The organism is Pseudomonas fluorescens, assembly GCF_001648775.1.
GTDB classification, from domain to species: Bacteria; Pseudomonadota; Gammaproteobacteria; order Pseudomonadales; family Pseudomonadaceae; genus Aquipseudomonas; species Aquipseudomonas fluorescens_M.
The window spans coordinates 57,672-115,342 of sequence record NZ_LVEJ01000019.1; the positions used below are offsets into that span (position 1 = coordinate 57,672).

Sequence of the window (57,671 nt, forward strand, 5' to 3'; positions counted from 1 at the left end):
AGAGGAGCGGGTGGTCGATCAGGTGGTGGTGGAGAACGGCGTGCGTCCGGATGAAGAAATCTACTACGCGCTCAAAGAGGGTTCGCGCAACAAGGGCCAGATCGACGTTGAAGCGTTGTTCGCGATCCAGCCGCAACCTTCGCTGAGCGAGGCGGGCGACGGCTATTTGCTGTTCCGCATCGGCGACTGCGTGGCGCAGCGCAACACCCACGCCGCGATCTACGACGCGCTCAGACTGTGTAAAGACTTCTAAAGGCTTGCACACAACCCTGTGGGAGCGAGCTTGCTCGCGAAAGCGGTGGATCAGTCGACATCGATGTTGAATGTCAGTCCGCCTTCGCGAGCAAGCTCGCTCCCACAGTGACCGAGTAAGGCAACTCGACCTGCAAGACCCTGCGGTCTTTGGGAGCTTCACCTATGTTGAACACCCTTCTTCCAATCCTGTTGTTCGCAGCTATCGGCCTTGGTGTCCTTGGCGCGTTGCGGCGGGTAGCGATGTGGCGCCGGGGCCGGGCCTCGAAGGTCGATCTGATCGGCGGCCTGTTCGCCATGCCCAAGCGCTACATGGTCGATTTGCACCATGTCGTGGCGCGGGACAAATACATCGCCAACACCCACGTCGCCACGGCGGGCGGGGCGGTGGCGTCGATTGTGCTGGCGTTGCTGGTGCACGGTTTCGGCCTGCACAACCGCATCCTTGGTTACGCCTTGCTGTTGATGACGGCGGTGATGTTCGTCGGTGCGCTCTTCGTTTATCTGCGTCGGCGCAACCCGCCGGCGCGGTTGTCGAAAGGCCCGTGGATGCGCCTGCCGAAAAGCTTGCTGGCATTCTCGGCGTCGTTCTTTCTGCTGACGTTGCCGGTGGCCGGGATTCTCCCGGAGAACTTTGGTGGCTGGGTGCTCGCGGCCATTTTGGCGATCGGCGTGCTGTGGGGCGTGTCGGAACTGTTCTTCGGCATGACCTGGGGCGGGCCAATGAAACACGCCTTTGCCGGAGCCTTGCACCTGGCTTGGCACCGTCGCGCTGAACGTTTTGGCGGAGGTCGTTCCACCGGTTTGAAGCCGCTGGACCTGAATGATCCGAGCGCGCCACTGGGCGTGGAAAAACCCAAGGATTTCACCTGGAACCAGTTGCTCGGTTTCGACGCCTGCGTGCAGTGCGGCAAGTGCGAAGCGGCGTGCCCGGCCTTCGCTGCCGGCCAGCCGCTTAACCCGAAAAAGCTGATTCAGGACATGGTCGTCGGCCTCGCTGGCGGCACCGATGCCAAGTTCGCAGGCAGCCCGTATCCCGGCAAACCAGTGGGCGAACACAGCGGCAATCCGCATCAACCCATCGTCAACGGCTTGGTCGACGCCGAAACCCTGTGGTCGTGCACCACCTGCCGCGCCTGCGTTGAGGAATGCCCGATGATGATTGAGCACGTCGACGCCATCGTCGACATGCGCCGTCACCTGACCCTGGAAAAAGGCGCGACGCCGAACAAGGGCGCCGAAGTCCTCGAAAACCTGATCGCCACCGACAACCCGGGCGGTTTTGCCCCGGGCGGGCGAATGAACTGGGCGGCGGATTTGAACCTCAATCTGCTCAGCGAAAAGAAATCCACCGACGTGCTGTTCTGGGTTGGCGACGGTGCCTTCGACATGCGTAACCAGCGCACTTTGCGCGCGTTCGTCAAAGTGCTGAAAGCGGCAAAAATCGACTTTGCCGTGCTCGGTCTCGAAGAACGTGACAGTGGCGACGTGGCCCGCCGTCTCGGTGACGAAGCGACCTTCCAGTTGCTCGCTAAACGCAACATCCAGACCCTGGCCAAATACAGCTTCAACCGCATCGTCACCTGCGATCCGCACAGTTTCCATGTGCTGAAAAACGAGTACGGCGCGTTCGAAGGCAACTACCTGGTGCAACACCACAGCACTTACATGGCGGAAATCATTCAGGCCGGTGCACTCAATCTCGGTCAGCACAAAGGCAACAGCGTGACCTATCACGATCCGTGCTACCTCGGCCGCTACAACGGTGAGTACGAAGCGCCGCGTGAAGTGCTGCGTGCGCTCGGCATTGAAGTCAAAGAGATGCAACGTTCCGGCTTCCGTTCGCGCTGCTGCGGCGGTGGCGGCGGGGCGCCGATCACTGATATTCCGGGCAAACAGCGGATTCCCGACATGCGCATGGAAGACATCCGCGAAACCGGTGCCGAGCTGGTGGCCGTGGGTTGTCCACAGTGCACGGCGATGCTCGAAGGCGTGGTCGAACCGCGGCCGCTGATCAAGGACATCGCCGAACTGGTCGCCGACGCGCTGCTCGAAGACGCTGCGCCAAGCAAGCCTGCCACCCCGGCCAAACGTGAACCTGCGGAGGCCCACTGATGAGCGACATTATCCGCCGCGACCCGCGCGCCGAATGGATTGCGCGTAACCGCCTGCATCCGCTGCACGCGGCGATGCAACCGGCGCAACACAGCTGGATGGGGCCCAACGGCATCATCCGCAAGAACCTGCACGGCATCGGTTTTATCGGCCCCAACGGCATCAAGCGTATCGACCGCAGCGGCGCGCAACAGGGCGGGGCGGTCAAACGTACCGCCGCTGTGGACGTGCAATTGCCGCTGCGTCAGGTGCCGGCCCCGGCGTTCTACATCAGCGTGGTACCGGACATGGTCGGCGGCCGCTTGAGCCGTCACGACCGCGACTTGCTCGGCCTCGCCCATCAGCTTGCCGGCCAGGATGGCGCAGTGTTGGCGGTGATCTTTGGTGAGCACAAGGAAAGCGCTTTTGCGACCGCAGGCGTCGATCGCTTGCTGGTGCTCGAAGGCGAACAGTTCAGCGGTTATGCACCGGAACAGCGAGTGCAAGGTTTGCGCGCTGTGGATAACCAGTTCAACCCGCGCCACTGGCTGCTGCCGGACAGTCGCAGCGGTGGTGGCGAGCTCGGCCGACGCTTTGCCGCTGCATTGGGCGAGCGCCCGGCCACACGGGTCTGGCAGGTCAAGGATCAGGAATGTATTGGCCGCGCAGGTGCTGGTTTGCAAGACCTTGCCCGTCCGGTTTCGCGGTTGATTCTCGCCGCCGCCGAATGCGCCGAGCCAGTCAGCGAAACCCGTCACGAAGCGTTGCCGGTGGAGTTATCCACAAGTGTCGTGCGCAGTCTTTCGCGAATCGAAGATCTCGGTGCGGTGGCGGTGGACCCAGCGGCGATTCCGATGGCCGAAGCCGAGTTCATTTTCTCTGGCGGCAACGGCGTCAAGGACTGGGCACTGTTTCACGAAACGGCCGCAACACTTGGCGCCACCGAAGGCGCCTCGCGGGTCGCGGTGGACGATGGCTTCATGGCCCGTGATCGCCAGGTCGGCGCGTCCGGCACCTGGGTCACCGCGCGGGTTTACGTGGCTGTGGGTATCTCCGGGGCGATACAGCACCTGCAAGGCATTGGCGCTTGCGACAAAGTGGTGGCGATCAATCTTGATCCGGGTTGCGACATGATCAAGCGTGCCGATTTGTCGGTGATCGGCGAGAGCGCAGAGATTCTTCAAGCGTTGATCGAAGCGGTCGCGGCTTACCGCAACGAAGCCAAGCGCGATGCGGCTTAAGGAAACGCTATGAACACGAAAGTTATCAGTCTGGTTTCAATCGGCGCCCACCCGACTTCCGGCAGGCCACGCCGCGCCGACCAGGACGCGCGCGCCGTGGAACTCGGCCTGCAACTGGCTGGGGATAACCTGCAAGTGCTGCACGCCGGCGACGTTGCGGAACCGGCGTTGCGCGCCTATCTGGGCATGGGCCTGGAGCAGATGCACGTGCTGGAGCAACCGGCTGGCGCCGATGCGCTGCCGGCGCTGACCGCGTATCTGCGTGATGCCGGGGCGCAGGTGGTGCTGACCGGCAGCCAGGCGGAAACCGGGGAAGGTTCGGGGATGTTGCCGTTTCTGCTGGCGGAAGGTCTGGGCTGGCCGCTGGTAGTGGGGCTGGCTCAGGTGGAGTCGATCAATGACGGTTCGGCGCTGGTCCTGCAGGCGTTGCCGCGTGGGCAGCGGCGGCGCTTGAAGGTCAAGCTGCCGTTTCTGGCGACTGTGGATAACGCTGCGCCGAAGCCTCGGCAGAGTGCTTATGGGCCGGCGCGACGGGGTGTTTTGCAGGCTGACGATGTTGAAGTGGTGGACGATGAGTTGCTCGCGGTTGCCACTTTGCAACCGGCCAAGCCTCGGCCGAAACGCTTGAAGGTGATCAAGGCCAAAAGCGGGGCGGACCGGATGAAAGCCGCGACGGCCAAGGCCAGTGGCGGCGGTGGGCAGGTGCTCAAAGGGGTTACTGCACAGGCCGGGGCTGAAGCGATCCTCAAGTTGCTGATCGAAGAGGGCGTCGTCCGCTGAAAGCCCCTCACCCTAGCCCTCTCCCGGAGGGAGAGGGGACCGACCGAGTGGTATTGGCTAATTACATCGACCTGCGATTGCGCGGTGACCTTGGCTTGGCCAAGCCTGAGATCGCAATGTTCGTTCAGGTCGATGGGGTTCAAATAGGCGATTCGGTCGGCTCCCTCTCCCTCTGGGAGAGGGCTGGGCGGGCGGCGTTCCGATGAGGGTAGCTGTTTACCCACAATCCCTGTTGGCGGATCTGTGGATAACGTGTTCGCCCCTCTCTAGATCCCACGCCAATCAAGCCCTACAGCCCTCCGATCAAAAAACAACCAGCCTAAGTCACGGATTTTCAGGGCTTTTTCTCTTGGATAACTGAGCAAGTTGCCCCCAATCTCTGTTGGCGCTTCTGTGGATAAGATGTTCGCTATCCGCTAAGACCCATACAAACCGTGGCCTGCGAAGAATCGATCAAAAAACAATCAAATCAGCTGTTTCTACGCAAAACTCCCACGCAAACCCCGATTTCACACAGCCTCCAGCGCTTTTCCACAGCAAAGCCAAAGTTACCCCCGAACTCTGTTGGTGCTTCTGTGGATAACGTGTTTGCCATCCGCTACAGGTCATTAAAACCGTGGCTTTCAAGGATGTGATCAAAAAACAGCCAATGCCTCTCGCAAACCGTACTTCTGGATAAGTCACGATTTTTCTTCACAAATCAGTCCGTTATTTTCCGAGTCATCCACAGTTACCCCCATTTGCTGTGGGTGGCTATGTGGATAACTTGTTCGCCAAACCCTGCAAGCCCCGCCCTGCATAGTCCAAACGGCAATTGATCACATTTCATACAGTTCTAAGGCGTTGCCTTGACTTCGATTCCAGCGCTGTCTTCACTGCAATGGCACAAGGACAGCCGTCACTTATCCACATCAGGTTCTGGGAGAACGCATGATGGATAGCCCGTCGCACCGCCCCCCGCCCGTTCCACGCAAGCGCACGCTTCGGCGCGCCGCCAATCAGCACGCTCGCCTGTAGCGCGCTCGACCTGCCAGACCGCTGTGCTGTCGCCGGACTCGTTCCGGAGGCCAGGTGCCCGTTCGCCCATTGATTGCAGGCAACCGCAGAGTTGCTCCCATCTGCCTGATTAGAGGATGCACCTCATGACACGGATCGCAACGCCCATCAGCGAGATCAAGGAACACTACGATGTCATCGTTATCGGTTCAGGCTACGGCGGCGGCATTGCTGCGTCGCGCCTGTCCCGTGCCGGCAAGCGTGTGTGCCTGCTCGAACGCGGTCGGGAAATCCAGCCCGGCGAATACCCCAACACCATGATCGCCGCTACCGAAGAACTGCAGGTGCATGACCCGGATGGTCATATCGGCTCGCGCACCGGTTTGTTCGACTTGCACGTCAACGCTCAGCAAAACGTCGTGGTCGGTTGCGGCCTCGGCGGCACGTCGCTGATCAATGCCAACGTTGCCCTCGAGCCGGAGCCGGGTGTGTTTGATGACCCGCGCTGGCCGCAAGCGGTACGTGAGCACCGCGACACGTTGCTCAAGGACGGTTATGCCCGCGCCCGGGAAATGCTCAAACCCAATCCTTATCCGAGCACTGCGCCGAATCTGCCCAAACTCGACGCCAACAAAAAATCGGCGGATTACCTCAAGCAAGGCGCGCACTTCTACAAGCCGCCGATCAACGTGACCTTCGACAAATTGCCGAATAACCTCAACCACGTCGGTGTTGAGCAACTGCCGTGCAACCAGTGTGGCGACTGCGTGTCGGGCTGTAACAACAAGGCCAAGAACACCACGCTGATGAACTATCTGCCGGACGCCTGGAACCACGGCGCGGAGATTTTCTGTCAGGCGGAAGTGCGGCACCTGGAGCGCGATGGTGATGGCTGGATCGTGCACTTTCAGTATCTGGACAGCGGTCGCGAGAAGTTTTCCGCGCCAACGTTGTTTGTGAAGGCTGACATCGTCGTGGTCTCCGCTGGCACGCTCGGCTCCACGGAAATCCTCCTGCGCACGCGTGACAAAGGCGTGGTGATGTCCGGCCAGCTCGGCGAGAACATGAGCGGCAATGGCGACATCCTCGGCTTTGGCCACAACTGCGAACAGGTCATCAACGGCATCGGTTTTGGCGCGCACCCGGCCAAGGAATTGCACCCGGTCGGTCCGTGCATCACTTCGGTCATCGACATGCGCACCGAAGGCGACTGGCGCAGCCGCATGGTCATCGAAGAAGGCTCGATCCCCGGCGCGCTCGGCCGGCCGATGGTGCCGGCGATGGCCGGGTTTGCCGAGATGATCGGCGTGGCCAGCGACGACAGTTTCAGCGCCAAGGTGAAATACAAGGAGCGAGAAGCGGAAAGCTTCCTGCGCGGCCCGTATTACGGCGCACTGCACAACATGCAGACCTACCTGATCATGAGCCACGACAGCGGCCAGGGGCGGATGATCCTCGACAATAAAGATCAACTGCGCATCGATTGGCCCGGCGTTGGCGAGCAGGAGAACTTCAAACTCGGCAACCAGCGTTTGCAGCAGAGCACCCAGGCGTTGGGCGGGGTCTGGGTGGAGAATCCGATCTGGACCAAATTGCTCAAGCACAGCATCGTTTCGGTGCACCCGTTGGGCGGTTGCGTGATGGGTGAAGACGCGGCGCAAGGCGTGGTCAATCACAAGGGCCAGGTGTTCAGTGGCGCCAGTGGCAGCGATGTCTACGCCAATTTGTACGTGACCGATGGCGCGGTGATTCCGACGTCATTGGCGGTGAATCCGTTGCTGACGATTTCCGCCGTGAGCGAGCGCAACATGAGCCTGCTTGCCGCCGACCGTGGCTGGCAGATCGACTACACGCTGCCCTCGGCGCCACGCAAAGCGGTGGCGCCGCCGACCCTTGGCGTGCAGTTCACCGAAACCATGAAGGGCTATTTCTCTCGCGCCTTCACCGCTGCGCAAAGCACCGATCTGAAAGTCTACGAAGCGGCAGCCAAACGCGGCGAGGCGGATAATTCGCCGATCGACTTCACCCTGACCATCACCGCCAATGACATGAACCGGATGATCAAGGAGCCGGAACACGCAGCGACCATTGTCGGCACGGTGAACGCGCCGGCGCTGTCGCCGCAGCCGCTGACAGCGAGCAACGGCGTGTTCAACCTGTTCGAGCAGTTCGAGCAGCAGGTCGATACGCGCCACATGAAATACGACATGAAACTGACCGCCGAGGACGGCAGCGACTATTTCTTCAGCGCCTTCAAAACCGTGCCGGAAGACAACGGCGTGCTGAACATCTGGCACGACACCAGCACGCTCTACGTGACGCTGTATCGCGGGCCGGACAAGACTGGCGAGGTGATCGGCTCCGGGGTGATGCACATCCATCCGACCGATTTCGCCAAACAGATGACCACCATGAAAGTCCTCAACGCGCGCAACGAGCGTGAGCGCATCGAAGGGCTGGCGCGGTTCGGCAAGTTCTTCGCCGGGATTCTCTGGGAAAGTTACGGCGGCGTGTTTGCCGGCGATATCTACTTCAACCCCGACGCACCGCCACGGCTGAAACGACCGCTCGATGCACCCGTACCGGCGGTGCACTTCTTCCCGACCGAAGACGGCGTGGAGCTGCGGCTGACCCGTTATCAGGCTGGCAGCAAAGGCCCGGTGATGCTGGTGCATGGCTTGGGGGTGGGGTCGAATATCTTCTCCACCGACACCATCCAGACCAACCTTCTCGAATACCTGTGCAAGCACGACTATGACGTGTGGCTGCTGGATTTTCGCGTGAGCATTTTGCTGCCGGCGAGCAAGAAGGAGTGGAACGGCGACCAGATTGCCCAGTATGACTTCAAGGCTGCCATCGCGCAGATCCAGCAGCAAACCAACGCCAAAGACGTGCAATGCGTGGTGCATTGCTATGGCGCGACGACGTTTTTCATGTCGCTGCTCGCCGGGTTGCAGGGCGTGCGTTCGGTGGTCTGCTCGCAGATTGCTGCGGACACGGTGGTCGCCACGGCGACGGGTTTGAAGGCCGGTTTGCACTTGCCGGGGATGCTCGATGCGATCGGCATCAAGTCGATGACCGCGTACGCCGACAGCAAGGAGAACTGGTTCAACAAGCTCTACGACAAGGCCCTCAATGGCTACGCGCGGATCGAGGCGCAGGGCTATTGCACCAACCCGGTGTGCCACCGCATCACTTTCATGTACGCGTCGCTGTATCGCCACGACACCCTCAACGAAACCCTGCACGACAACCTGCACGAGTTGTTCGGCGAGTCGAACATCGAGACCTTCGAGCACCTGGCGCTGATCGTGCGCAAAGGGCACCTGGTGGATTTCAAAGGCAACGATGTGTACATGCCGCACTTTGACCGGCTGACCATGCCGATCTGCTTTATCAGCGGCGCCGACAACCAGTGCTATCTACCGGAAAGCACCCTCAAGACCTACCAGCGTTTGTGCGATATGCACGGGCCAGAGCGCTATAGCCGGCAAGTGGTGCCGGGCTACGGCCACATCGACTGCATGTTCGGCAAGAACGCGGTGGTCGATGTCTATCCGATCATCCTTGAACACCTAGAGAAAACGGCCCTCGGCTGACTGCAGACCGAGTCGACCGCTTCGCGAGCAGGCTCGCTCCCACAGGGGCACGCATTCCAATGTGGGAGCGAGCTTGCTCGCGAAAGCGGCAGGTCAGGCGCTGCATCTCTTGGGTCTGCACAAGGAAATGGATGATATGGACAGCTACATCCGCTGGTTTCAACGCTTCATCTGGCTAGGCATTGCGATGAACATGGTGTTCGCCATCCCCGCGCTGTTCGCGCCGGGATTGCTGACATCGGTGGTCGGTTTGCCGCCGCAACTCTCCGACCCATGGCTGGAAAACGCCGGGATGCTGCTGGTCGGCATCAGCGTGTTTTACATGCCGTCGGGTTTCAACGCGCCGCGCTACGTGGTGCATTCCTGGCTGTGTGTGCTGACGCGGTTGATCGCGGTGATCTTCTGGATTTACCTGATCAACACCAGCATTCAAGGTTCGGTGTTCGTGCCGATGCTGATGGGCGACCTGAGCTTCTTTCTGATCCTCGGCATTTTGCTGTACCTCGGCACATCGCCGGAAAACCGGCCGTGGGCACTGCTCTGCGATGGTTGCCGTGAGTGGCGCGCGGCGTGGCAGCGGCAATGGCAGAGCCACGCCTTCAAGGTCGGCACGCTGGTGGTGGCCGCGGTGCTCGGCTTCATCGGTTACCAAACCTGGTATCAGATGCTCCGCGTTGTTCCCGAACAGCAATACGCCTCGGACGAAGATCACTACAAATACGCCGCCATTGGCCTCGGCATCGAAGCGCGCATCCCCTATTACCTGTTCGCCGTGCTGCCGCAAATGTGTCCGGAGAAAATGCCCAAACCCGGTGGCTGGGAAGTCTTCGGCTTCCTCTTCGAAAACGGCAAGGACCTGCCGATCGGCATGGCCAAACGGCAGATTGGCTACCCGACCGTCGAGCCGAACTGCGCGCTGTGCCACACCGGTTCCTACCGCGCCAATGCCAGCGATGTTGCCGTCAATGTCCCTAGCGCGCCGGCCAACACCCTGCAACTGCAAGCGTTCCAGTGGTTCGCCTACGATTGCGCCAGCGACCCGAAATTCACCACCGACGCGGTGATGGCGGCGATCAACAGCAAGTTCCAGCTGGGCTTCTTCGAGAAACTCTACAACCGCTACCTGATCATGCCGATGGCGAAAAGCGCACTGCTCAAGCAGAAACAGGCCTACGCCTGGCAGAAGCTGCGTCCGCAACAGGGCCCGGGCCGCACCGACACGTTCAACCCGACGAAAATGGTGGTGTTCGGCTTCCCGGATGACTCGACTATCGGCACCGTCGACCTGCCGCAGGTGTGGAACCAGAAACCGCGCGAATCGATGTACCTGCACTGGGACGGCAATAACAACAAGATCCACGAACGCAACTACGCCGCCGCCATGGCCGTGGGTGCGACGCCGGAGTCGGTACTGCCGCCCAGCTTCAATCGCGTGACCAACTGGCTGCTCGGGCACAAGGCGCCGACGTGGCCGTGGGCGCTGGATCAGGCCAAGGTCACCCAGGGCAAGCCGATCTGGGAAGCGAACTGCGCTGCTTGTCATGACTTCGGTCGCGCCGATACCGGGCAGGTCACCACCAATATCGATCAGCTCGGCACCGATCCGCATCGGCTCGACTCGTTCACCACGGGGCTGGTGGCCGCGTTCCACTCCTTCAAAAAACCGCCGTTCGATTTCGGCGCCTACCGCAAGACCCAGAGCTACAGCAACACGCCGACCGATGGCGTCTGGCTGCGCGCGCCGTACCTGCACAACGGCTCGGTGCCGACTTTGTGGGACTTGCTACAACCGCCGGAAAAACGTCCGCAGGTGTTCATTACCGGTTCGGATGTTTACGACCCGGTCAACGTCGGTTTCGTCACCAGCGGCGCCCAGGCCAAAGCCTCAGCCGACTTCACATACGACACGCACCTGGAGGGCAACCACAACAGCGGTCACCTGTACGGCACGACGCTGTCGGACGACGACAAGCGTGCGCTGATCGAATTCATGAAAACCCTGTGAACCCTTACGGATAGAGGAATTTGCCATGTCACTGGTCAGTCATTGGGAACACGAGTACGACAAGGTCAAAGTGCGCATTCACGGCTTGTTCACGCGCATGGAAATGGCCTGGATGAAACTCATCAGCGAACTGGAGCCGCAGGAGTTTCAGGCGATCATCAAGTTGCTCCAGCGTGGGCACGATCAGGCGCAGTACGTGCTGAAAAACGGCGAGTTGCCGGACGACGAACCCGCCGTGCCGTGGGAGTTGTCGCACGGTTTGTCGATCCTGCGCATCGGCAATGCCACGCCGCTGCCGCAATCGCCCGATCAACTGGCAACCCGGGTGCTTAAGGACGGCACTCTGCTCGGGTGTCGCAAGTGGGAACTGCTTGATCTGTTGTGGAGTGAGGCGCTGCTGAAGTGGATCGAAAACCTGCGCCATCACGCGACGTTCGGCACCGACCCGGCGGTGGTGCAAATGGATCGCGAGGTGACTCTGGCGATTGCCGGCGACTGGGGCACCGGGCCGTTCGACAGCCACGCACCGGCGGTGTCGGTAGCCAATCAGATGCAACTGGCGCAGGCGGATTTCACCATTCACCTGGGCGATGTGTATTACGCCGGCAGTCATTCCCAGGAAGACGTCGACATGGCCGGTTGGCCGATGGGGACGCATGGTTCGTTCACCCTCAACTCCAACCACGAGATGTACAGCGGCGCCCACGGCTACTTCAAGGAGTTGAACAAACGTTTTCCGGGGCAGCAGGGCACCAGCTATTTTGCGCTGATCAACGATGACTGGCTGGTGGTCGGGCTGGATTCTGCCTATGCGTCGGACGCGATGAACCTGTACATGGACGGCACCTTGAACGAGCCGCAGATCCAGTGGATGAAAGGTCTGCCGAAACGCAAAAAGATCATGGTGCTCAGCCATCATCAGGGCTTCGATATTTCCGGGCACAACAAGACTGCGCTGTATCAACCGGTGTGCGATGCACTGGGGCGCGAGCCGGATTACTGGTATTGGGGGCATCTGCACAATGGCATCGTCTATGCGCAGCAGGGCGGTTTGCAGGCGCGTTGCGCCGGGCACGGGGCGATTCCTTATGGCAATTCCAGTGAGCTGAACGGGCATTCGCGAGTGTTGTGGTCAGAGACGCAGGATGCCAACGACCCGGCTTATCCGCTGCGGGTGTTGAACGGGTACGCGAAGATCAGGTTGGTGGGAGAGGAGATATTTGAGGAGTTTATTGGCGAGGATGGATCGGTGAGGTGGTCATCGAAGTGAAGCGGTGACTGAGCCGGCCTCTTCGCGAGCAGGCTCGCTCCCACAGGTGGAACGCATTCCAAATGTGGGAGCGAGCTTGCTCCGGGCGGCGATCCGACGAAGCTTTTGCTTTTAGCCTTGGACGGGGACGCCTTTGAGGTAAGGCGCAGGCTCGGCGCCGAGGTTGTTCAACAGGCGCTCGCTGTACCAATCAACGAAGTTGACCACGCCAAACTCATAGGTCTTCGAATAAGGCCCTGGCTGATACGCCGTCGAGTTGATCCCGCGCTGGTTTTCCTCAGCCAGACGCCGGTCCTGATCGTTGGTCGCATCCCACACCTGGCGCATGCGCTCGACGTCGTAATCGACGCCCTCAACCGCGTCCTTGTGCACGATCCACTTGGTGGTGACCATGGTTTCCTGCGCGCTGATCGGCCACACGGTGAAGACGATGATGTGGTCGCCCATGCAGTGGTTCCACGAATGCGGCAGGTGCAGGATGCGCATCGAACCCAGATCCGGGTTCTTGATCCGGCCCATCAGTTTCGCGCAACCCTGTTTGCCGTCGAGGGTCATCGACACGGTGCCCTTGAGCAGTGGCATGCGCACGATACGGTTACGCAGGCCGAAACTGGCGTGGGCGTACGGGATCTTCTCGGCTTCCCAGGCGGCAGCGGAGGCGGCGACGTGATCCTTGAACGCCTGATCGGCGCGCGGGTCGGTGACGTCGTCCCATTCCAGCAGGGTTTTCAGCAGTTCCGGGTGCGACGCGTTGCAGTGGTAGCACTCGCGGTTGTTTTCCAGCACCAGTTTCCAGTTGGCCTTTTCCATCAAGGTGGTGGTGATCGCCACCTTGGTGTTCTCCATGTCGTACGGTTCCATGTAATGGTTCAGCGTCGACAGGAAGTCATCGATGGCTGGCGGGTTCTCGGCCAGGCTGATGAAAATGTAGCCGCCGGCGGTTTTCACGTTCACCGGTTTGAGGCCGTACTGCTTCATGTCGAAGTCGGCGCCCATTTCGGTGCCGGCGAACAGCAGGCGACCGTCCAGCTCGTACGTCCACTGGTGGTAGTGGCAGACCAGTTTGGCGACTTTGCCTTTTTCACTGGTGCACAGGCGCGAGCCACGGTGGCGGCAGACGTTGTGGAACGCATGCACCACGCCCTCGGCGCCACGGATGACGATGATCGGGTTCTTGCCGATCTGCAGGGTCAGGTAATTACCTTTGGCCGGGATCTCGCAGGTCATGCCGGCGATCAACCACTCTTTCTGGAAGATCTCCTGCATGTCGATATCGAACAGGCGCTCATCGCTATAGAACGGTTGCGGCAGCGAAAAGGTGCGCTCGCGCTCTTGCAGCATTTGTGCGGTGGCCTTGCGTGCGGGTTCCAGCGGATCGCCCAGGCTGATTTTTGCGGTGACGTCCATCGATGTGATCCTCATGGCCATCTGCGTGGCCGGCGAAAAGTGGCTGATCAGGTGTGCTGCTAACGGGTGCTACGCAAGGTGTAAAGAAGCTGTCTTGGTGTTGGGGCGAGTGTGGGCCCGGCGCAGGGTGCAACCTTATCCATGGGCGACATGGTGCAATCTGTTCCCGACGCGCAACCCCCGGTGGTTGGGGGCTGGTCGCGATAAGTATGCCGATGTCGCGGATAGGTAAACGGGCGGTTCGCGCTATACGCAGAATCGCCGACATGAGGCCGACAGTCGGCCGTGGAGAACAGCATGTCCAACAGCTTCCTGAATCCGGTCACCACCCAGACCTGGGCCAATGGCCGACACATCGTCCGTTGCGTCAAAGTCATCCAGGAAACCTGGGACGTGCGCACCTTCTGCTTTATGGCTGACCAGCCGATCCTGTTCTTCTTCAAGCCCGGGCAGTTCGTCACCCTGGAGCTGGAAATCGAAGGCCAGCCGATCATGCGTTCGTACACGATCTCCAGTTCGCCGTCGGTGCCGTACAGCTTTTCGGTGACGATCAAACGGGTGCCGGGCGGCAAGGTTTCCAACTGGCTGCACGACACGTTGCATGAAGGCCAGGAGCTGGCGGTGCACGGGCCGGTCGGGCTGTTCAACGCCATCGATTTCCCGAGCCCGAAAGTCCTGTACCTGAGCGGCGGTGTCGGCATCACGCCGTGCATGTCGATGGCGCGCTGGTTTTACGACACCAACGCCAACGTCGACATGACCTTTATCCACAGCGCGCGCTCGCCGAAAGACATCATTTACCACCGCGAGCTGGAACACATGGCGTCGCGGATCGACAACTTCAGCCTGCACCTGATTTGTGAGAAGCATGGCTTGGGTGAACCGTGGGCCGGGTATCGCGGTTATCTGAACCACAAGATGCTCGAATTGATGGTGCCGGATTTCCTTGAGCGCGAAGTGTTCTGCTGCGGCCCGACGCCGTACATGAACGCGGTCAAGCGGTTGCTGGAAGTGGCCGGGTACGACATGTCGCGTTATCACGAGGAATCGTTCGGTGCTACGCCGCCGGAAGCGCGTGCCGATGCGGTGGAGCAAGCCGAACAGGCAGCGGATGCGCCGGAGATCGATGCGGCGGATCTGCATCAGGTCGAGTTCACTTCGTCCGGCAAGAGCATTCGGGTGGCCCCGGGTGAGACTGTGCATGCGGCGGCGGCCAAGCTGGGGTTGATGATTCCGAAAGCTTGCGGCATGGGTATTTGCGGGACGTGCAAGGTGCTGAAGCTGGGCGGCGAGGTGGAGATGGAGCACAACGGCGGGATTACCGAGGACGACGAGGCCGAGGGGTTCATTCTGTCGTGCTGCAGCGTGCCTAAGGGGGATGTGCGTATCGATTTCTGAGTGGGGCGAATTTTTGCGTACGGCTTACCCCTCACCCCAGCCCTCTCCCAGAGGGAGAGGGGGCCGATTTTTGGGCTTTTCAAAATGTGAGTTCGGCTCGGTATTTCACGTCGGCGTAACTCTGATAAACACTACGGTCAGTCCCCTCTCCCTCCGGGAGAGGGCTAGGGTGAGGGGCTTTTCAGTCAACGAACAAATCCGGCATTAGTGCCGCGTCGCTTTCTCGATCAAAGCGATATTGACCGAACTCCGTCACACCGCTCTCCCGCAAAATTTCCTCATCAATCAACAACCGCCCGGTAATCTGCCGCCCGCTGCTATCCAGAATCACATGCGCCGCATCCGCCATGATCGCTGGCGTTCGCGCCTGCTTGAACGACTCCCGATTCCCCAACTGAAACTCAATCGCCGCCGTGGCAATCATCGTCTGCGGCCACAGTGAATTGACGCTGATCCCGTACCCGGCAAATTCCTCGCTCATCCCCAGCGTCAGCATGCTCATGCCGTACTTGGTCACCGTATACGGGCTGAACTGCGCAAACCATTTGCTCGCCAGATTCAGTGGCGGCGACAGGTTGAGAATGTGCCCGGCGGATTTCTTCAGATAGGGCAGGGCGGCCTGGCTGCACAGCAGCACCGCGCGGGTGTTGATCTGGTGCATCAGGTCGAAACGCTTGAGTTCGATATGTTGCACGCCGGTCAACTTGATCGCCCCGGCGTTGTTTACCAGCGCATCGATGCCGCCGAAATGTTCGTTGGCTTGGGCCAGTGCCTGACGCACCGCGTCTTCATCGCGCACATCCACTTGCAATGCCAAGGCCTTGCCGCCCGCCGCTTCGACTTCGGCGGCGACGCTGTGAATGGTCCCGGGCAGTTTGGCGTGAGGTTCGGCGCTTTTCGCCGCAATCACGATATTGGCCCCGTCCCTGGCGGCACGCAGCGCAATCTCACGGCCAATGCCACGGCTGGCGCCGGTGATGAACAGGGTTTTGCCTTGTAACGACATGCCGATGCTCCTGCTTATTGTTTTGTGAGCGGAGGGCTCGACAGACAATGTAGACCAAGCAGAAGCACAACCCGTGTAGTCAGGTCAGGCGGACATGACTTCGCGGATGTCGCGGGCCAGTTCGCGGACGCGTTCTTCTTCGGTGTCCCACGAGCACATGAAGCGTGCGCCGCCCTTGCCGATGAAGGTGTAGAAGCGCCAGTTTTTCGCGGTCAGCGCGGCGATCGCCGGTTCCGACAATTGCAGGAACACGCCGTTGGCCTGGACCGGGAACATCAGTTCGACGCCGGGAATGTCGCTGACCAGTTCCGCGAGCAATTGCGCGCAGTGGTTGGCGTGGCGCGCATATTTGAGCCAGGCGTCGGTTTCGAGGATGCCGACCCACGGTGCCGAGAGGAAGCGCATTTTCGACGCCAGTTGCCCGGCCTGTTTGCAGCGGTAATCGAAGTCTTCCGCCAGTTTGTGGTTGAAGAACAGGATCGCTTCACCCACGGCCATGCCGTTCTTGGTGCCGCCGAAGCACAACACGTCAACCCCGGCCTTCCAGGTCAGATCCGCTGGCGAGCAGCCGAGGAACGCGCAGGCGTTGGAGAAGCGCGCGCCGTCCATGTGCAGGTGCAGGCCCAGCTCCTTGCAAGTGGCGCTGATGGCGCGGACTTCTTCCGGGGTGTAGACGCTGCCGACTTCGGTGGCTTGGGTAAGCGTTACCACGCGCGGTTTCGGGTAGTGAATGTCCTGGCGCTTGAGCGCGACTTCGCGGATCGATTGCGGGGTGATCTTGCCGTTTTCAGTGCCGGCGATCAGCAGTTTCGAGCCGTTGGAGAAGAATTCCGGGGCGCCGCATTCGTCGGTTTCGACGTGGGCGGTTTCCGAGCAGATCACGCTGTGGTAACTCTGGCACAGCGACGACAGGGCCAGCGAGTTGGCCGCGGTGCCGTTGAAGGCGAAGAACACTTCGCAGTCGGTTTCGAACAGTTTGCGGAAATGATCGGACGCGCGTGCGGTCCATTCATCGTCGCCGTAAGCGCGCTGGTGGCCGTGGTTGGCCTGCTCCATTGCAGCCCAGGCTTCAGGGCAGATACCGGAGTAGTTGTCGCTGGCGAATTGTTGGCTCTTGTCGGTCATGGCCGGCTTCCGTGGTCGAGACTCTTGTGAAGGCTCGTGGTCAATGATGGTGCGCACTTTACCGAAGATCTTCCGGGGAGCACACGGGATGTCGCTGTCAGAACATTACATGGACGCAGGCCGATTATGCACCTGACTAAACGCGACGGCGCGCTGGATCTGCTCAAGTGGCTGGCGCTGCTGAGCATGTTGCTCGATCACCTGCGATATGTCGGGTTCTCCGCCGATTGGTTGTATGTGCCGGGGCGGCTGGCGTTTCCGTGGTTTTGTCTGGCGATGGCGGCGAATCTTTCGCGGGATGGTTCGCGGAGGATGGAGTGGCGCTATCTGGGCTGGTTGTTGCTGTTCAGTGCGGTGAGTGAAATTCCTTACCGGTTGTACATTCCAGAGCCCGATACGTTGAATGTGATGCCGACGCTGGCGCTGGGGTTATTGGTGGCGCGTGGGTGGCAGGATCCATCGGTCATGTCGCGATTGCTCGGTGTCGCGGCGCTGGTGTTGGCCGCTGTGTTCACGGAGCGACTGATGTTCGGCTTCTACGGGGCTCTGCTGCCGTTGGCGATGCTGCTGGTGTTTCGCCGGCCGTGGTATTTCAGCTTGCTGGCGGGATTGATTTGTCTCTCTGCCAATCAATGGCAAGTGCTTTGTGAATCGGCAATCTTCGGTAATAGCGTTGCCATTTTCGGCATCGCCACCTGTCTGTTCGCGCCAGTGCTCGGAATGTTCCTGTTGCGACATGGGCGACATCTCCAGCCACCGCCGATGCGCCGCTGGGCTTACGCCCTGTATCCCGCGCATTTTCTCCTGCTGCTCGCCGTCCGCCAACTCTTCACATAACCCTGTGGGAGCGAGCTTGCTCGCGAAAGCGGTGTATCAGCCAGCACTGATGCTGACTGACACGGCCTATTCGCGAGCAAGCTCGCTCCCACAGGGTTCTTCGTCATATTGAGGATGGTGTTTGTCAGGGCATTTCCAGCCATGTCGTAAACGCACCTTTGCGTGGCGCGCGCAGGCATTTGAGCTGTCTGCGCCGGTCATACCATCGGCATCAAAGGGCACTGCCGTGATTGCCAGTGCCTTACCGAGACGAATGGCGCACAGATGCCGCTGGGAGAGACGCGATGTTCAGCAAGCAAGACCAGATCCAGGGTTACGACGATGCACTGCTGGCGGCGATGAATGCCGAGGAGCAACGTCAGGAAGATCACATCGAGCTGATCGCGTCGGAGAACTACACCAGCAAACGCGTGATGCAAGCGCAAGGCAGCGGCCTGACCAACAAATACGCCGAAGGCTATCCGGGCAAGCGCTACTACGGTGGCTGCGAGCACGTCGATAAAGTCGAAGCGCTGGCCATCGAACGCGCCAAGCAACTGTTCGGCGCCGATTACGCCAACGTCCAGCCGCACTCCGGTTCTTCGGCCAACAGTGCTGTTTACTTGGCGCTGATCCAGCCGGGCGACACCATCCTCGGCATGAGCCTGGCCCACGGCGGTCACCTGACCCACGGCGCCAAAGTGTCGTCCTCGGGCAAGCTCTACAACGCTGTGCAGTACGGCATCAACACCGACACCGGGCTGATCGATTACGACGAAGTCGAGCGACTGGCCGTCGAATCCAAGCCGAAAATGATCGTCGCCGGTTTCTCCGCTTACTCGAAGACTCTGGACTTCCCGCGCTTCCGTCAGATCGCTGACAAGGTCGGCGCGCTGCTGTTCGTCGACATGGCCCACGTCGCCGGTCTGGTTGCCGCCGGTCTGTACCCGAACCCGCTGCCGTACGCCGACGTGGTCACCACCACCACGCACAAAACCCTGCGCGGCCCACGTGGCGGGCTGATCCTGGCCAAGTCCAACGAAGAGATCGAGAAGAAGCTCAACGCCGCCGTATTCCCCGGCGCGCAGGGCGGCCCGCTGATGCACGTCATCGCCGGTAAAGCCGTGTGCTTCAAGGAAGCGCTGGAGCCAGGCTTCAAGGCGTATCAGCAACAAGTGATCGACAACGCTCAGGCGATGGCCAGCGTGTTTATCAAACGTGGCTACGATGTAGTGTCCGGCGGCACCGACAACCACTTGTTCCTGGTCAGCCTGATCCGTCAGGGCCTGACCGGCAAAGACGCTGACGCCGCCCTCGGTCGCGCGCACATCACCGTCAACAAGAACGCCGTGCCGAACGACCCGCAATCGCCGTTCGTGACCTCGGGTCTGCGCATCGGCACCCCGGCGGTCACTACGCGCGGTTTCAAGGTGACCCAGTGCGAAGTGTTGGCTGGCTGGATCTGCGACATCCTCGACAACCTCGGTGATGCCGATGTCGAGGCCAATGTTGCCCAGCAAGTGTCGGCCCTGTGCGCAGACTTCCCGGTTTATCGCTGAGTGTTCTGGAGTAACTGACTATGCAACGCTATTCGGGCTTCGGCCTCTTCAAACACTCCCTCAGCCACCACGAAAACTGGCAGCGCATGTGGCGCACGCCAACGCCGAAGAAAGTCTACGACGTGGTCATCGTCGGCGGCGGCGGGCACGGTCTGGCGACTGCCTACTATTTGGCGAAAGAACACGGCATCACCAACGTCGCCGTGGTCGAGAAGGGCTGGCTGGGCGGCGGTAACACCGCGCGCAACACCACCATCGTTCGCTCTAACTACCTGTGGGACGAGTCGGCGCACCTTTACGAACACGCGATGAAATTGTGGGAAGGCCTGTCACAGGATCTCAACTACAACGTGATGTTCTCCCAGCGCGGCGTCTATAACCTGTGCCACACCCTGCAGGACATTCGTGATTCCGAGCGTCGGGTCAGTGCCAACCGCCTCAATGGCGTCGATGGCGAATTGCTCAACGCCAAGCAAGTCGCTGACGAGATTCCGTACCTCGACTGCTCGAAAAACACCCGCTACCCGGTGATGGGCGCAACCGTTCAGCGTCGCGGCGGCGTCGCCCGTCACGATGCCGTGGCCTGGGGCTTTGCCCGTGCCGCCGACGCCCTCGGTGTCGACTTGATCCAGCAGACCGAAGTGATCGGTTTCCGCAAGGAAAACGGCGTGTGCATCGGCGTTGAAACCAACAAGGGTTTCATTGGTGCCAAGCGTGTCGGTGTGGTCACCGCCGGTAACTCCGGGCACATGGCCAAGCTCGCCGGTTTCCGTCTGCCGATCGAATCTCACCCGCTGCAAGCGCTGGTGTCTGAGCCGATCAAACCGATTATCGACAGCGTGATCATGTCCAACGCCGTGCACGGTTACATCAGCCAGTCCGACAAGGGCGACCTGGTGATCGGCGCCGGTATCGACGGCTACAACGGCTACGGTCAACGCGGTTCGTACCCGGTGATCGAGCACACCATTCAAGCGATCGTCGAGATGTTCCCGGTGCTGTCGCGCGTACGCATGAACCGCCAGTGGGGCGGCATCGTCGACACCACCCCGGACGCTTGCCCGATCATTTCGAAAACCCCGGTACCGAACATGTTCTTCAACTGCGGTTGGGGCACCGGTGGCTTCAAGGCAACTCCTGGCTCGGGCAACGTGTTTGCTGCGAGTCTGGCCAAGGGTGAAATGCACCCGTTGGCCGCACCGTTTTCCATCGACCGTTTCCACAACGGCGCACTCATCGACGAACACGGCGCTGCTGCCGTCGCCCACTAACAGGAGAAATCCCCATGTTGCATATCTTCTGTCCTCACTGCGGCGAACTGCGCTCCGAAGAGGAATTCCACGCATCCGGTCAGGCGCATATTCCGCGCCCGCTCGATCCAGGCGCCTGCACCGACGAGGAGTGGGGCGACTACATGTTCTTCCGCGATAACCCCCGTGGTCTGCACCACGAGTTGTGGGATCACGTCGCCGGTTGCCGCCAGTACTTCAACGTCACCCGCGACACCGTGACCTACGAGATTCTCGAAACCTACAAGATCGGCACCAAGCCGCAATTCACCGACAAGGCTGACTCGGCGAAAACAGCCACGACGGCGCTGGGAGAGAAGGTATGAGCCAGACCAATCGCCTGTCCAACGGTGGACGGATCGACCGCAACAAAGTGCTGAGCTTCACCTTCAACGGCCAGAGCTACAAAGGCTTCGAGGGTGACTCGCTGGCCGCCGCACTGATCGCCAACGGCGTCGACATCATCGGCCGCAGCTTCAAGTACTCGCGTCCTCGCGGGATCTTCGCCGCCGGTGCCGAAGAGCCGAACGCGGTGCTGCAGATAGGCGCCACTGAAGCTACGCAGATCCCCAACGTGCGCGCCACGCAACAGGCGCTGTATCAAGGTCTGGTCGCGACCAGCACCAACGGCTGGCCGAGCGTCAACAACGACATGATGGGCATTCTCGGCAAGGTCGGCGGCAAGCTGATGCCGCCGGGTTTCTACTACAAAACCTTCATGTACCCGCAATCGTTCTGGATGACGTACGAGAAGTATATTCGCAAGGCTGCCGGTCTTGGTCGTTCGCCGACCGAAGTCGATCCGGACACCTACGACTACATGAACCAGCACTGCGACGTGCTGATCGTCGGCGCCGGCCCCGCCGGTCTGGCGGCTGCACTGGCAGCGGCGCGCAGCGGTGCCCGAGTGATTCTGGCGGACGAGCAGGAAGAGTTCGGCGGCAGCCTGCTCGATTCCCGCGAAAGCCTCGATGGCAAACCGGCGATGGACTGGGTCGCCAGCGTCATCACGGAACTGAAGAACACCCCGGACGTGCTGCTGTTGCCGCGCGCCACGGTCAACGGTTACCACGACCACAACTTCCTGACCATTCACGAACGCCTCACCGATCACCTCGGTGACCGCGCGCCGATCGGTCAGGTGCGCCAGCGCATTCACCGGGTTCGCGCCAAGCGTGTGGTGCTGGCGACCGGTGCTTGCGAGCGTCCGCTGGTTTACGGCAACAACGACGTGCCGGGCAACATGCTTGCTGGTGCGGTGTCGACTTACGTCCGTCGTTATGGCGTGGCACCGGGCAAGAAGCTCGTTCTGTCGACCAACAACGATCACGCTTATCGCGTCGCTTTGGATTGGCTCGACGCCAGCCTGCAAGTGGTCGCCATCGCCGATGCGCGCAGCAATCCACGTGGTGCGCTGGTGGAAGAAGCGCGCGCCAAAGGTATTCGTATCCTCACCGGCAGCGCCGTGATCGAAGCCCGTGGCAGCAAGCGCGTCACCGCTGCCCGCGTTGCCGCGATCGATGTCAAAGCACATGCCGTGACCAGCCCGGGGGAATGGCTCGACTGCGACGTGATCGCCAGTTCCGGCGGTTACAGCCCGGTCGTTCACTTGGCTTCGCACCTTGGCGGCAAACCGACCTGGCGTGAAGACATCCTCGGTTTCGTACCGGGCGAAGCGCCGCAGAAACGCGTGTGCGTCGGTGGCATCAACGGCGTTTACGGCCTCGGCGATTCACTGGCTGATGGTTTTGAGGGTGGTGTGCGTGCTGCCGCTGAAGCCGGTTTCCAAACCGTCGAAGGCGTGCTGCCAAAAGCCCTGAGCCGTCATGAAGAGCCGACGCTGGCGCTGTTCCAGGTGCCGCATGAAAAGAACACCGCACGGGCGCCGAAGCAATTCGTCGACCTGCAAAACGACGTGACTGCCGCCGCCATCGAACTGGCAACCCGCGAAGGTTTCGAGTCGGTCGAGCACGTCAAACGCTACACCGCGCTGGGTTTCGGCACCGATCAGGGCAAGCTCGGCAACGTCAACGGTCTGGCCATTGCCGCGCGATCGCTGAACGTGACCATCCCGCAGATGGGCACCACGATGTTCCGCCCGAACTACACGCCGGTGACTTTCGGCGCCGTGGCCGGTCGTCACTGTGGGCACATCTTCGAACCGGTGCGCCACACCGCGCTGCACGCCTGGCATGTGAAGAGCGGCGCCGAGTTTGAAGACGTCGGTCAGTGGAAACGTCCTTGGTACTTCCCGAAAAACGGTGAAGACCTGCACACCGCCGTGAAGCGCGAATGCAAAGCCGTGCGCGACAGCGTCGGCCTGCTCGACGCCTCAACCCTCGGCAAGATCGACATTCAAGGCCCGGATGCCCGCGAGTTCCTCAACCGCGTGTACACCAACGCCTGGACCAAACTCGACGTGGGCAAGGCCCGCTACGGTTTGATGTGCAAAGAAGACGGCATGGTCTTCGACGACGGTGTCACGGCGTGTCTGGCCGACAACCATTTCGTCATGACCACCACCACCGGCGGCGCGGCGCGCGTGCTGCAATGGCTGGAGCTGTACCACCAGACCGAATGGCCGGACATGAAGGTTTACTTCACGTCCGTCACCGACCACTGGGCAACCATGACCCTGTCCGGGCCGAACAGCCGCAAGCTGCTCAGCGCCGTGACTGACATTGATCTGAGCAACGAAGCGTTCCCGTTCATGACCTGGAAAGAAGGTCTGGTCGGCGGTGTGCCGGCGCGGGTGTTCCGTATCTCGTTCACCGGGGAGCTGTCGTACGAAGTCAACGTGCAGGCCGACTACGCGATGGGCGTGCTGGAGAAAATCGTCGAGGCCGGCAAGCAGTACAACCTGACGCCGTACGGCACTGAAACCATGCACGTCCTGCGCGCCGAGAAGGGTTTCATTATTGTCGGTCAGGACACTGACGGCTCGATGACCCCGGACGACTTGAACATGGGCTGGTGCGTCGGTCGCACCAAACCGTTCTCGTGGATCGGCCAGCGTGGCATGAACCGTGAAGATTGCGTGAAGGATCAGCGCAAACAGTTGGTGGGCTTGAAGCCGATCGATCCGAACGTCTGGCTGCCGGAAGGTGCGCAGTTGGTGTTCAACACCAAGCAGGCGATCCCGATGACCATGGTCGGCCACGTGACTTCCAGCTACGCGCACAACTCCCTCGGTTATTCGTTTGCCATGGGTGTGGTCAAGGGCGGTCTGAAGCGTCTCGGTGAGCGGGTGTTTGCACCGCTGGCCGATGGCAGCGTGATCGAGGCGGAGATTGTTTCTTCGGTGTTCTTCGATCCGAAGGGTGATCGCCAGAACATCTGACAGCTTCGGGCCCTGTGGGGTGGCTGATGTCGCCTTCGCGAGCAAGCTCGCTCCCACAGGTTTCGGGTTGTTAATGGAATTTGTGTCAGGCATCAGTCCAGTGTGGGAGCGAGCTTGCTCGCGAAGGCGGCAGTACAGCCACTACAGGGACCGGAACCAACAGAATTGATATAGGTGCTTTATGACCACAGCCAACGTGTACCAACAACGCCCGATCACCGGTGCCCGTGCCGAGTCGTCGCTGCACCATGCCGACCTCGCCAGCCTGGTCGGCAAGGGCCGCAAGAACGCCGGCGTGATCGTGCGGGAAAAGAAACTCCTCGGCCACCTGACCATCCGTGGTGATGGCCACGATGCCGCGTTCGCCGCCGGTGTGCACAAAGCCCTGGGCATTGAACTGCCCGGCGCTCTGAGCGTTATCGTCAAAGGCGAAACCAGCCTGCAATGGATGGGCCCGGACGAGTGGCTGCTGATCGTGCCGAGCGGTGAAGAGTTCGCCGCCGAACAGAAACTGCGTGAAGCGCTGGGCGATCTGCACATCGCGATCGTCAACGTCAGTGGCGGCCAGCAAGTGCTCGAACTGAGCGGGCCGAACGTGCGTCAGGTGCTGATGAAGTCGACCAGTTATGACGTGCACCCGAATAACTTTCCGGTGGGTAAGGCGGTTGGCACAGTGTTCGCCAAGTCGCAGTTGATGATTCGTCACACGGCCGAAGACACTTGGGAATTGCTGATTCGTCGCAGCTTTTCGGACTATTGGTGGTTGTGGTTGCAGGATGCCTCGGCTGAGTACGGCTTGAGCGTTCAGGCCTGACAGATCAAAAGCCACCCCCTCACCCCAGCCCTCTCCCCCAAGGGGGAGAGGGGGAAAGGGAGCGGATCTCGGGTGTTTTTGTGATCTATATTCACCCGCGATATTTCAGGTCGGCGTAGCTCGAACGAACACCTCGGTCAGTCCCCTCTACCTCCGGGATAGGGCTAGGGTGAGGGGCAAAAATCCCCCAGACACCCCGCACAAAGAACAGGAGTCACCGCACCATGAGCCGCGCCCCAGACACATGGATTCTGACCGCCGACTGCCCCAGCGTCCTCGGCACGGTGGACGCGGTCACGCGTTTCCTGTTCGAGCAGGGTTGCTACGTCACCGAGCACCATTCGTTCGATGACCGCCTCTCCGGGCGTTTTTTCATTCGCGTGGAATTCCGCCAGCCCGACGGCTTCGACGAACAATCCTTCCGCGCAGGCCTCGCCGAACGTGGTCAGGCCTTCGGCATGATCTTCGAGCTGACCGCGCCGAACTACCGGCCAAAAGTGGTGATCATGGTCTCCAAGGCCGATCACTGCCTTAACGACTTGCTCTACCGCCAGCGCATCGGCCAGTTGTCGATGGACGTGGCGGCGGTGGTCTCCAACCATCCGGATTTGAAACCGCTGGCCGACTGGCACCAGACTCCCTACTACCATTTCCCCCTCGACCCCAACGACAAGCCGTCGCAGGAGCGTCAGGTGTGGCAGGTGATCGAAGAGTCCGGCGCTGAACTGGTGATCCTCGCCCGCTACATGCAGGTGCTGTCGCCGGAGTTGTGCCGCAAGCTCGATGGTAAAGCGATCAATATTCATCACTCGCTGCTGCCGGGCTTCAAGGGCGCCAAGCCGTATCACCAGGCCTATAACAAGGGCGTGAAACTGGTCGGTGCGACGGCGCATTACATCAATAACGACCTCGACGAAGGGCCGATCATTGCCCAAGGCGTCGAGGCGGTGGATCACAGTCATTACCCTGAGGATCTGATTGCCAAGGGGCGGGATATTGAAGGCCTGACCCTTGCCCGTGCCGTTGGGTATCACATCGAAAGAAGGGTGTTTTTGAACGCCAACAGAACCGTCGTTCTTTAGATCGCTTTCGCGAGCAGGCTCGCTCCCACAGGGATTTGTGTGAAACACAGGTCTCTGTCACACCAAAGATCAACTGTGGGAGCGAGCCTGCTCGCGAAGGGGCCATAACTGACAACGCAAAACCAACAAGCAGTAACCCGAGCACTTAACGCGCTGCCTGCCTGGGCAACGCGGTTCCATAAAAACAACAGCGAGGTGAAAGCATGTCTGGCAATCGTGGTGTGGTGTATCTCGGCGCTGGCAAGGTCGAAGTACAGAAAATCGACTATCCGAAAATGCAGGACCCGCGCGGTCGCAAGATCGAGCACGGGGTCATTCTCAAAGTGGTTTCCACCAACATCTGCGGCTCCGACCAACACATGGTGCGCGGCCGTACCACGGCGCAGACCGGTCTGGTGCTGGGCCACGAGATCACCGGCGAGGTGATCGAAAAAGGCTCCGACGTCGAAAACCTGAAAATCGGTGATCTGGTCTCCGTGCCGTTCAACGTCGCTTGCGGGCGCTGCCGTTCCTGCAAAGAGCAACACACCGGCGTCTGCCTGACCGTCAACCCGGCGCGTGCCGGCGGCGCTTACGGCTACGTCGACATGGGCGACTGGACCGGTGGCCAGGCCGAATATGTGCTGGTGCCGTACGCCGACTTCAACCTGCTGAAACTGCCGGATCGCGACAAGGCCATGGAGAAAATCCGTGACCTGACCTGCCTCTCCGACATTCTGCCCACCGGTTACCACGGCGCCGTAACAGCCGGCGTTGGCCCGGGCAGCACTGTTTACATTGCCGGCGCCGGCCCGGTCGGTCTGGCCGCTGCTGCCTCTGCGCGGTTACTCGGTGCGGCGGTGGTGATCATCGGCGACGTCAACACCATTCGCCTCGCTCACGCCAAGGCCCAGGGTTTTGAAATCGTCGACCTGTCGAAAGACGCGCCGCTGCACGAACAAATCGCTGCGTTGCTGGGCGAGCCCGAAGTGGATTGCGCGGTGGACTGCGTCGGTTTCGAAGCCCGCGGTCACGGCCATGACGGTGCCAAATCGGAAGCACCGGCCACCGTGCTCAACTCACTGATGGGCGTGGTGCGTGTTGCCGGCAAGATCGGTATTCCAGGTCTGTACGTCACCGAAGATCCGGGTGCCGTGGACGCTGCCGCGAAAATGGGCAGCCTGAGCATTCGCTTCGGTCTGGGCTGGGCCAAGTCGCACAGCTTCCACACTGGCCAGACGCCAGTGATGAAGTACAACCGCCAACTGATGCAGGCGATCATGTGGGATCGCATCAACATTGCTGAAGTGGTGGGCGTGCAAGTGATCAGCCTCGATCAGGCGCCGGAAGGTTACGGCGAGTTCGATGCGGGCGTGCCGAAGAAGTTTGTGATTGATCCGCACAAGTTGTTTAGTGCGGCGTAAGGCTCAAGCGCAATACAAAACGGCGACCTCAGGGTCGCCGTTTCTAATCTTGCTTCACGCGCCAGATTCAGCTTTTCAGTTCAGCTTGAACGCACATTTCGCAGGTTCTTTCGCCCCACAATCCAACTTGCTCACAGCTGCCGTGCTGACGCTGCCTTCTGGCTGTTTGCCCCACTGGGGAGAGGCGGTTGTGATCTCTTTTCCGGGTTTGAGCACCATGGTCGCGTTGGCCTCTTCATTACCTGCACCTTGCCCCTCATACCGACAAATTACGCTCCAGACCTTGGATTTTTTCGGGTCTGTCTTATCAATAACTTCTGGCTGGATACGCGCCGAGGTGAAAGCGAGTTTTTCCTTATCGCTTTCTCCGGTCCATTTATCTCCACCAGTCCACTCAAGCTTTTGGCTCGTAGCAGCAAAGGGGGCTTTGTATTCGAATCCACCGCCAGGTAGTGCAGTTTGGGATATCTGTGAAACCTCCGGGCATTGTTCCGCATTCACATTGCTCATCGCAGCCAAGCCAAGAATGGCGGTAGCAATTTTCAGCTTCATTTTCTGTACTCCGTTACAGGGCAGGAGCAGCAATATTGGCTGGTTAGGTACTTGTCGACCACTGTCAGATCTGACAGTTTTATAGCCCAATTTGAAATAATGAAACGAATTTTCACTAAGTAAATGATTCAAGCGATCAACCGATTTCTGCACTCAGAGCGCCGCCAGCGCGCCTTGATATAGAACCGGTCCCGTCGGCTGCCCGGTCGGCGAACCACCTTTAGGCTCAAGACTTACCGCCAGCGCAATCGGTTTACCGATCAAGGCTTTCTGCGCCTCGCTCAGCTCAACCTTGCCGTTGCCTCCCGCCGGGATCACGCCGAGGGAAATCGGTTTGCCATCCGCCGGAATCGCCCACAATTCCAGACTACGATCCGCATCAACCGCCGCCAGCGTCAGCGGCTCGACTTGCAAATAATCCGCATGCGCCTCGACCTTCAGTGCCGGTTGCGCATCGGCGCTCAGCAGGGTGGCGCGGTAGCGGGCGTCGTCGCGGTTGTACAGCGAGCCGAGGAACACCAGCACAGCGATGGAGCAGACCGCAGCGGTGAGTCGTAGCCAGTTCCAGAATGGCCGTTTCTCAGGCACGTGCAGCACTTGCGGTTCGATCCGCGCGGTGATGCCTTGCCAGACGCGGTCGGGCACTGGATGTTCCGGCAGCGCTTGCGTTAAAGCGCTCAGGCTTTCCTGCCATTGCGCCAGTTCAGCCCTTAATGCCGCGTCATCCAGCAACAATTGTTCAAAGCGCCGCCGTGCCGCCGCAGGCATCAGCCCGATGGCGTAATCGGCGGCGAGGGCGCGGCGCAGGGCAGGGGTCTGGTAGTTCATGATTCAAGGCACCGGCGCAGACGTTCCATGCCACGACGGATCCACGATTTGACTGTCCCCAATGGTGTGGCCAGGTGATCGGCGAGTTCCGTGCACGACAATCCCTGAAAGTAGGCCACGGTGATCGATTGGCGCTGCATGCCGTCGAGGGTTTCCAGGCAGCGGTTCAGGGCATGAGCCTCGCGGGCACTGTTCAGTTGATCGTGAGCAGAAGGGCTTTCGTCCGCCAGCGCATCCTGTTCGAGGTCAGTCAGCGGCCGGTCGCGGTGTTTGCGCAACTGGTCGATGGCTTGATTGCGGGTGATGTTGATCATCCAGGTCAGCGGTGCCGACAGGTGCGCTTCGTAGCGCGAGGCGTTGTTCCAGATGCGCACGAAGGCTTCCTGCAGCACTTCTTCGGCCAGATCGGCGCGGCCCATGAAGCGCAAAGCCACGCCGTGCAGGCGCGGGCCAACGCTGCGATAGAGCGTTTCGAAGGCGCGACGATCACCCAGTGAACACTGGGCCAACAACTGTCGCAGCTGATCGGTGTCGGCGATGGAAATGACCACTCTCCAGGCAAAAGTGAGCGCGCGAGGGCGAGACTCGGACTGTTCACAGGCTAGTTCAGCGACAGCGGTTGTGCCATTCATCGCGAGGGTGTCCGGGATTTCACGTTTTATATACGCAGGCCGGATGAAAATGGATGCGCCGCGCCGGAACATGCCGGCAGATACCCGGTCAAACCGGCAGTTTCGCTGCCCAATCAACGGGTGGTTTTCACAGCGCAAGAGGATGTCTGAATGAAGATTTCACGCGGTATTGCCATGGCTTCGCTGATGACCCTTGCGGCCAGCCCGGTGTTCGCCGGTTTCAGTCTGGACGACGTGACCAAGGCTGCTTCGAGCATGCAGGGCGGCAACGCTGCCACCGCCGCCGCGCCGACCTCGGAAACCGCCGGTCTGCTGCAGGCCGTCACCGGCCTGGGTGTTACGCCGCAGCAAGCGGTCGGCGGCACCAGCGCCATGCTTGGCCTGGCCAAGAACCAATTGAGCAGCACCGATTATTCGCAGTTGGCCAAAGAAGTGCCGGGCATCGACAAGCTGTCGGGCGGTAGCGGCAACCTGGCGGCATTGAGCGGGTTGCTCGGTCAGTCCGGCAAGTCCGCCGGTCTGGAAAATGCGCTGGGCAACGTCAAGGACACCAATGACCTGAACAACGCTTTCGGCGCCTTGGGCATGGACAGCGGCATGGTCGGCCAGTTTGCCCCGGTGCTGCTCAAGTACCTCGGTGACCAAGGCGTCGGCGGCCCGCTGCTGCAAAGTCTGGGCAGTATCTGGGGCGCCGGCACCGGTAGCTGATTCAGCGGCGCTCGCTGCGCAGTTCGGCGATGCGCTGATCTTTTTCGTTCCAGAGCTGGTTGACCCAGCTCTGGACCTTCTGGCGAAACGCCGGATCGTTCTCGTAATCGCCCTGCCACAGCGCCGGGTCGAGGTCGCGGGTCTTGATGTCGATGATCACGCGCGGCACGTTGCCGCTGATCAAATCCCAGAACCCCGGAATGTTCGCCTGTGGATAAACCACGGTGACGTCGAGAATCGCATCCAGCTGTTCACCCATCGCCGCCAACACAAACGCCACGCCGCCGGCCTTGGGCTTGAGCAAGTGGCGGAACGGTGATTGTTGCTCGGCACTTTTCGCGGCGGTGTAGCGCGTACCTTCCAGATAATTCACCACGGTCACGGGCTGACGCTTGAACAGCTCGCAGGCCTGTCTGGTGATTTCCAGATCCTTGCCGGCCAGTTCCGGGTGCTTGGCCAGGAATGCCTTGGTGTAGCGCTTCATGAACGGGTAATCCAGCGCCCACCACGCCAGCCCCAGAAACGGCACCCAGATCAGTTCTTTCTTGAGGAAGAATTTGAAGAACGGCGTGCGCCGGTTGAGCGTCTGGATCAGCGCCGGAATATCGACCCACGACTGGTGATTGCTGATCACCAGATAAGACGTGTCGCCGCGCAGGCCTTCGCCGCCGCGAATATCCCATTGAGTGGGAATGCACAGGCGGAAAATCAGCTTGTCGATCTCGGCCCAGGTCTCGGCGATCCACATCACCGCCCCCGACGCGTAATCGCGCCAGCGGCCCGGGGCGACCAGTTTGAGCAGGGCAAACACCAGCAACGGTCCGATCAGGATCAGGGTGTTGAGCAACAGCAGCAGGGTGACGAAACAGCCGGTGAGCAGGCGGCGCATAAGCAACTCTTTGCAAACGGATGGGCGCGTCATGATAAGCAGCTTCGCGCGGCAGGCCAAATCGGTGGTGACGAATGTTTCACTTTTGGGCCGGGATGCTTTGCTCAAGCGTTGTGTTGAATGTGCTGGCCCCTTCGCGAGCAGGCTCGCTCCCACAGTGTATTCAGATGTACTCAGGAAGAGTGTTCGACATAAGTCCCTGTGGGAGCGAGCTTGCTCGCGAAGCGATTTCAAGGCGAACGAATTACTTACTGGGTGTCTAAAATCTCGCGTTTGCCGCCCTCATTTTCCAAGGAAGCCCCTTACGTGAAATCCCTCCTTGCACTGTTTGCCCTCGTCGCCCTGCCGGTCATGGCCGCCGAGCCGACCCTGTACGGGCGCTACGAATACATCGCACTGCCGGAAATCGGCGGCGAAGTGCTCAAGGCCAAGATGGACACCGGTGCGCTGACCGCCTCGCTGTCGGCCAAGGACATCGAGACCTTCACCCGCGATGGCGATGAATGGGTACGGTTCCGCCTCGGCACCAAAGACGCCAGCAACAAGGTTTATGAACACAAGGTCGCGCGGATCAGCAAGATCAAGAGCCGTTCGGATGAAGAGGACGAGGGCGAAAGCACCGAAGTCGCCAAACGCCCGGTGGTCGATCTGGAGCTGTGCCTGGGCAACGTCAAGCGTACCGTCGAGGTCAACCTGACCGACCGCAGCAACTTCAACTACCCGCTGCTGATCGGTGCCAAGGCCTTGCGCGAGTTCGGCGCTGCGGTGAATCCGGCGCGGCGCTTCACCGCCGACAAGCCGGACTGCTAAGTGGTCTCATTGACGTAACGTCGGGCTTGGGGCACCGTTCGCGCACTCAACCACGGGCTCGGACGCCATGCCTCATATCCTGATTGTCGAAGACGAAGCGGCGATTGCCGACACGCTGATTTTCGCCCTGCAAGGCGAGGGGTTCGGCACCACGTGGCTGAGCCTCGGCGCGGCGGCGCTTGAACATCAGCGGCAAACCCCGGCCGATCTGATCATCCTCGACATCGGCCTGCCGGACATCAGCGGCTTCGAGACCTGCAAACAGCTGCGGCGCTTCAGCGAAGTGCCGGTGCTGTTCCTCAGTGCTCGCGATGCCGAGATTGATCGCGTGGTCGGGCTGGAGATTGGCGCCGACGATTACGTGGTCAAGCCATTCAGCCCACGTGAAGTCGCGGCGCGGGTCAAGGCCATCCTCAAGCGCATGGCACCGCGTCCGGCGATTGAAGCCACTTCCGCGCTATTTAGAATCGATCCGGAACGGATTCAAATCATCTATCGCGGCCAGACGTTGAGCCTCACCCGCCACGAATTTCGCCTGTTGCAATGCCTGCTCGAACAACCCGAACGGGTGTTCAGCCGCGAGCAATTGCTCGATGCGTTGGGCGTAGCGGCTGACGCCGGTTACGAGCGCAGCATCGACAGCCACATCAAAAGCGTGCGCGCCAAACTGCGGCTGGTGCGTGCCGATGCCGAGCCGATCCAGACCCATCGCGGCCTCGGTTACAGTTACAGCCCGGGGCACAGCTGATGTCGCTGGGGCTGCGGATCTTTCTGGTGTATGTGCTGTTTGTCGGCCTCACCGGTTATTTCGTGCTCAACACGGTGATGGAAGAAATCCGTCCCGGCGTGCGCCAGTCCACCGAAGAAACCCTGGTCGATACCGCCAACCTGATGGCAGAAATCCTCCGTGACGATTTCAAGGCCGGCACCCTCAGCGAGAACCGCTGGCCCGAGCTGCTGCGCGCGTATGGTGAGCGCCAGCCGCAAGCGACCATTTGGGGCTTGCCGAAAAATCAGGTCAACCACCGCATCTACGTGACTGACGCCAAGGGCATTGTGGTGCTCGATTCCAGTGGCGTCGCGGTCGGTCAGGATTACTCGCGCTGGAACGACGTCTACCTGACCTTGCGCGGCGAATACGGCGCACGTTCGAGCCGCAGCGATCCGGATGACGCGAGTTCGTCAGTGATGCACGTCGGCGCGCCGATCCGCGACAACGGCAAGATCATCGGCGTGGTCACCGTGGCCAAGCCCAACAGCTCATTGCAGCCTTATGTCGATCGCACCGAACGGCGTTTGCTGTTTTACGGCGCGGGCTTGATCGGCCTCGGTCTGTTGTTCGGCGCCTTGCTGTCGTGGTGGCTGAGCCGTGCGCTGCACCGCCTGACCGGTTATGCCCAAGCGGTGAGCGAGGGCCGGCGGGTGGAAGTGCCGCATTACCGGGGTGGTGAACTGGAACAGCTCGCCTCGGCGGTTGAGCAGATGCGCACACAACTGGAAGGCAAGGCGTACGTTGAGCGCTATGTGCACACGCTGACTCATGAACTGAAAAGTCCGCTGGCAGCGATTCGTGGTGCGGCGGAGTTGCTGCAAGGCGACATGCCGCCGGTTCAGCGACTGCGCTTTGTCGGCAACATCGACAGCGAAAGTGCGCGGATGCAGCAGTTGATCGAACGGCTGTTGAATCTCGCGCAGGTCGAACAGCGCCAAGGCTTGGAGGAGCGGGTCGCTGTGCCTTTGGCGGCGTTGGTTGATCAGTTGTTGCAAGGTCAGGCGGCGCGGATCGAGGGCAAGCAATTACGGGTCGAGCAGGCGATTGCGGCGGATCTGTTGCTGATTGGCGAGCCGTTTCTGCTGCGTCAGGCGTTGGGTAATCTGCTGGAGAATGCGCTGGATTTCACCCCGCAGCAGGGGCTGCTGCGCTTCAGTGCCGAGCGGGTTGGCGAGCAGATTGAGTTTCGGTTGTTCAATGAAACCGCCCCGATTCCCGATTACGCCTTGCCGCGATTGACCGAGCGTTTTTACTCATTGCCGCGACCGGACAGTGGGCGCAAAAGTACGGGGCTGGGACTTAACTTCGTTGAAGAGGTGGTCAAGTTGCATGGTGGGTCGATGCAGATTCGCAATGTCGAGAACGGTGTGGAAGTGACATTGCGCTTGCCTTGATACCGATTCGTTGCCTTCGCGAGCAGGCTCGCTCCCACGGGGGATTTGTGAACGACACAGAACCAATGTGGGAGCGAGCCTGCTCGCGAAGGGGCCGGTGAAGTCTCCACACAATCTCCACATTCCCCCCACAAAACCCCCACACCCGATCACCAGACTCTCCCCATCCAAACAGGGAGAGTCCCATGAACAAGAATCTGACGATAAAGCTCGGCGCCATCGCCGTGCTGATCCTGCTGTTGCTGATCCCGCTGCTGATGATCGACGGCGTCATCGACGACCGCCAACAGCTGCGCGACGGCGTGCTTGAAGACATCGCCCGCAGCTCCAGCTACAGCCAGCAACTGAGCGGGCCGGTGATGGTGGTGCCGTATCGCAAGGTGATTCACAACTGGAAAACCAACGACAAAACCAACCAGCGCTACGACGAACCGAGCGAAGAGCGCGGCCGTTTGTACTTCCTGCCGGAGCGTTTCGAACTCGATGGCCAGGTGCAAACCGAATTGCGTGCGCGGGGCATTTATGAGGCGCGGCTGTTCCACGCCGACAACCGCATCAATGGCCATTTTTCATTGCCAGCGCAATTGGGCATCAAAGAAGACTTCAGCGATTACCAGTTCGATGCAGCGTTTCTCGCGGTCGGTATCAGCGATATTCGCGGCATCGAAAATGCGCTGAAACTGGAACTTGACGGCCAGCGCCTGGACTTCGTTCCGGGCACGCAAGTGGGTTGGCTTGGCGAAGGCGTGCGGGTGACGCTGCCGCTGCTCGACACCAGTAAAACCACCGAGCTGAGCTTTGGTTTTGACCTGCGCCTGCAAGGCACCGGTTCGTTGCAGGTGTTGCCGGTGGGCAAGTCCAGCAGCGTCAGCCTCACTGCGAATTGGCCGCATCCAAGTTTCATCGGCAATTTCCTGCCGGCCAAGCGTGAGATCAACGATCAGGGCTTCAGCGCCGATTGGCAGACCACGTTTTTCTCCACCAACCTGCAAGACGCCATGAGCCGTTGCGTGAGCGGCAATGATTGCGAGGCATTCAATGGTCGCAGCTTTGGTGTGAGTTTCATCGACCCGGTGGATCAATATCTGAAAAGCGATCGGGCGATCAAATATGCCTTGCTGTTCATCGTCCTGACGTTCGCCGGTTTCTTCCTCTTCGAAGTGCTCAAGAGTCTGGCCGTGCACCCGGTGCAATACGCGTTGGTCGGTGTCGCGCTGGCGTTCTTTTATCTGTTGCTGCTGTCGTTGTCGGAGCACATCGGTTTTGCCTTGGCGTATCTATTGTCGGCCAGTGCCTGTGTGCTGTTGATCGGGTTTTATGTCTGCCATGTGCTGCGCAGCGTGCGCCACGGTTTGAGTTTTTCGGCAGGATTGGCGGCGTTGTATGGCCTGCTTTATGGATTGCTGAGTGCCGAGGATTACGCGTTGTTGATGGGCTCGTTGTTGCTGTTCGGTCTGCTCGGTGTGTTCATGGTGCTGACGCGCAAACTGGATTGGTACGGGATCGGGCAGAAACCGGCCAAGCCGCTGGAGTTTGATGTGGGGGCGATGCAATGAGCGGGTTGCTGGGGTTGCGTGAGGATCAGTGCTGGAAGGATGAGTTGGTGACGCGGATTATCGGGTATTTGCCTGTGGAACCGAGGTGGTGCCTTCGCGAGCAGGCTCGCTCCCACAGGATTTGTGCTGAAACAGAGTTCTCTGCCACACCCAAAACCAATGTGGGAGCGAGCCTGCTCGCGAAGAGGCCGGAACAGGCGTCGCCGCCGATTTAAGGCTTGGGCATGGTCGCGATCATGGACGGTCGCTGACTCACTTCAAAAAACCAGTTGGCCAGTTGCGGGTTGGCATCACGCCAGCCCAGATCCGGGAAGCGCAGGTCGAGGTAACCCAGTGCACAGGCGACGCTGATCGCCGCCACGTCGAAATGGCTGGTCAGCTCGGCAATCGCATTCTCTTCCAATACAGCGAGGGCGCGGCGGATCTTGTCGCGCTGAGCCTCGAGCCATTCGTCCCAATGCTTTTCCGGCGCGCGCAAAACCAGTTCATAACGCACCATCACCGACGCATCCATGATCCCGTCAGCCATCGAGGCCAGGGTCAGGCGGCGCCAGCGGGCCGCGCCTTCGCGGGGGATCAGTGGATTGCCGACGTGCTGTTGATCGAGGTATTCGAGGATCACCCGGCTGTCATGGATGACATTGCCGTCGGCCAGACGCAGGGCGGGGATCTTGCCCAGCGGGTTGTCGAGATTGAGCTCGGCGCTCGGGCTGACCGGGCTGAGCACGCAGTCTTGCAGGGCGACGCGATCCTGCTGACCGGTTTCGTGCAGCAATACCATCACTTTGCGCACGAACGGGGAGAGCGTGTTGTGGTACAGGGTCATGCTGGGGGCGGACATTGGCAAACCTCGGTGATCGTCGAAGAGCAGGAGGTTAGCCTAGCCAGATGCAGCGAGGCTGGCGAGGAAATGATGGTGGAATTACTGCCGCCTTCGCGAGCAAGCTCGCTCCCACAGGGGAACGCATTTCAAATGTGGGAGCGAGCTTGCTCGCGAAGGGGCCATGCCAGGCAACACAGATTTCACCCGCGCTGCAACAATCCCCTGATCGCCAGAAATGCCGGGACACCCAGCCCGACCCAGCTCAACGCATCCCAAATCCCATCCCCAAGCAACGCCGCAAACAACCCCGCCGCACTGAGCAGCGCAATCACCATCGGCGTGCTGAACACCTTCCAGAAATTCGACTGACGCGGCTTCATGCAGACGCCTCCGCCGTTTCCAGCACAGGTTTCGCCGCTTTGCGCCGCACCACCCACAGATAAACGCCACTGCCAAGCACAGTGATCGTCAGCACATCCAGAGTGGCCCAGAGGATTTTCATCGGCATACCGCCGTAGTCACCGAAGTGCAGCGGCTGCGACATGCCCATGGCGTCCATGTACCACGGCCGTTCGGCCACGGCGGTGACCTTCAGGGTGGTGGCATCGATCAGCACCGGCGTCAGCAAGTGCGAGGTCAAATGCGTGCCGCCCTTCATGAATACCGAGTAATGGTGCTCACTGGAAAACCGTGTGCCGGGGAAAGCGATGAAATCCGGCTTCATGCCCGGTGCCACTTCAGCGGCGATATCGAGCAAACGCGTGGCCGGGGCCAGGTGCGTCAGCGCTGGCGCATCGCGATAAGGCTCGATCAGCGCAGTCAGTGCATCGTTGCGCCAGGCGGCAATCAACAGGTCGGCGCAGGCACTGATCACACCGGTGACACCCACCACCAGCGCCCAAGTCAGGGTGACTACGCCGATCAAGTTGTGCAGGTCGAGCCAGCGCAGCCGTGTCGACTTGTCCTGGCGTACGGTGCCGAATTTCAGGCGCCGCATGAACGGCAAATACAGCACCGTCCCCGAAATAATCGCCACGACAAACAGCAATCCCATGAACGCCAATAACAACTTGCCCGGCAGCCCGGCAAACATGTCGACGTGCAGACGCAGGATAAACAGCATCAAGCCGCCATTGGCCGAAGGCGTTTCAAGCGCTTCACCGGTGCGCGCATCGAGCATGAAGGTGTGCGAGGAGTTCGGTTCGGTACCGGCGGTTTTCGCCATGATCGTCAGTACGGCATTCGGCTCATCGTCATCGAAACCGAAGTACTGCACGACCTCATCGGGGCGATGTTTTTCGGCAGCCTCGACCAGTTGCGCCAGATTCAGGCGCGGCGTGTCGGCCGGCATCTCGCGCACCTCCGGTGCGTCGCCGAGCAAGTGCTCGATCTCGTGATGGAAAATCAGTGGCAGACCGGTCAGCGCCAGCAGCAGCAAAAACACGGTGCACACCAGGCTGGTCCAGGTGTGGATGAACGACCAGCGACGAATTGTTTTACTTTTCATTTCATGACCTTCAAAAACACCAAAGCCGTCCACGAAGGACGGCCTGGTCACAGGGCCTGTTTCAGCTCAATCGCTTACCACTTGTAAGTGGCGCTGGCGACGACACTGCGCGTGTCGCCGTAGTAGCAGTAGAAGCTGTCGCAGGTGGAAATGTATTCCTTGTCGAACAGGTTGTTCGCGTTGACGGCCAGCGACGCGCCTTTGAGGCTGTTGTCCAGACGGCCGAGGTCGTAATGCACGCTCGCGTCGAACACGGTGTAGGCGTCCGCCTTGCCCAGCCAGGTATTGGCCTTGTCGCCGTAGGTGTTGCCGGTGTAACGCACGCCACCGCCAATGCCGAAGCCGTCGAGCACGCCGGCGTGCCAGGTGTAATCGGTCCACAGCGAGGCTTGCTGGTTCGGCATCAATTGCAGGCGATTACCTTTGTCCACGCCATTCTGCACTTCGGATTTGGCGAGGGTGTAGGCGGCGATGACTTTCAGGTTGTCGGTGACGTCGGAAACCGCTTCCAGCTCCAGGCCTTTGACTTTCACTTCGCCAGTCTGGCTGGTGATCGACACGTTGTTGACGAAGGTGTTGACCGAGACGTTCTTCTGGGTGAGGTCATACACGGCGGCGGTCAGCAGGGTTTTGCTGCCCGGTGGCTGGTACTTGATGCCCAGTTCCCACTGCTTGCCTTCGGTCGGCTTGAGTGAGCCGGTCGAGGTGGCGTCGGCACCGGTGGTCGGCTGGAAGGATTCGGCGTACGACAGGTATGGCACGAAACCGTTGTCGAAGACATAACTGAGCGCGGCGTTGCCGCTGAAGGCCTTGTCGCGCTGGGTGTTGGTGGCATCGCCCTTGTTGATGAACTTTGTGCTGGTGTGCACCCAGTCTTCACGGCCGCCGAGGGTCAGGCGCCACTGGTCGAGGGCCATCTGGTCCTGGATGTACAGGCCGGTCTGGTAGGTCTTCTGGTTGTAATCGTAAAACGCCGTGGAACGCGCCGGGCGCACGATCGGTTGACCGTAGATCGGCGTGATGACGTTGGTGGGCAGGCCGTCACCGAAGATCGAGGTGTAGTTGGTGTTACTGCGCTGGTGGTCCAGACCCAACAGCAGGGTGTGGCGGATGTCACCGGTGGCGAAGTCGGCCTGGAAGTTGTTGTCCACGGCGAACTGGCTGATGTCTTCGTCGACGCTGGTGCTGGTGCGGTTTACGTTACCCTGAGCATCGACTTGCGCGAACGGGTAGGAGCCTGGTGTCAGCGACTGGAACGACAGATCCGACTTGGTGTAGCGCAGGTTCTGCTTGAACTGCCAGACATCGCTCAGACGATGTTCGAAGGCGTAGCCCAGCGCGTAGTAGGTGCGATCGTAATATTCCCAGTCCGGATCACCCAGATTCTTGTGGTGGGAAATATCACCGAGCGGCGACTTGATCTTGGTGCCCTGCACCGGCAGGAACTGGCTGGTGATGCCGGTATCGTCGCGGGTGAACTGGCTCAGTAGGGTGAATTTGGTGTCGTCGTCGATGTTCCAGGTCAGGCTCGGTGCGATGTTGTAGCGCTTGTTGTCGACGTGATCGACCTGCGTGCCACTGTCGCGCACCACACCACTGAGGCCATAGAGAAACTGGCCGGCCTCATCGATCTTGCCGGTGCTGGCGAAGTTGATCTGGCGGTGATTGTCGCTGCCGTACTGCAACTGGATTTCGTTGCTGGCTTCGGCGCTTGGGCGACGGCTGACCATGTCGAGCAAGCCACCCGGTGGGGTCTGGCCGTAAACCGAGGAGGCCGGGCCGCGCAGCAGGGCGAGGCGGTCGAGGTTCCAGGTTTCTTGTTTCGGGTTGGCGTACACGCCTTTCGGCAGCGGCAGGCCGTCGAGGAACTGGGTCGGTTCAAAACCGCGCACACGCAGCCAGTCGGCGCGGGTGTCGCTGCCGTAGCTGCTGGCGGTGATGCCCGGCATGTAGCGCACCGCGTCATCGAGACTGTGCACGCTGCGGTCGTCCATTTGCTGACGGGTAGCGACGGAGATCGAACGCGGTGCTTCGACCAGTGCGGTGTCGGTCTTGGTGCCGGCGGCAGTGCGCGTGGCGGTGTAGCCTTCGACCGGGCCCCAGGCGCTTTCGAGGTTTTCTACGCCGATGACGGAAGTTTCCGGCAGGGCCAATGTCCCTTCAGGCACCGCGACCAGGCTGTATGTGCCGCTGCTGCTTTGTTCCAGTTGCAGACCGGTGCCACGCAGGGCCGCGCGCAGAGCGCCGGCCGCATCGTATTGGCCGCTGACTGGCGCCGACGTTTTGCCTGCCGCCAGCGACGGGTTCAACGACAGCGCGAGGCCGCCCTGGCTGGCGATCTGGTTCAGCGTGGTCGACAGCGGCGCCGCCGGCAGGTTGTAGGCGCGCACGCTGGATGCTTGTTCAGCAGCGAACAACGGACTGCTGATCAGCGGCGCGCTGAGCGCGATGGCGACGGCCAGCAGACTGGGGCGCAACAAGGTGTCTAGCGAACGGGACATACGGCGGCTCCTGAATGGAAATATTTCTCAATTGCCTGTGTGCCGGATGAAATTCGAAAAGTGATAGGGCTGGATGAAAATAATTTCGATTAAAGTTTGAGTGCCGCTGATTGACGCGTTTGAGCGGACTTGTATCGCGCGTCGAATGGCCCTTTCGCGAGCAAGCTCGCTCCCACATTGGAATGCGTTTCCCTGTGGGAGCGAGCTTGCTCGCGGAGGCAATTTGTCAGGCGCCACACTACTCAGGCTTGATATCGGCCTTCGCGACAGTGACCCAATACGGCGTATGCCGCTCGATCTGCACCGGCAAGGTCGGCAGCAATGCGCTCAAGGCTTTATCGGTGTCATGCAGCGGAAAGCTGCCGGTAATCCGTAGATCCGCCACGTCCGGCGCCACGCCCAGATGCCCGCGGCGATAACGCCCGAGCTCATGCACCAGATCGCCAAGGCGGGCGTTATCCACCACCAGCATGCCGCGGGTCCAGGCATCGGCGCCGGGGTTAAGCGCGACAATCGAGTCCAGTCCGTCACTGCGTAGCAGTACTTGCTGACCCTCATGCAGAATCTGTTCTTCAGGATTGGCTTGCGCATGGGCGGCCACGGCCGACTGCAACACGCTCAGCCGCGTACCTTCGTCCTCACGCTTGACCAAAAACCGCGTACCCAAGGCGCGCATGCTGCCTTCGCGGGTTTCGACGATAAACGGCCGCGCATCGCCGTGACCGGTCTCGACGAGAATCTCGCCTTCCTGCAAGACGATCAGCCGGCGCTGCTCATCGAAACGCACGTCCACCGCACTGTGGGTGTTGAGATTCAGAACGGTGCCATCGGACAGGCGCACGGTGCGTTGCTCACCCGTGGCGGTGCGTTGATCGGCGAGCCAGTAATCCAGCGGCAGATAACGCTCACTGGCAAACAGGCCCAGACCAACAATCACCACAACGCTGGCCAGCCCACTGCCGAGCTTGCGCACCCGTCGGCGAATGCCTTCGCGCGATTGCAGCAAGGCACTGCGGGCCGGGCCCTTGGCCACGCTGAAACGCTGATCGAGCATGCCCAACTGACGCCAGGCGCGGGCGTGTTCTTCATGGGCCGCATGCCATTTGGCGAACTCCTCGCGCTCCAGCGGACTGCTGGAATCGAGGGTCAACTGCCAGGCAATCGCCGCGTCCAGTACATGCGCCGGTACGGGACTGGAACTGGCCGGGCTCACGTCGGCTCACCGTACAGGGCGATGTAGCACTGACGAATGCCTTGCGCCAGGTACTGACGCACACGCGGCACCGAGACGCCAAGTTTGTCGGCGATCTCGGCATGGCTGAGGCCATCGAGGCGGTTATAAAGGAAGGCGGCACGGGCCTTGGTCGACAGTTTGCCGAGCAGGCGGTCGATGGCCTTGAGGTCTTCGAGGATCATTTGCTGTTCTTCCACCGAGGGTTGTTCGCCTTCGGGGATCAGCATCAATTCGGTGAGGTAGGCCTGCTCCAGCGCCGCGCGACGGAAGTAGTCGAACAACAGGCCTTTGGCGATCGCCACCAGAAAGGCCCGCGGCTCGCGCGGTGTCAGCAGTTCGTCGCGACCGAGCAGGCGCACAAACGTGTCCTGACTAAGGTCTTCGGCACGTTGCGGGCAGGCCACATTGCGCCGCAGCCACGCCAGCAGCCAACCGCGATGGTCGCGATACATCGCACCGACGAGCTCACTGTGAGGGCTTGGGACTGACGACACCGGACATCACCGATTGGGAAATGTTAACTAACGCGAATTGTTCGCGATTGTGGCAGAGGTGGGAATGGTTAGCAATTGGCCACTGGTCAGGTGGGCGTTTAAGGCGGACCCTCACCCTAGCCCTCTCCCGGAGGGAGAGGGGACCGATTGGGGGATATTGACGCAATACACCGACGTGAAAGATTTATGCTGAATCCATAATCGACTCTGTTTCTCAGGTCGATGGAAAACCCGAGACACCTCGGTAGGCTCCCTCTCCCTCGGGGAGAGGGCTGGGGTGAGGGGCTTTTGATTCAGAACGAAGGCGCCTGCTGCCGCCGCTTCCACTGACTCAACCGCTGCTGCAAATTCAACGGACTATGAATCTGCTGCTGCCGCGCCCGGCTGAACAGAATCAACGCCAGCTCCGCCGTCGCCAATGCATCGGCACTCGCGTTGTGCCGCTCGAACACCTCAAGCTTGAACCAGTCGATCCACTCATCCAGCCCGGCCTCACGGATGTTCGCCTGCGGACACACCAGCGGGGCGATGTCGGCGACATCGAGAAACACCTGCTGCAGCTTGTGCCCCAGATGCTCCTTCAATGCGCGCCCGAGCATGTGCTGATCAAACGGCGCATGAAACGCCAGCACCGGGCAGTCACCAATAAACTCCAGCAACTCCAGCAACGCCTCGGGCGGATCGCTGCCAGCGGCAATCGCATTCGGCCCCAACCCGTGAATCAACACGCTGGGGCTGAGCTTCAATTCGCGACATTGCAGCGTGCGCTCGAACTGCTGGCTGAAGTCGATCGCGCCGTCTTCGATCACCACCGCGCCAATCGACAGCACGCGATCCTTGTTCAGGTTGAGCCCGGTGGTTTCCAGATCCAGCACCACCCAGCGCTGTTCGCGCAGGCTGCATTCGCTCAGTTCGTTGATCGCCGGCAGCTTCGCCAGACGCTGCTGCACATTCATCGATAAAACCGGGCTGGCCGGACGCAGCCAAGAAAACAGACTCATAGCTGATACCGCAGGGTCAGGCTGTTTTGCAGGCGTTGCGCCTGGCGCAGCGATTCACGCAGGATGCGCCGGTCCAGATGGTTGAGGCTGTCGGGGTCGACGCGGTTGGAATAGGGCAGATTCTCCCGGGTCTGTAACTGATGCTGTTGCATGCGCGTTTGTTGAATGAAGTGATAAGCCTCTTCATACGCCGCGCCATCCAGCGGCTCGATGACTTGTTTATCGACTAACTGGCGGAAGCGTTCGAGGGTGTTATTAGTCTCGATACCGTTGGCCAGCGCCAGCAAGCGCGCGCCGTCCACGAACGGTGTCAGCCCCTGAACTTTCAAATCCAGCGTGGCTTTCTCGCCATTCTTGCGTGCCAGCACAAACTCACGGAAACGTCCCACCGGCGGACGATTGCGCAGGGCGTTCTCGGCCATCATGCGCTGGAACAAACGGTTGTCGGCGACCTGATCGAGAATGCCGCGGCGCAATTGCTCGCAGTTTTTTTCATCGCCCCAGACCACTCGCAGGTCGAAATAGATGCTCGACCCGAGCAGATTTTCTGGCGTCGCCTCACGGATAAATGCCGCGAAGCGCCGCGCCCATTCTGCCCGCGACAAACACAGCTCGGGGTTGCCGGCCATGATGTTGCCCTTGCACAGGGTGAAGCCGCACTGTGCCAGGCTTTGGTTGATCTGCTGGGCCAGCGGCAGCAGCTTGCCGCGAATCTCCGCTGCGTGCGCGGCATCGCGGGCGTCGAACAGAATGCCGTTGTCCTGATCGGTGTGCAGGGTCTGTTCACGGCGGCCTTCGCTGCCGAAACACAGCCAACTGAACGGCACGCCGGGATCGCCTTTCTCGGCGAGGGTCAGTTCAATCACCCGGCACACGGTGTGGTCGTTGAGCAGAGTAATGATGTGGGTGATCTGCGTCGAGGACGCGCCATGGGCGAGCATGCGTTCGACCAGTTGGCCGATCTCGCCGCGCAGGCTCACCAGTTGTTCGACGCGCTGGGCGCTGCGAATGGTCCGGGCCAGATGCACCAGATCGACCCGTTGCAAGGAGAACAGATCGCGCTCGGAAACCACGCCGCACAGGCGCTGATCCTTGACCAGACAGACGTGAGCGATGTGCCGCTCGGTCATGGCAATCGCCGCATCGAACGCGCTGTGATCCGGCGAAAGATAAAACGGCGCGGGCGTCATGTGGCGCTCGATGGCTTCACTGAAATCCGCCACGCCTTCAGCCACCACATGGCGCAGGTCGCGCAGGGTGAAAATCCCCAGCGGCGCCTTGTGTGCGTCCACCGCGACGATGCTGCCGACTTGTTGTTCGTGCATCAGCTTCACCGCTTCGCGCAGTGGCGTCTCGGTACCGCAAGTCACCGGGTGCCGCATCGCCAGTTCGCCCAGCCGCGTGTTCAGCGAATATTGCGTGCCCAGGGTTTCCACGGCTTTCTGCTGCACTTGCTGGTTGATCTGGTCGAGCAGGCTGCTGACCCCGCGCAGGGCGAAGTCGCGGAAGGTGTTGGAGAGGGCGAACAGTTTGATGAACGCCAGTTTGTTCAGTTGCAGGCAGAAGGTGTCTTCGCCGGCCAGATGTTCGGTACGGGTCGCCCGTTCACCCAACAATGCCGCCAAGGGAAAGCATTCGCCGGTGGTGATTTCGAAAGTGGTTTCAGTGCCGGGTTTGGTGATGTGCTGGCGTTCGCCGATCACCCGGCCTTGCTTGACGATATAGAAGTGTTCGACCGGGCCGTCGGCCGGTTTGATGATGCTCTCCCCCTGACCGTAGAAACGCAGCTGGCATTGCTCCACCAGATAAGCCAGGTGGGCGTGTTCCATCTGATTGAAGGGCGGGAAGCGCTGGAGGAATTGCAGGGTGCCCTGAATGTTCTGCAATACCGCGGTTTTCCCTGCCTGGGTGAAGGCGTCCGCTTTACTCATAACCATTACCGCAGTCTTTTTCGAATTGTTGTTGTCGGATCGTTGCGGCCATGGTCGACCCCTACGGACAGGGTGCCCATTGGACGTAAGTCTAGGTTTTGCCACCATTGGCGCAGTTTCGGAGATGCCCTACGCAAACAGTCGGAAATTCCTTGGGTTACCCCCTTGGAAAAAAATCCGACGAAGTGCACATTGAAGCTCTGCCCAGCGATGTCTGACCACTTGCCAAGGGACTGTTTTGAATACTTAGAGAGCGCCATGTCCGACCACGATATTTTGAGCGATGCCGAGCGAGAAGCGCTCAGTGCAGTCATGCTCGAACCTGACCTGCCACCGCAGCGTGTATTGATCGTTGATGACGACAAGGACGCCCGGGAGCTGTTGTCAGAGATTCTCGCGTTGGACGGCATTCGTTGCTTGACCGCAGCCAGTGGTGAGACGGCGTTGAAGATGCTGGCCGAGAAACCTTCGATCGGGCTGGTGATTACCGATCTGCGCATGGGCAATGTCGATGGTCTGGATCTGATCCGCCAAGTGCGCGGGTCGGTGCGGGCGGCGATGCCGATCATCATTGTCTCGGGCGATGCCGATGTGAAGGATGCGATTGCGGCGATGCATTTGAGTGTGGTGGATTTTTTGCTCAAGCCGATTGATACGGGCAAGTTGCTCGGTCTGGTCAAACACGAATTGGGTATCGATCCTTAAAAGCCCCTCACCCTAGCCCTCTCCCAGAGGGAGAGGGGACTGACCGCGGTGAATATTCGAGGTACACCGACCTGAAATTCCTGAGTCGAACTCCGGTTTTGAAAAGCACAAAGATCTGCTCTCTTCCCCCTCTACCCCCTGGCAATTCCTGAGCCGAGCTCAGACTTGAAAAGCATACAGATCTGCTCCCTTTCCCCCTCTACCCCTTGAGGGAGAGGGCTGGGGTGAGGGGGAGGGTCTCAAGCCGACTACAAAACCCAATCCCAGCGCCCAAACAAAAAAGCCCTGATCTCTCGACCAGGGCTTTTTCACATCAGCGCAAATTTACAGGCCGTTAGCAGCCTTGAACTCGCGACGACGACGGTGCAGCACCGGCTCGGTATAACCGTTCGGCTGCTTGGTGCCTTCAACCACCAGTTCGACCGCCGCCTGGAAGGCGATGTTGCTGTCGAAGTCCGGTGCCAGCGGACGGTACAGCGGGTCGTTGGCGTTTTGACGGTCCACCACCGGCGCCATGCGCTTGAGACTTTCCATCACTTGCGCTTCGGTGACCACACCGTGGCGCAGCCAGTTGGCGATGTGCTGGCTGGAGATACGCAGCGTGGCACGGTCTTCCATCAGGCCGACGTCATTGATGTCCGGCACTTTCGAGCAGCCAACACCCTGGTCGATCCAGCGCACCACGTAACCGAGAATGCCTTGGGCATTGTTGTCCAGTTCGTTCTTGATCTGCTCTGGCGTCCAGTTCGGATTGACCGCCAGCGGAATGGTCAGGATGTCGTCCACCGAAGCCCGGGCACGCTTGGCCAGTTCGGCCTGACGGGCGAACACGTCGACCTTGTGGTAGTGCAGCGCGTGCAGCGCAGCAGCCGTTGGCGACGGCACCCAAGCGGTGTTGGCGCCGGCCAGCGGGTGAGCGATTTTCTGCTCAAGCATCGCCGCCATCAGGTCCGGCATTGCCCACATGCCTTTACCGATTTGCGCACGGCCTTGCAGGCCGGTGCTCAGACCGATATCGACGTTCCAGTTTTCGTACGCGCCGATCCACTTCTCAGCCTTCATGTCAGCCTTGCGCACAACCGGGCCGGCTTCCATGGAGGTGTGGATTTCGTCGCCGGTGCGGTCGAGGAAACCGGTGTTGATGAACACCACGCGCTCGCTGGCGGCCTTGATGCAGGCCTTGAGGTTGACCGTGGTACGACGCTCCTCGTCCATGATCCCGACTTTCAGCGTGTTGCGTTTGAGGCCCAGCACGTCTTCGATGCGACCGAACAGCTCGTTGGTGAACGCCGCTTCTTCCGGGCCGTGCATCTTCGGTTTAACGATGTACACGGAACCGGTGCGGGTGTTGCGCCGCGAGGTGTTGCCGTTGAGGTTGTGCATCGCCGCGAGGCAAGTGACCAGGCCATCGAGGATGCCTTCCGGCACTTCGTTGCCCTGACTGTCGAGGATCGCGTCAATGGTCATCAGATGGCCAACGTTACGCACGAACAACAGCGAACGGCCATGCAACGTCACTTCACCGCCATTTGGCGCGGTGTAGGTGCGATCCGGGTTCATGGTGCGGGTGAACGTCTGGCCGCCCTTGGACACCGATTCCGCGAGGTCGCCCTTCATCAGGCCGAGCCAGTTGCGGTAGATCACCACTTTGTCGTCAGCATCGACGGCGGCCACGGAGTCTTCGCAGTCCATGATGGTGGTCAGTGCCGCTTCCATCAGGATGTCTTTGACGCCGGCGGCATCGGTCTGGCCAACCGGAGTGGTGGCGTCGACCTGGATTTCGAAGTGCAGACCGTTGTGTTTCAGCAAGATCGCGATGGGCGCGTTGGCGTCGCCCTGGAAACCGATCAGTTGAGCGTCATCGCGCAGGCCAGTGTTGCTGCCGCCCTTGAGGGTGACCAGCAGTTTGCCGTCAGCGATTTTGTAGGCGGTCGAATCGACGTGGGAGCCAGCGGCCAATGGCGCGGCTTCGTCGAGGAAGGCACGGGCAAAAGCGATGACTTTGTCGCCACGCACCTTGTTATAGCCTTTGCCTTTTTCCGCGCCACCTTCTTCGCTGATCGCGTCGGTGCCGTAGAGGGCGTCATACAGCGAACCCCAGCGGGCGTTCGAGGCATTGAGAGCGAAGCGGGCGTTCATCACCGGCACCACGAGTTGCGGGCCGGCGGTACGGGCGATTTCATCATCGACGTTTTGTGTCGTTGCCTGGAAATCAGCCGCTTCTGGCAGCAGATAACCGATTTCTTGCAGGAAGGCTTTATAGGCCACGGCGTCGTGCGCCTGACCGTTGCGTTCCTGGTGCCAGGCATCAATACGAGCCTGGAAGTCATCGCGTTTGGCGAGTAGGGCTTTGTTCTTCGGCGCCAGGTCATGAATGACCTTGTCGGCACCTTCCCAGAATTTGTCGGCGGTGAGGCCGGTACCGGGAATGGCTTCGTTGTTCACGAAGTCGAACAGGACTTTGGCGACCTGCAGGCCACCGACTTGAACGTGTTCAGTCATTGCTTGCCTCACTCTGCTCAGCTATTTCGCTTTTCAGCTCTTCAATTTTGACAATGAAGCCTCTGGCCATTTAAACCACAAACCTGCCGACCAGTACATGCCATTGCTGGCGGCTGGGCTGGGACCAATCAAAGGCTTGGGGCCTTGCTGACGGGGCTTTCAGGGTTGCGAACATGCCTTGGGCAGACATCGATCCAGCGTTATGTAGTGCGCGCTGCGGCATACTACATGATGAGTTGCGCTTGTGAAAATCAGACTAATTACGTCGTTCTGCGACCTCATGTCGCATTGCGGTCACATCGCGGAACGGGATGTTCTCAAAAAACCATTGGATTGTTCCAGCTAAATATCAAAAGTTGTACACATAAATACTATTCAGCTGCTATGGCAGCGGTTTATGTGGGAGCGAGCCTGCTCGCGAAAGCGTCGGTCGCCTCAACGCAAAATCGACCCTTGCCTATACTTCCTCTTCTATAACAAAAGTCATGACAAGAGGGCGACGCCATGGACCATCTCGTACTCACTGTTTTTGCCCCGGACAAACCCGGGCAGGTCGAGCGCATCGCCCAATGCATCGCCGAGCACGGCGGTAACTGGCTGGAAAGCCGCATGTCGCGGATGGCCGGGCAGTTTGCCGGGATACTGCGGGTGGGTGTGCCGGCGGAGGCTTACGACGAATTAGTCGATTCCCTACAAGCATTGTCGACGCACGGCATTCGCGTGTTGATTGCCGAAAGCGGAATCGAGCAGTCCTGCACCTGGAAACCGATCGCCATGGAGTTGGTGGGCAATGATCGCCCGGGGATTGTGCGCGACATCACCCGCCTGTTGAGCGAGCAGGGCGTCAGCCTTGAACGGTTGGTAACCGAAGTACGCCCGGCGCCGATGAGCAGTGAGCCACTGTTCCACGCCGAAGCGATTCTGGCCGTGCCGCTGACTTTGTCACTGGACGTATTGCAATCGCGTCTGGAAACTCTGGCTGACGATCTGATGGTCGATCTGGTGTTACGCACAGACGTTTAACCGCGACGGCGGTTATCCAGTGTTAACGTGCACCTGCCTGTGGATAACCTGTAGAGACTGCCCGCATCGCCACGTCCGCCGTGGCGTTGCGGGATTTGATCAAAAAATCGCCAACATTCAGTGACTTGCGCACAAACGGCGGGGATCACGCTGTGGATAACCTTGGGAAGGAACGTTGCAGGCCACGAGAACCGTGGCCTGCGAAGGTTTGTGCGTTTTTTGATCAGCTGCGCCGACGCAAACTGATCACCGCATCGACGCTGTAAACGGCCAGGCCGGCCCAGATGAAGATAAACGCGACTAACGTGCTCGACGACAAGTGCTCGCCGAACAGCAACACCGCCTGCAACAGCACGAGGGTCGGCGCCAGGTATTGCAGGAAGCCGATCGTGGTGTAGGGCAAGTGACGCGTGGCGGCGTTGAAGCACACTAGCGGCACCAAAGTCACCGGCCCTGCGGCCACCAGCCACCAGGCTTGGGACGTAGTCCAGAACTCCGGTTGCGCGCTGGTTGCGGTCTGATTGAAAAGCAGCCAGGCGATGGCAATCGGCACCAGCATCCAGGTTTCCACCACCAGCCCCGGCAACGCTTTCACCGGTGCTTGTTTGCGGATCAAACCGTAGAAGCCAAAGGTCAACGCGAGCACCAGCGACACCCACGGCAGACTGCCGACTTGCCAGACCTGCTGCGCCACACCGACGGCCGCCAATCCCACAGCGAGCCACTGCATGCGCCGCAAGCGCTCGCCGAGAATCAACATCCCCAGCAATACGTTCACCAGCGGGTTGATGTAGTAGCCGAGGCTCGCTTCAAGCATGCGTCCGTTGTTCACCGACCACACATAGGTCAGCCAGTTGGCCGCGATCAGCGTGCCGCTCAACGCCAGAATTGCCAGACGTTTCGGGTTGTCCAGCAGTTCGCGCCACCAGCCCGGGTGTTTCCACACCATCAGCAGCAGCGCACCAAACAGCGCCGACCACAGCACCCGATGGATGATGATCTCGACCGCTGGCACTTCGGCGATGGCTTTGAAGTAGATCGGGAACAGGCCCCAGATAATGTAGGCACTCAGGCCCAGAATGTACCCGCGACGCGGGTTGGCGGCTTGCATGCAGAATCCTTGCTCAGGCAGCTGACAAAGGAGGGATTGTAAGGAGATTTGCCGGCGAGTGCCGTAGCTGATTGGTCAGAAATGTGTGAACACACAACCCCTGTGGGAGCGAGCTTGCTCGCGAATACGGACTGACATTCAACATTACGCTGACTGACATGACGCCTTCGCGAGCAAGCTCGCTCCCACAGGGTTCAGGTTCGAATCAGAAGAGTTTCAGCGGTTCCTCGTTGAGCGCGGACAGTTGCTCACGCAACGCCAACACCTGATCGCCCCAATAACGTTCGGTACCGAACCACGGAAAGCTGTGCGGGAATGCCGGGTCATCCCAGCGCCGTGCCAGCCAGGCGCTGTAATGCATCAGGCGCAAGGCGCGCAGCGGTTCGATCAGCGCCAGTTCACGGGGGTCGAAATCGTGGAATTCGTTGTAGCCGTCCATCAATTCCGAGAGCTGGCCGAGGCATTCCTGACGGTCGCCGGCGAGCATCATCCAGATGTCCTGCACCGCCGGGCCCATGCGGCAGTCGTCGAGGTCGACGATGTGAAACATTTCGTCGCGGCACATCATGTTGCCGGGGTGGCAGTCGCCGTGCATGCGGATGTTCTGGTGCGGCGTGTTGGCGTAGGCATCTTCCACGCGTTTGAGCAGGTCGCGGGCGACGGACTCGTAAGCCGGTAGCAGGCTTTTCGGAATGAAGTTGCCTTCGAGCAAAGTGTTCAGCGAGGCGTGGCCGAAGTTCTGCACGGCGAGCGCTTCACGGTGTTCGAACGGCTTGGTCGCGCCGACCGCGTGAATGCGCCCGAGCAACTGGCCGAGGCGATACAGCTGATCAAGATTGCCCGGTTCCGGTGCCCGGCCGCCGCGACGCGGGAACAGGGTGAAGCGGAAACCGGCGTGTTCGTGCAGGGTTTCGCCGTTGTGGATCAGCGGCGCCACGACCGGGATTTCGACGTCGGCCAGCTCGAAGGTGAACTTGTGTTCTTCGAGAATCGCTTCGTTGGTCCAGCGCTGCGGACGGTAGAACTTGGCAATCAGCGGTTCGGAGTCTTCGATGCCGACCTGATAGACGCGGTTTTCGTAGCTGTTGAGCGCCAGAATGCGTGCATCACTGAGGAAACCAATGCTTTCAACGGCATCGAGGACGAGGTCGGGGGTGAGGGTTTCAAACGGGTGGGCCATGCTGACTCCTGCGCGCAGCAGGCTGCCGCGTCCGGCCCAGCATGGTAGCGCAGATGGCAGCGGGGGAGGTGGTTGGTGTCTGGTTGAACCTCTTCGCGAGCAGGCTCGCTCCCACATTAGGAATCCGATCCCCCTGTGGGAGCGAGCTTGCTCGCGAAGGCGGTGGATCAGGCGCCGACGATCCCGCCGTCCTCCCGAGTAATCGCCATCACCGAAGACCGCGGCTTGCCATTCGGCAAATGCTCAGGGAAGGTCGAGCCGCCGTTCTCCCCCGGATGTTGAATCCCGACAAACAGGGTTTTCTGATCCGGCGAGAAGCTGATCCCCGTCACCTCACAACCAATCGGCCCGACCATGAAGCGGCGAATCTCACCGGTCTTGGGATCGGCGCAGAGCATCTGGTTGTTGCCCATCCCGGCAAAGTCGCCGGCATTGCTCGAGTCGCCGTCGGTGAGAATCCACAAACGCCCGGCCTTGTCGAAACCCAAGCCATCCGGGCTGTTGAACATGTTCTGCGGGGTGATGTTCTTTGAGCCGCCCTTCGGCGTCCCGGCATGCACGCCCGGGTTGCCGGCGACCACAAACAGATCCCAGGCAAACGTCTTCGAAGCGTGATCATCGCGGTCGGTGCGCCAGCGCAGGATCTGCCCGTAGACGTTCTTCTCGCGCGGATTCGGCCCACCGACTGGCTGGCCGTCTTCGCCACGCTTGGCGTTGTTGGTCAGCGTGCAATAAACCTGGCCGTCCTTGGGGCTGACGACGATCCATTCCGGGCGGTCCATGCGCGTCGCGCCAACCACGCTGGCGGCGAGGCGCGCGTGGATCAGCACTTCGGCCTGGTCGGCAAAACCGCTGCTGGCGTCGATGCCGTTTTTGCCGTGGGTCAGTTCGATCCACTGGCCCTGGCCTTTCGGGTGGTCGGGGTTGCTGTCGCCGTTGTCGAACTTGGCCACGTACAAGGTGCCGTGATCGAGGATGTCGCGGTTGGCCTTGGCGTTGCGATGGTTGATGCGGTCACGGCTGACGAATTTGTAGATGAATTCGCCTCGCTCGTCGTCGCCCATGTACACCACGGCGCGACCGTCATCGGTCTCGGCCAGTGCGGCGTTTTCATGTTTGAAGCGGCCCAGCGCGGTGCGTTTGACCGGGGTTGATTGCGGATCGAACGGATCGATCTCGACCACCCAGCCGTGACGGTTGAGTTCGTTGGGGTTCTTCGCCATGTCGAAGCGCGGGTCGTACGGGTGCCAGTTGATCTCACGGCTGGCGACCGACACGCCGTAGCGCTTTTGCGCCGGGTCGAACTGCTGCTGGGCGTTGCTGCTGCCGAAGCAGTCGGTGAAGTTTTCTTCACAGGTCAGGTAAGTGCCCCACGGGGTTTTACCGTTGGCGCAGTTCTGGAAGGTGCCGAGGACTTTCTTGCCGTGCTTGTCGGCAGCGGTCTTCATCAGGTCATGGCCAGCTGCCGGGCCGCTGATGCGCAGCGGTGAGTTGCCGTGAATGCGGCGGTTGTAACGCGAGCCTTGAACGAACTGCCACTGGCCGTTCTTGCGTTGCACTTCGATCACCGACACGCCTTCGCAGGCCAGTGCCTTGCGCACGTCTTCGGCCGATTGCGGCATGCCGCCGTGCGGGTAGAGGTAGCGGTAGTTGGTGTATTCGTTGTTGATCGCCATCAACGCGCGATTGCGATCATCGGGGAAGGCTAACAGGCTCATGCCGTCGTTGTTGTCGCCGAACTGCACTTCCTGTGCGGCCGCGGTGCCGTTACCGCTCGGGTCGAAGGCCGGGCCGTTTTTCTGCAAGGGCTGGCCCCAACTGATCAGCACCGAAGACTTGTAGCCTTTGGGCAGTGTGATGACGTCGGTGGTCGCCGCAGGAATGCTCTCGAAACCGAGCAAGCGGCTGTTGCCGGCGCTGATACCGGTGGCCAGCGCGCTGCGGCTCAACAGGCTGCCGCCGAGGAACATCGCCGCACCGCACAGCGCACCGGCGCCGATGAAGCCGCGACGGCTGAGGCCGACCATTTTTTCAAGGTCAGTGGATTGGTTTTCTTCTAATAGGCTCACATCAGGCTCCCTGCTTGGTTTTGGCAGCCACCTTAATGAGCGTCGATGACGCTTTCGTTGCAGAACCGGACTAGAGCGGCGTGCCGATCAGCACATTGGACGGTGAAAACTGCACCTGCACCGGTTGCTCGACGGTCAGCCCGCGAGTGCGCAAGTCCAGCGGCTCAGCCAGAGCGCAGAGGGTATGGCCGTTGGGCAGGGTAATGCGCACTTCGCTGGGGCCATCCTCGGCGTCGAGAATTTCTTCGATGGTGCCGTTGAGAAGATTGTGACCAGACGTTGCAGATTGATCTTTACTCAGCAACTCCAGCCAGCCGGCCTTGATCAGCGCCACCACTTCGGTACCGGCCTGCAGTTCCAGATGCACGGTGCTGTCGTGGGTGATCTGCGCGTCAAGGTGCAGGCCCTCAGCCAGTTCAAGGCGGATCAGGTCATTGCGGCCCTGACTTTCAATCGCCACGACCTTGCCGTGTAACTGATTGCGCGCGCTGGTTCTGAGCATCAGCCGACCGAGCAGGTCGAGATCGCTGGCGTCTTCCGCCGCTTCCAGCACCTGCGCCTGCAAGGCTTGCAGCTTTTGATACAGGCGCAGAACACGCTCGCCCTCGCTGGACAGTTTCGCCCCGCCACCGCCCTTGCCGCCGACGGCGCGTTCGACCAGTGGTTTCTGCGCGAGGTTGTTCAGTTCATCGATGGCATCCCACGCCGCTTTGTAACTCAGGCCTGCGCTTTTTGCGGCGCGGGTGATCGAGCCCTGTTCGGCAATGTGCTGCAGCAGGGCGATGCGCTGCGGACGGCGGACGATGTGCTGGGATAACAGGGACGGCATGGACATGGGTGGATGCTTTTTTGTGGCGGTGGGGGGTGAAGTTGGCCGCTTGCAACGCGAGAGTCAAGCCCGACACAGAACCCTGTGGGAGCGAGCTTGCTCGCGAAAGCGGTGTGTCAGTCAACATTGATTTTTGAATGTTCTGGCCCCTTCGCGAGCAAGCTCGCTCCCACAGGGGTTATGTGTTGGCTTCAGCTTCCGGGTTTTGGTGTGCGCGCGAGGCAATAGACATCGACCCGCGTTGCGCCAGCGTCCATCAGCAATCGGGCGAGTGCCTGGGCGGTGGCACCGGTGGTCAGCACATCATCAACCAGCGCCAGATGCCGGCCTTTTACTTGCGCATCCGGGGCAATGTCGAAGGCATCGCGCAGATTGCGTTTACGCGCTTTGGCGTCGAGATCCTGCTGGGCATCGGTGTCTTTGATGCGGCGCAACACTGTTTCCTCGCACGGCAGATCCAGCGATGCACTCAACCAGCGTGCGAGCATCGCCGCCTGGTTGAACCCTCTTTGGCGCAGGCGTTTACTCGCCAGCGGCACCGGCAACAACGCATCGGGCCTTGGCAAACCTTCGTCGAAGCGATGTTGCAGGTATTGTCCGAGAACGTCTGCGAGAAGTCGGCCAAACGGCCATTTCGCATTGTGTTTAAAACGCGTGATCAGGCTGTCCACAGGGAAGCCATAAAGCCACGGCACTGCCACCTGTTCGAACGCCGGAGGCTCTAGCAGGCACTCGCCACAGGTCAGGCCCGCCGCGGTCTGCGGCAAAGCGCAAGTCACACAGTGGTCGCCGAGCCATGGCAGATCGGTTTCGCAGGCAACGCAGAGGGGGATTTGCGTGTCCGTTGGCTCATCGCATAACAAGCATGTCTGTATGTTTTTTAAACAGATGTAAACCGACTCTTTGTATCGTGGTTGACAGCGCATGACTCTTCCTTAAATATGCCGAACATCCGTGTAGCGCCTGTGGGTATTCCGTTTCCCCAGCCGCAAGCCAAGCATAACCAAGGAATTACCCATGAGCGCGAGCACCACCGCCACCCTGCGTCACGACTGGTCTCTGGCCGAAGTCAAAGCACTCTTCGTACAGCCCTTCAACGACTTGCTGTTCCAGGCCCAAACGGTGCACCGCGCGCATTTCAACGCCAATCGCGTTCAGGTCTCGACCCTGTTGTCGATCAAGACCGGCGCCTGCCCGGAAGACTGCAAGTACTGCCCGCAGTCCGGTCACTACAACACCGGCCTTGAAAAAGAAAAGCTGATGGAAGTGCAGAAAGTCCTCGAAGAGGCGGCGCGCGCCAAGGCCATCGGCTCGACGCGGTTCTGCATGGGCGCGGCATGGAAGCACCCGTCGGCCAAAGACATGCCGTACGTGCTGAAAATGGTCGAAGGCGTGAAAGCCCTGGGCCTGGAAACCTGCATGACCCTCGGTCGTCTCGATCAGGATCAGACCGAAGCGCTGGCCAAGGCTGGCCTCGATTACTACAACCACAACCTCGACACGTCGCCTGAGTTCTACGGCAGCATCATCACCACCCGCACTTACAGCGAGCGTCTGCAAACGCTGGCCTATGTGCGTGAATCGGGGATGAAGATCTGCTCGGGCGGCATTCTCGGGATGGGCGAGTCGCTGGACGACCGCGCCAATCTGCTGATCCAGTTGGCCAACCTGCCGGAACACCCGGAATCGGTGCCGATCAACATGCTGGTGAAGGTCGCCGGCACGCCGCTGGAAAACGCTGAAGACATCGACCCGTTCGACTTCATCCGCATGCTCGCCGTGGCGCGTATCCTCATGCCGCAATCCCACGTGCGTCTGTCCGCCGGCCGCGAAGCGATGAACGAGCAGATGCAGGCCCTGGCGTTCTTCGCCGGTGCCAACTCGATTTTCTACGGCGACAAACTGCTGACCACTGCCAACCCGCAGGCGGACAAGGACATGCAGTTGTTCGCGCGCCTGGGCATCGCACCGGAAGCCCGTGAAGAGCATTCCGATGAAGTACATCAGGCCGCGATCGAGCAGGCATTGGTCGAGCAGAAGAGCAGCGAGCAGTTCTATAACGCTGCGGTTTAAACCTGCGCGGATTCCTCTGAAGGAATGCAAAACCCCTTGTGGGAGCGAGCCTGCTCGCGAAAGCGGTGCCTCAGTCGACATTGATGTTGGATGTGAAGGCCTATTCGCGAGCAGGCTCGCTCCCACAGGGATCTGTGTCATTTGAAAGTCGAGGCCTGCATGTCTTTCGATCTCGCCGCACGCCTTGCTGCCCGTCGTGCCGAAAACCTCTATCGCCAGCGCCCATTGCTTGAATCCCCGCAGGGGCCGCAAGTGGTGGTCGACGGCAAACCGCTGCTCGCCTTCTGCAACAACGATTACCTTGGCCTGGCCAATCACCCGCAAGTGATCGAAGCCTGGCGCTCGGGTGCTGAACGCTGGGGCGTCGGTGGTGGTGCTTCGCACTTGGTGATCGGCCACAGCGGCCCGCATCACGCCCTCGAAGAAGCATTGGCCGACCTCACCGGGCGCCCGCGTGCGCTGCTGTTCACCACCGGTTACATGGCCAATCTCGGCGCAGTCACTGCGCTGGTCGGGCAGGGCGATACGGTGCTGGAGGATCGCCTCAATCATGCTTCGCTGCTCGATGCCGGTCTGTTGTCCGGCGCGCGTTTCAATCGTTACCTGCACAACGACGCGATGAGTCTGGCCAAGCGTCTGGAAAAGGCCACCGGCAACACGCTGGTGGTTACCGACGGTGTGTTCAGCATGGACGGCGACCTCGCGGATTTGCCGGCGCTGGCCCGTGAAACCAAGGCCAAAGGCGCGTGGCTGATGGTCGATGATGCTCACGGTTTCGGGCCATTGGGGGCCAACGGTGGCGGGATCGTCGAACACTTCGGTTTGAGTCAGGACGACGTGCCAGTGCTGGTTGGCACCCTCGGCAAAGCGTTCGGTACGGCGGGTGCTTTTGTTGCCGGCAGTGAGGAGCTGATCGAGAGTTTGATCCAGTTCGCCCGCCCCTACATCTACACCACCAGCCAGCCGCCCGCGCTGGCGTGTGCAACGCTGAAAAGTCTGGAGTTGCTGCGCACTGAACACTGGCGCCGTGAGCATCTGCAAACGCTGATCCGCCAGTTCCGCCATGGCGCC

Annotated in this window: 46 protein-coding genes (2 of these 46 cut by a window edge); 25 read left to right on the forward strand and 21 right to left on the reverse strand. The window is 60.4% G+C overall.

Annotation, left to right across the window (positions count from 1 at the left end; all coding sequences use genetic code 11):
* From dgcA to A8O26_RS18175, 7 genes are all read left to right on the forward strand, one after another.
* On the forward strand, positions 1-253 hold the final stretch of the coding sequence (gene dgcA, locus A8O26_RS18145) for a dimethylglycine demethylation protein DgcA (protein ID WP_016983627.1). It extends 1,808 nt beyond the left edge of the window; only the last 253 of its 2,061 coding nucleotides appear in the window; its start codon lies beyond the left edge, outside the window; its stop codon occupies positions 251-253.
* Positions 254-417: 164 nt separating this feature from the next.
* Entirely contained in the window at positions 418-2,367 is a 1,950-nt protein-coding gene (dgcB, locus tag A8O26_RS18150; RefSeq protein ID WP_064119204.1) for a dimethylglycine demethylation protein DgcB, read from the forward strand.
* A complete protein-coding gene (gene etfA, locus A8O26_RS18155; RefSeq protein ID WP_064119205.1) occupies positions 2,367-3,587 on the forward strand; it encodes an electron transfer flavoprotein subunit alpha in 1,221 nt (406 codons plus the stop codon). The genes dgcB and etfA overlap by 1 nt, the downstream gene beginning before the upstream one ends.
* A gap of 9 nt (positions 3,588-3,596) precedes the next feature.
* The gene (etfB, locus tag A8O26_RS18160) at positions 3,597-4,367 is read left to right on the forward strand and encodes an electron transfer flavoprotein subunit beta (protein ID WP_064119206.1); all 771 of its coding nucleotides are present in this window, start codon (positions 3,597-3,599) and stop codon (positions 4,365-4,367) included.
* Positions 4,368-5,509: 1,142 nt separating this feature from the next.
* Positions 5,510-8,962 carry an alpha/beta fold hydrolase gene (locus A8O26_RS18165; RefSeq protein ID WP_064119207.1) on the forward strand — a complete coding sequence of 1,151 codons (3,453 nt, stop codon included), beginning with the start codon at positions 5,510-5,512 and terminating at the stop codon, positions 8,960-8,962.
* A 136-nt stretch (positions 8,963-9,098) separates the two neighbouring features.
* A complete protein-coding gene (locus A8O26_RS18170; RefSeq protein WP_064119297.1) occupies positions 9,099-10,967 on the forward strand; it encodes a hypothetical protein in 1,869 nt (622 codons plus the stop codon).
* A 25-nt stretch (positions 10,968-10,992) separates the two neighbouring features.
* Entirely contained in the window at positions 10,993-12,237 is a 1,245-nt protein-coding gene (locus A8O26_RS18175) for a metallophosphoesterase family protein (RefSeq protein ID WP_064119208.1), read from the forward strand.
* Between the two features lie 111 nt (positions 12,238-12,348).
* Here A8O26_RS18175 and gbcA read toward each other — a convergent pair whose 3' ends face one another.
* Positions 12,349-13,644: a glycine-betaine demethylase subunit GbcA gene (gene gbcA / locus A8O26_RS18180; RefSeq protein WP_008083155.1), complete on the reverse strand. Its 1,296-nt coding sequence runs from the start codon at positions 13,642-13,644 to the stop codon at positions 12,349-12,351.
* 297 nt (positions 13,645-13,941) lie between these two features.
* Between gbcA and gbcB the strand changes: the two genes are divergently transcribed.
* On the forward strand, positions 13,942-15,042 hold the full coding sequence (gene gbcB / locus A8O26_RS18185; protein WP_007911227.1) for a glycine-betaine demethylase subunit GbcB: 1,101 nt from the start codon (positions 13,942-13,944) through the stop codon (positions 15,040-15,042).
* 181 nt (positions 15,043-15,223) lie between these two features.
* Here the strand turns inward: gbcB and A8O26_RS18190 are convergent, their stop codons facing one another.
* Entirely contained in the window at positions 15,224-16,048 is an 825-nt protein-coding gene (locus tag A8O26_RS18190; protein ID WP_064119209.1) for an SDR family oxidoreductase, read from the reverse strand.
* Between the two features lie 84 nt (positions 16,049-16,132).
* Positions 16,133-17,173 carry a threonine aldolase family protein gene (locus A8O26_RS18195; protein ID WP_064119210.1) on the reverse strand — a complete coding sequence of 347 codons (1,041 nt, stop codon included), beginning with the start codon at positions 17,171-17,173 and terminating at the stop codon, positions 16,133-16,135.
* A 126-nt stretch (positions 17,174-17,299) separates the two neighbouring features.
* Between A8O26_RS18195 and A8O26_RS18200 the strand changes: the two genes are divergently transcribed.
* The 8 genes from A8O26_RS18200 (at position 17,300) to fdhA (ending at position 27,476) form a co-directional block, all read left to right on the forward strand.
* Entirely contained in the window at positions 17,300-18,010 is a 711-nt protein-coding gene (locus A8O26_RS18200) for a TraX family protein (protein WP_064119211.1), read from the forward strand.
* A 284-nt stretch (positions 18,011-18,294) separates the two neighbouring features.
* Positions 18,295-19,548: a serine hydroxymethyltransferase gene (locus A8O26_RS18205; RefSeq protein ID WP_007913117.1), complete on the forward strand. Its 1,254-nt coding sequence runs from the start codon at positions 18,295-18,297 to the stop codon at positions 19,546-19,548.
* Positions 19,549-19,568: 20 nt separating this feature from the next.
* Complete coding sequence (locus A8O26_RS18210) at positions 19,569-20,819, forward strand: sarcosine oxidase subunit beta (protein WP_003206307.1); 1,251 nt, start codon at positions 19,569-19,571, stop codon at positions 20,817-20,819.
* Between the two features lie 14 nt (positions 20,820-20,833).
* The gene (locus A8O26_RS18215) at positions 20,834-21,163 is read left to right on the forward strand and encodes a sarcosine oxidase subunit delta (RefSeq protein ID WP_007913119.1); all 330 of its coding nucleotides are present in this window, start codon (positions 20,834-20,836) and stop codon (positions 21,161-21,163) included.
* Positions 21,160-24,177, forward strand: coding sequence for a sarcosine oxidase subunit alpha (locus tag A8O26_RS18220; protein ID WP_064119212.1), 3,018 nt, complete (start codon positions 21,160-21,162; stop codon positions 24,175-24,177). Before A8O26_RS18215 ends, A8O26_RS18220 begins: the two co-directional genes overlap by 4 nt.
* 181 nt (positions 24,178-24,358) lie before the next feature.
* Positions 24,359-24,991 (forward strand): sarcosine oxidase subunit gamma, encoded by a 633-nt coding sequence (locus A8O26_RS18225; protein ID WP_064119213.1) that lies wholly within the window; start codon positions 24,359-24,361, stop codon positions 24,989-24,991.
* A gap of 224 nt (positions 24,992-25,215) precedes the next feature.
* Positions 25,216-26,073, forward strand: a complete 858-nt coding sequence (gene purU / locus A8O26_RS18230; RefSeq protein ID WP_064119214.1) for a formyltetrahydrofolate deformylase — start codon at positions 25,216-25,218, stop codon at positions 26,071-26,073.
* 203 nt (positions 26,074-26,276) lie between these two features.
* Entirely contained in the window at positions 26,277-27,476 is a 1,200-nt protein-coding gene (fdhA, locus tag A8O26_RS18235; protein WP_008086916.1) for a formaldehyde dehydrogenase, glutathione-independent, read from the forward strand.
* A 75-nt stretch (positions 27,477-27,551) separates the two neighbouring features.
* On the opposite strand, the gene A8O26_RS18240 is transcribed toward fdhA, so the two are convergent.
* The 3 genes from A8O26_RS18240 to A8O26_RS18250 form a co-directional block, all read right to left on the reverse strand.
* Positions 27,552-28,028 (reverse strand): DUF3757 domain-containing protein, encoded by a 477-nt coding sequence (locus A8O26_RS18240; protein ID WP_064119215.1) that lies wholly within the window; start codon positions 28,026-28,028, stop codon positions 27,552-27,554.
* A 153-nt stretch (positions 28,029-28,181) separates the two neighbouring features.
* Positions 28,182-28,856 carry an anti-sigma factor gene (locus A8O26_RS18245; protein ID WP_064119216.1) on the reverse strand — a complete coding sequence of 225 codons (675 nt, stop codon included), beginning with the start codon at positions 28,854-28,856 and terminating at the stop codon, positions 28,182-28,184.
* Positions 28,853-29,488, reverse strand: coding sequence for a sigma-70 family RNA polymerase sigma factor (locus A8O26_RS18250; RefSeq protein WP_064119217.1), 636 nt, complete (start codon positions 29,486-29,488; stop codon positions 28,853-28,855). The genes A8O26_RS18245 and A8O26_RS18250 overlap by 4 nt, the downstream gene beginning before the upstream one ends.
* Positions 29,489-29,638: 150 nt before the next feature.
* On the opposite strand from A8O26_RS18250, the gene A8O26_RS18255 reads away from it, so the two are divergent.
* Complete coding sequence (locus A8O26_RS18255) at positions 29,639-30,196, forward strand: DUF2780 domain-containing protein (RefSeq protein ID WP_064119218.1); 558 nt, start codon at positions 29,639-29,641, stop codon at positions 30,194-30,196.
* A gap of 1 nt (position 30,197) precedes the next feature.
* On the opposite strand, the gene A8O26_RS18260 is transcribed toward A8O26_RS18255, so the two are convergent.
* Positions 30,198-31,085 (reverse strand): acyltransferase, encoded by an 888-nt coding sequence (locus A8O26_RS18260; protein WP_064119219.1) that lies wholly within the window; start codon positions 31,083-31,085, stop codon positions 30,198-30,200.
* Between the two features lie 306 nt (positions 31,086-31,391).
* Between A8O26_RS18260 and A8O26_RS18265 the strand changes: the two genes are divergently transcribed.
* From A8O26_RS18265 to creD, 4 genes are all read left to right on the forward strand, one after another.
* Positions 31,392-31,895, forward strand: a complete 504-nt coding sequence (locus A8O26_RS18265; protein ID WP_007909997.1) for an ATP-dependent zinc protease family protein — start codon at positions 31,392-31,394, stop codon at positions 31,893-31,895.
* Between the two features lie 67 nt (positions 31,896-31,962).
* Complete coding sequence (creB, locus tag A8O26_RS18270) at positions 31,963-32,643, forward strand: two-component system response regulator CreB (RefSeq protein WP_064119220.1); 681 nt, start codon at positions 31,963-31,965, stop codon at positions 32,641-32,643.
* Positions 32,643-34,061 carry a two-component system sensor histidine kinase CreC gene (gene creC / locus A8O26_RS18275; protein ID WP_064119221.1) on the forward strand — a complete coding sequence of 473 codons (1,419 nt, stop codon included), beginning with the start codon at positions 32,643-32,645 and terminating at the stop codon, positions 34,059-34,061. Before creB ends, creC begins: the two co-directional genes overlap by 1 nt.
* Before the next feature lie 185 nt (positions 34,062-34,246).
* On the forward strand, positions 34,247-35,617 hold the full coding sequence (gene creD, locus A8O26_RS18280) for a cell envelope integrity protein CreD (protein WP_064119222.1): 1,371 nt from the start codon (positions 34,247-34,249) through the stop codon (positions 35,615-35,617).
* Between the two features lie 211 nt (positions 35,618-35,828).
* On the opposite strand, the gene A8O26_RS18290 is transcribed toward creD, so the two are convergent.
* The 8 genes from A8O26_RS18290 to A8O26_RS18325 form a co-directional block, all read right to left on the reverse strand.
* Entirely contained in the window at positions 35,829-36,458 is a 630-nt protein-coding gene (locus A8O26_RS18290; RefSeq protein ID WP_064119224.1) for a glutathione S-transferase, read from the reverse strand.
* A gap of 182 nt (positions 36,459-36,640) precedes the next feature.
* Positions 36,641-36,820: a hypothetical protein gene (locus A8O26_RS18295; RefSeq protein WP_064119225.1), complete on the reverse strand. Its 180-nt coding sequence runs from the start codon at positions 36,818-36,820 to the stop codon at positions 36,641-36,643.
* A complete protein-coding gene (locus A8O26_RS18300) occupies positions 36,817-37,947 on the reverse strand; it encodes a PepSY-associated TM helix domain-containing protein (protein WP_064119298.1) in 1,131 nt (376 codons plus the stop codon). The genes A8O26_RS18295 and A8O26_RS18300 overlap by 4 nt, the downstream gene beginning before the upstream one ends.
* A gap of 74 nt (positions 37,948-38,021) precedes the next feature.
* The gene (locus A8O26_RS18305) at positions 38,022-40,448 is read right to left on the reverse strand and encodes a TonB-dependent siderophore receptor (protein ID WP_064119226.1); all 2,427 of its coding nucleotides are present in this window, start codon (positions 40,446-40,448) and stop codon (positions 38,022-38,024) included.
* A gap of 238 nt (positions 40,449-40,686) precedes the next feature.
* Positions 40,687-41,661 (reverse strand): FecR domain-containing protein, encoded by a 975-nt coding sequence (locus tag A8O26_RS18310; protein ID WP_064119227.1) that lies wholly within the window; start codon positions 41,659-41,661, stop codon positions 40,687-40,689.
* Positions 41,658-42,134, reverse strand: coding sequence for an RNA polymerase sigma factor (locus A8O26_RS18315; RefSeq protein ID WP_253756929.1), 477 nt, complete (start codon positions 42,132-42,134; stop codon positions 41,658-41,660). Before A8O26_RS18315 ends, A8O26_RS18310 begins: the two co-directional genes overlap by 4 nt.
* Positions 42,135-42,469: 335 nt before the next feature.
* Complete coding sequence (locus A8O26_RS18320) at positions 42,470-43,177, reverse strand: 3'-5' exonuclease (RefSeq protein ID WP_064119229.1); 708 nt, start codon at positions 43,175-43,177, stop codon at positions 42,470-42,472.
* The gene (locus A8O26_RS18325; RefSeq protein ID WP_367600758.1) at positions 43,174-45,108 is read right to left on the reverse strand and encodes a DUF294 nucleotidyltransferase-like domain-containing protein; all 1,935 of its coding nucleotides are present in this window, start codon (positions 45,106-45,108) and stop codon (positions 43,174-43,176) included. Before A8O26_RS18325 ends, A8O26_RS18320 begins: the two co-directional genes overlap by 4 nt.
* Positions 45,109-45,366: 258 nt before the next feature.
* Between A8O26_RS18325 and A8O26_RS18330 the strand changes: the two genes are divergently transcribed.
* Positions 45,367-45,813, forward strand: a complete 447-nt coding sequence (locus tag A8O26_RS18330; protein WP_064119231.1) for a response regulator — start codon at positions 45,367-45,369, stop codon at positions 45,811-45,813.
* 324 nt (positions 45,814-46,137) lie between these two features.
* On the opposite strand, the gene A8O26_RS18335 is transcribed toward A8O26_RS18330, so the two are convergent.
* On the reverse strand, positions 46,138-48,315 hold the full coding sequence (locus A8O26_RS18335) for a malate synthase G (protein WP_064119232.1): 2,178 nt from the start codon (positions 48,313-48,315) through the stop codon (positions 46,138-46,140).
* 504 nt (positions 48,316-48,819) lie between these two features.
* On the opposite strand from A8O26_RS18335, the gene A8O26_RS18340 reads away from it, so the two are divergent.
* The gene (locus A8O26_RS18340) at positions 48,820-49,338 is read left to right on the forward strand and encodes a glycine cleavage system protein R (protein ID WP_064119233.1); all 519 of its coding nucleotides are present in this window, start codon (positions 48,820-48,822) and stop codon (positions 49,336-49,338) included.
* A gap of 223 nt (positions 49,339-49,561) precedes the next feature.
* Here A8O26_RS18340 and rarD read toward each other — a convergent pair whose 3' ends face one another.
* From rarD to A8O26_RS18365, 5 genes are all read right to left on the reverse strand, one after another.
* A complete protein-coding gene (gene rarD, locus A8O26_RS18345) occupies positions 49,562-50,449 on the reverse strand; it encodes an EamA family transporter RarD (RefSeq protein ID WP_064119234.1) in 888 nt (295 codons plus the stop codon).
* 205 nt (positions 50,450-50,654) lie between these two features.
* Positions 50,655-51,629 (reverse strand): serine/threonine protein kinase, encoded by a 975-nt coding sequence (locus tag A8O26_RS18350; RefSeq protein WP_016983182.1) that lies wholly within the window; start codon positions 51,627-51,629, stop codon positions 50,655-50,657.
* A 167-nt stretch (positions 51,630-51,796) separates the two neighbouring features.
* Positions 51,797-53,698: a PhoX family protein gene (locus A8O26_RS18355; RefSeq protein WP_064119235.1), complete on the reverse strand. Its 1,902-nt coding sequence runs from the start codon at positions 53,696-53,698 to the stop codon at positions 51,797-51,799.
* A gap of 70 nt (positions 53,699-53,768) precedes the next feature.
* Positions 53,769-54,533 (reverse strand): TOBE domain-containing protein, encoded by a 765-nt coding sequence (locus A8O26_RS18360; RefSeq protein WP_064119236.1) that lies wholly within the window; start codon positions 54,531-54,533, stop codon positions 53,769-53,771.
* Positions 54,534-54,718: 185 nt separating this feature from the next.
* Positions 54,719-55,453 (reverse strand): ComF family protein, encoded by a 735-nt coding sequence (locus A8O26_RS18365; RefSeq protein ID WP_064119237.1) that lies wholly within the window; start codon positions 55,451-55,453, stop codon positions 54,719-54,721.
* Positions 55,454-55,544: 91 nt separating this feature from the next.
* Here A8O26_RS18365 and bioB point away from each other — a divergent pair, with 91 nt between their 5' ends.
* Together bioB and bioF are read left to right on the forward strand one after the other, a co-directional pair.
* Positions 55,545-56,600: a biotin synthase BioB gene (bioB, locus tag A8O26_RS18370; RefSeq protein WP_064119238.1), complete on the forward strand. Its 1,056-nt coding sequence runs from the start codon at positions 55,545-55,547 to the stop codon at positions 56,598-56,600.
* A gap of 159 nt (positions 56,601-56,759) precedes the next feature.
* A protein-coding gene (gene bioF, locus A8O26_RS18375) for an 8-amino-7-oxononanoate synthase (protein WP_064119299.1) crosses the window boundary here: on the forward strand, positions 56,760-57,671 show its 5' portion. It continues 267 nt past the right edge of the window; only the first 912 of its 1,179 coding nucleotides appear in the window; the start codon lies at positions 56,760-56,762; its stop codon lies off the right edge, out of view.

Bases quoted from the DNA above. Each gene is read 5' to 3' on its own strand.
- creB (WP_064119220.1), top strand. From the start codon at position 31,963: ATGCCTCATATCCTGATTGTCGAAGACGAAGCGGCGATTGCCGACACG.
- A8O26_RS18365 (WP_064119237.1), bottom strand. From the start codon at position 55,453: ATGCGCTGTCAACCACGATACAAAGAGTCGGTTTACATCTGTTTAAAA.
- gbcA (WP_008083155.1), bottom strand. From the start codon at position 13,644: ATGGACGTCACCGCAAAAATCAGCCTGGGCGATCCGCTGGAACCCGCA.
- A8O26_RS18295 (WP_064119225.1), bottom strand. From the start codon at position 36,820: ATGAAGCCGCGTCAGTCGAATTTCTGGAAGGTGTTCAGCACGCCGATG.
- A8O26_RS18245 (WP_064119216.1), bottom strand. From the start codon at position 28,856: ATGAACTACCAGACCCCTGCCCTGCGCCGCGCCCTCGCCGCCGATTAC.
- A8O26_RS18220 (WP_064119212.1), top strand. From the start codon at position 21,160: ATGAGCCAGACCAATCGCCTGTCCAACGGTGGACGGATCGACCGCAAC.
- dgcB (WP_064119204.1), top strand. From the start codon at position 418: ATGTTGAACACCCTTCTTCCAATCCTGTTGTTCGCAGCTATCGGCCTT.
- A8O26_RS18315 (WP_253756929.1), bottom strand. From the start codon at position 42,134: ATGTATCGCGACCATCGCGGTTGGCTGCTGGCGTGGCTGCGGCGCAAT.
- A8O26_RS18215 (WP_007913119.1), top strand. From the start codon at position 20,834: ATGTTGCATATCTTCTGTCCTCACTGCGGCGAACTGCGCTCCGAAGAG.
- etfB (WP_064119206.1), top strand. From the start codon at position 3,597: ATGAACACGAAAGTTATCAGTCTGGTTTCAATCGGCGCCCACCCGACT.
- bioB (WP_064119238.1), top strand. From the start codon at position 55,545: ATGAGCGCGAGCACCACCGCCACCCTGCGTCACGACTGGTCTCTGGCC.
- A8O26_RS18195 (WP_064119210.1), bottom strand. From the start codon at position 17,173: ATGACCGACAAGAGCCAACAATTCGCCAGCGACAACTACTCCGGTATC.
- A8O26_RS18205 (WP_007913117.1), top strand. From the start codon at position 18,295: ATGTTCAGCAAGCAAGACCAGATCCAGGGTTACGACGATGCACTGCTG.
- A8O26_RS18190 (WP_064119209.1), bottom strand. From the start codon at position 16,048: ATGTCGTTACAAGGCAAAACCCTGTTCATCACCGGCGCCAGCCGTGGC.
- A8O26_RS18240 (WP_064119215.1), bottom strand. From the start codon at position 28,028: ATGAAGCTGAAAATTGCTACCGCCATTCTTGGCTTGGCTGCGATGAGC.
- gbcB (WP_007911227.1), top strand. From the start codon at position 13,942: ATGTCCAACAGCTTCCTGAATCCGGTCACCACCCAGACCTGGGCCAAT.
- A8O26_RS18210 (WP_003206307.1), top strand. From the start codon at position 19,569: ATGCAACGCTATTCGGGCTTCGGCCTCTTCAAACACTCCCTCAGCCAC.
- A8O26_RS18360 (WP_064119236.1), bottom strand. From the start codon at position 54,533: ATGTCCATGCCGTCCCTGTTATCCCAGCACATCGTCCGCCGTCCGCAG.
- purU (WP_064119214.1), top strand. From the start codon at position 25,216: ATGAGCCGCGCCCCAGACACATGGATTCTGACCGCCGACTGCCCCAGC.
- A8O26_RS18325 (WP_367600758.1), bottom strand. From the start codon at position 45,108: ATGAGTAAAGCGGACGCCTTCACCCAGGCAGGGAAAACCGCGGTATTG.
- rarD (WP_064119234.1), bottom strand. From the start codon at position 50,449: ATGCAAGCCGCCAACCCGCGTCGCGGGTACATTCTGGGCCTGAGTGCC.
- A8O26_RS18335 (WP_064119232.1), bottom strand. From the start codon at position 48,315: ATGACTGAACACGTTCAAGTCGGTGGCCTGCAGGTCGCCAAAGTCCTG.
- A8O26_RS18305 (WP_064119226.1), bottom strand. From the start codon at position 40,448: ATGTCCCGTTCGCTAGACACCTTGTTGCGCCCCAGTCTGCTGGCCGTC.
- A8O26_RS18165 (WP_064119207.1), top strand. From the start codon at position 5,510: ATGACACGGATCGCAACGCCCATCAGCGAGATCAAGGAACACTACGAT.
- A8O26_RS18300 (WP_064119298.1), bottom strand. From the start codon at position 37,947: ATGAAAAGTAAAACAATTCGTCGCTGGTCGTTCATCCACACCTGGACC.
- A8O26_RS18330 (WP_064119231.1), top strand. From the start codon at position 45,367: ATGTCCGACCACGATATTTTGAGCGATGCCGAGCGAGAAGCGCTCAGT.
- creD (WP_064119222.1), top strand. From the start codon at position 34,247: ATGAACAAGAATCTGACGATAAAGCTCGGCGCCATCGCCGTGCTGATC.
- A8O26_RS18320 (WP_064119229.1), bottom strand. From the start codon at position 43,177: ATGAGTCTGTTTTCTTGGCTGCGTCCGGCCAGCCCGGTTTTATCGATG.
- A8O26_RS18260 (WP_064119219.1), bottom strand. From the start codon at position 31,085: ATGCGCCGCCTGCTCACCGGCTGTTTCGTCACCCTGCTGCTGTTGCTC.
- A8O26_RS18290 (WP_064119224.1), bottom strand. From the start codon at position 36,458: ATGTCCGCCCCCAGCATGACCCTGTACCACAACACGCTCTCCCCGTTC.
- A8O26_RS18170 (WP_064119297.1), top strand. From the start codon at position 9,099: ATGGACAGCTACATCCGCTGGTTTCAACGCTTCATCTGGCTAGGCATT.
- A8O26_RS18200 (WP_064119211.1), top strand. From the start codon at position 17,300: ATGCACCTGACTAAACGCGACGGCGCGCTGGATCTGCTCAAGTGGCTG.
- fdhA (WP_008086916.1), top strand. From the start codon at position 26,277: ATGTCTGGCAATCGTGGTGTGGTGTATCTCGGCGCTGGCAAGGTCGAA.
- A8O26_RS18250 (WP_064119217.1), bottom strand. From the start codon at position 29,488: ATGAATGGCACAACCGCTGTCGCTGAACTAGCCTGTGAACAGTCCGAG.
- creC (WP_064119221.1), top strand. From the start codon at position 32,643: ATGTCGCTGGGGCTGCGGATCTTTCTGGTGTATGTGCTGTTTGTCGGC.
- A8O26_RS18255 (WP_064119218.1), top strand. From the start codon at position 29,639: ATGAAGATTTCACGCGGTATTGCCATGGCTTCGCTGATGACCCTTGCG.
- A8O26_RS18175 (WP_064119208.1), top strand. From the start codon at position 10,993: ATGTCACTGGTCAGTCATTGGGAACACGAGTACGACAAGGTCAAAGTG.
- A8O26_RS18350 (WP_016983182.1), bottom strand. From the start codon at position 51,629: ATGGCCCACCCGTTTGAAACCCTCACCCCCGACCTCGTCCTCGATGCC.
- A8O26_RS18340 (WP_064119233.1), top strand. From the start codon at position 48,820: ATGGACCATCTCGTACTCACTGTTTTTGCCCCGGACAAACCCGGGCAG.
- etfA (WP_064119205.1), top strand. From the start codon at position 2,367: ATGAGCGACATTATCCGCCGCGACCCGCGCGCCGAATGGATTGCGCGT.
- A8O26_RS18225 (WP_064119213.1), top strand. From the start codon at position 24,359: ATGACCACAGCCAACGTGTACCAACAACGCCCGATCACCGGTGCCCGT.